We start from the raw sequence: 57,671 nt of genomic DNA on the forward strand, positions 1-57,671 counted from the left end.
CGAGCACGTCGGCGCAAAACCTGCATACGATCCGGAAGGCCCGCTCATTCTGTAATTCGTTGTGACCGGTAAATATCTCGCGTAAATATCGCTCTGCATCATCAAAGTGCGGCAATGGTCCTGCGCGAACCCGAAGCATGCAGCGGATTCCCGCGACCTCCGCGCTGCCGCCAGACAATTGATTCCATGAGGATTATCGTGTGGCATCCATTGATTCCCCCATCCCGTCAGCGCCGGACCATGCCTTTCCGCAAATATGGCATCATAAATCCAACGGACAGAAGGATTTCTCCTGTCTGCGGTCGCTCCCCTCGCGGGAGCGTGGATTGAAACGGCATCGCTCATGGATGGTTTACGGAAGACGGATGTCGCTCCCCTCGCGGGAGCGTGGATTGAAACAACAGCCGCTTGTATGACTTGCCGATGTGTACCCGTCGCTCCCCTCGCGGGAGCGTGGATTGAAACACACGCGCTGCTAAGGCTGTGGGCAAGGACGCAGCCGTCGCTCCCCTCGCGGGAGCGTGGATTGAAACGTGAGCACACGCACAGACGGAAAGATTAGCTCAGTCGCTCCCCTCGCGGGAGCGTGGATTGAAACAAGTTGCAAACTATCGAGAACGTGCAGGAGCGCAGTCGCTCCCCTCGCGGGAGCGTGGATTGAAACTGGAAACTTACGATGAGGCAGCTGTATGCGCTCCGTCGCTCCCCTCGCGGGAGCGTGGATTGAAACAACTTATCGTCGACGGGCCTGAAGCATCTGGCTGTGTCGCTCCCCTCGCGGGAGCGTGGATTGAAACGAATCGAAGGGCTGGAGGGCGTAAAGCAGGCGCTCCGTCGCTCCCCTCGCGGGAGCGTGGATTGAAACCATTCGAGTTTGCCTCCGACCCATACTTCTTCGGTCGCTCCCCTCGCGGGAGCGTGGATTGAAACTTCCCGAGATTGACTTCACGAGTGGCCATAGCTACTGTCGCTCCCCTCGCGGGAGCGTGGATTGAAACACGCTTGCGAGCTGCTGCGACAACATCCTGCGCAGTCGCTCCCCTCGCGGGAGCGTGGATTGAAACGCCGTAACCACGCCGATCACAGTCACGATGCCAGCCGTCGCTCCCCTCGCGGGAGCGTGGATTGAAACCATGCACCTGATGCACTTGAAGAGCAAGGGATCAGGTCGCTCCCCTCGCGGGAGCGTGGATTGAAACTGTCACCAGTCCCCAATTCTAATTATTGCTCAGGAGGTCGCTCCCCTCGCGGGAGCGTGGATTGAAACAGGAGAGCCTATGGAAACACTGGAAAAACCGAAGTCGCTCCCCTCGCGGGAGCGTGGATTGAAACTGTTGCGGGAACTGATGATTGAAAGTTGCCGCCGTCGCTCCCCTCGCGGGAGCGTGGATTGAAACAATGCTCCTTTTCCTTTGTCTGCGATCAATACGGCGTCGCTCCCCTCGCGGGAGCGTGGATTGAAACAGCCCAGTGATCAGGCCGTGAGTCAGGCTCCAAAGTCGCTCCCCTCGCGGGAGCGTGGATTGAAACACCGACTGGCGATGGTGGAGAAATCGAGTTTACGCTGTCGCTCCCCTCGCGGGAGCGTGGATTGAAACACGGACACCGGCCATCCCGCGCACGGCATCGGTGGTCGCTCCCCTCGCGGGAGCGTGGATTGAAACCACCGACTGGCGATGGTGGAGAAATCGAGTTTACGTCGCTCCCCTCGCGGGAGCGTGGATTGAAACCTGATTTACCGGAATAACTCCCGATGTATCAGCGAGGTCGCTCCCCTCGCGGGAGCGTGGATTGAAACGCCGCTGTTACTACCGTCGCTATTCAAAGCAAACGGTCGCTCCCCTCGCGGGAGCGTGGATTGAAACATTTCAACGCTACGCAAGGCGTGACGCTGTTCTGTCGCTCCCCTCGCGGGAGCGTGGATTGAAACAGTGATTGGTGCTCCATGCCTTCGCTACCTGTGGGTCGCTCCCCTCGCGGGAGCGTGGATTGAAACTATCCTTGCGCGGATAAGGTCACTAATGACTGTTCGTCGCTCCCCTCGCGGGAGCGTGGATTGAAACAATGCCGGAATTGGTTGTACTCCAGACAGCAACTGGTCGCTCCCCTCGCGGGAGCGTGGATTGAAACACATCGGCCACATTCGCGGTTATCAGAAGAAGCGACGTCGCTCCCCTCGCGGGAGCGTGGATTGAAACCCAGATGAAAAGAAATCGTCAACAATCACATACCGTCGCTCCCCTCGCGGGAGCGTGGATTGAAACGCTAGATTGGGTTTCAACACAGTCAACAACATCTCGTCGCTCCCCTCGCGGGAGCGTGGATTGAAACAGCATTGCGGTTGTCTTTGCCAGCACGACTGCAAGCACGTCGCTCCCCTCGCGGGAGCGTGGATTGAAACCAGCTATTGCGGTGACGACACATATCAAATCAACGTCGCTCCCCTCGCGGGAGCGTGGATTGAAACCTCATCATCTTGCTGTTGGTCATTGGCCCGGAAGTGTCGCTCCCCTCGCGGGAGCGTGGATTGAAACCTTTTGATGGTTTCTGCAGAAGAACTGCCTTTTTACCGTCGCTCCCCTCGCGGGAGCGTGGATTGAAACGGAAGTACCGACGTGGGCGAGAGCGGTCTGACGCGGTCGCTCCCCTCGCGGGAGCGTGGATTGAAACTTCCAACTCCTCCAGCGTCATGTCTTTCGGCTCTTTGTCGCTCCCCTCGCGGGAGCGTGGATTGAAACTACTGCGCACGCACGCGCGTTATATATATCAACCGAGTCGCTCCCCTCGCGGGAGCGTGGATTGAAACCGATACCTTGTCAAGCAGATGTTCGATCACAGGCAGTCGCTCCCCTCGCGGGAGCGTGGATTGAAACTTTAAACCTAGTGTCCATCGCACGATGTCACCGATGTCGCTCCCCTCGCGGGAGCGTGGATTGAAACAACTCTGCAATGATTGCGTCTGCTGCAGCTAATGTCGCTCCCCTCGCGGGAGCGTGGATTGAAACGAGCGCCAGGCTGATTAGTCTCCGGATAGGTGCGTGTCGCTCCCCTCGCGGGAGCGTGGATTGAAACCCCTAGTACCCCCATCAATGCCGACTCCTGCGCGCCGTCGCTCCCCTCGCGGGAGCGTGGATTGAAACTACGATAAATTCGTAATCCTCATCCGAATTGGTAGTCGCTCCCCTCGCGGGAGCGTGGATTGAAACGTCATTGAACCGTTGCCGGTATACGTCCACTGCACGTCGCTCCCCTCGCGGGAGCGTGGATTGAAACTCCTTGATTTGGTCTTTCCGGGAGTTACGTACTACGTCGCTCCCCTCGCGGGAGCGTGGATTGAAACGACAAATACTGGGGTCACATGGAGCGTAGACGGCGGTCGCTCCCCTCGCGGGAGCGTGGATTGAAACGACAAATACTGGGGTCACATGGAGCGTAGACGGCGGTCGCTCCCCTCGCGGGAGCGTGGATTGAAACGCAATGACCGTACCCGTTACGGTGATCTGTCCGGTGTCGCTCCCCTCGCGGGAGCGTGGATTGAAACTGCCTCTCGTGGAGCCACGTTGAGATCGAGACACGTCGCTCCCCTCGCGGGAGCGTGGATTGAAACTTGCATGTTATAGACGATGGCAACACTTATTGGGGTCGCTCCCCTCGCGGGAGCGTGGATTGAAACTGGCAAACCATGCAAGCACAGAATGAGCTACTGTCGTCGCTCCCCTCGCGGGAGCGTGGATTGAAACATAGACCGCCGGGTCCTGGGAACGAGCGATCTTCGTCGCTCCCCTCGCGGGAGCGTGGATTGAAACCAGTGACTACGCCACAACGGGTAGCAACCAGTACGTCGCTCCCCTCGCGGGAGCGTGGATTGAAACAACACAGGTTCCGGGGTAGTGTCCGGCGCGGCTGTCGCTCCCCTCGCGGGAGCGTGGATTGAAACACATGGGCCATCAGCAGAGTGAAAGATCTTCGCCGGTCGCTCCCCTCGCGGGAGCGTGGATTGAAACGGTCTGAATCTTGCCGCCGTCCAGCCTGTAGTGCACGTCGCTCCCCTCGCGGGAGCGTGGATTGAAACCAGTATGAGGACACCTCGACTGCGACGTTGAGTTGCGTCGCTCCCCTCGCGGGAGCGTGGATTGAAACAACCTATGTGGGAACGCATAGACGGGATTGATTGTCGCTCCCCTCGCGGGAGCGTGGATTGAAACATAGTTGTAGCTGGGAAGCGAGGCCGACTCGCCCAGTCGCTCCCCTCGCGGGAGCGTGGATTGAAACAGCTGCTCGGCGCCTCGATCTATGGCGAGTACTGTCGCTCCCCTCGCGGGAGCGTGGATTGAAACTGCATGGTTTCGGACTTTCCGGAGATCCTGCGTACTGTCGCTCCCCTCGCGGGAGCGTGGATTGAAACAATTGTCCGCAGACCTGATAGGGCGACCGGCGGAATGTCGCTCCCCTCGCGGGAGCGTGGATTGAAACCTACAATGCGCCGCTCGATGGACTGTGATGTATCGTCGCTCCCCTCGCGGGAGCGTGGATTGAAACTAATCCGCCACGAAGAGCATGCAGCTCAGGTTATGTCGCTCCCCTCGCGGGAGCGTGGATTGAAACATGATTCGTCGTGTCGGAGAATTTGCGCCGGAGAAGTCGCTCCCCTCGCGGGAGCGTGGATTGAAACACTTCCGGCACAGTGACAGGAAGCTTCGTCCATACCTGTCGCTCCCCTCGCGGGAGCGTGGATTGAAACTGATCAACTTCGATACGCCGAATCCCGGAGATGGTCGCTCCCCTCGCGGGAGCGTGGATTGAAACCTCTTCGACCCGTCGCAGTACGGTTTCGAGTCGGGTCGCTCCCCTCGCGGGAGCGTGGATTGAAACACGCTCGAAGACAGCAAGCCTGTTCCGCAGATGGCGGTCGCTCCCCTCGCGGGAGCGTGGATTGAAACTGACTATCCAGACCAAACCAGCTTAGGCAATGACTTCGTCGCTCCCCTCGCGGGAGCGTGGATTGAAACTGTTGACCTTTGAACAGGTGTTTGTAAGCACGGTTGTCGCTCCCCTCGCGGGAGCGTGGATTGAAACCTGATGGGAGCGGCGGGCGGATGCGGTTCCGCGCTCGTCGCTCCCCTCGCGGGAGCGTGGATTGAAACTTTCGCGTCCCTTGTTCTTAGCGCCACCGCCATGTCGCTCCCCTCGCGGGAGCGTGGATTGAAACTTTCGCGTCCCTTGTTCTTAGCGCCACCGCCATGTCGCTCCCCTCGCGGGAGCGTGGATTGAAACTGCTCTTTCCTAACCTGGGGCCTTTCCGCTCTCGTCGCTCCCCTCGCGGGAGCGTGGATTGAAACCGGCTTCAGCGACGTAGCGGAAACAGCCGATACGATGTCGCTCCCCTCGCGGGAGCGTGGATTGAAACCGGTGTGGGTCTGGACGAAGCAGCCGGCGCATAACGTCGCTCCCCTCGCGGGAGCGTGGATTGAAACGGTCTGAATCTTGCCGCCGTCCAGCCTGTAGTGCACGTCGCTCCCCTCGCGGGAGCGTGGATTGAAACCAGTATGAGGACACCTCGACTGCGACGTTGAGTTGCGTCGCTCCCCTCGCGGGAGCGTGGATTGAAACAACCTATGTGGGAACGCATAGACGGGATTGATTGTCGCTCCCCTCGCGGGAGCGTGGATTGAAACCCGAGATTTATCCGGCTGCGCATCGCCACGCCGACGTCGCTCCCCTCGCGGGAGCGTGGATTGAAACTAACCTCAACCGTGAGCAAGCGCAGGAGCTGCAGTCGCTCCCCTCGCGGGAGCGTGGATTGAAACATATGGTCGCCGTCTACGGCTACGCCGCGGCCGGCGTCGCTCCCCTCGCGGGAGCGTGGATTGAAACACACTGGGCGAATGCGTGAGCGAGGTCCGGTAATGGGTCGCTCCCCTCGCGGGAGCGTGGATTGAAACCGCATGGGTCGTAAGCATCGCTGATTATGTTGCCGTCGCTCCCCTCGCGGGAGCGTGGATTGAAACACGTTTAACGAGGGCGCGGAGCACTTACAGACATCGTCGCTCCCCTCGCGGGAGCGTGGATTGAAACGGCCATGTTTGCGAGTGTGGCCAGCGCGTCGTCGTGTCGCTCCCCTCGCGGGAGCGTGGATTGAAACGTTCCGAGCGCCACGTTGAAAGCAGCCGTGGCGCGTCGCTCCCCTCGCGGGAGCGTGGATTGAAACGCGGTCGGATGGCCGCAGTGACGCACTACCCAACGTCGCTCCCCTCGCGGGAGCGTGGATTGAAACAGTATGACTCTGGGGTGATTCGAGCCACAGTTCACGTCGCTCCCCTCGCGGGAGCGTGGATTGAAACTGAAGCCTGACTCATCCGACCAACCGGTCGAGGGTCGCTCCCCTCGCGGGAGCGTGGATTGAAACGTCTAGCCCCTTTCGGAGGCATGCGGGAGTCGCAAACGTCGCTCCCCTCGCGGGAGCGTGGATTGAAACCGTGAACGCCGTGGCCATCGTGCGCTGTCCCTGAATGTCGCTCCCCTCGCGGGAGCGTGGATTGAAACTGCGTGGGCGTCGAAGTCGTCGCACCCTGGGCCGGAGTCGCTCCCCTCGCGGGAGCGTGGATTGAAACGGCGCGAGGTAACGGAGAACTCCCAGACCGCCAATGTCGCTCCCCTCGCGGGAGCGTGGATTGAAACCTGACGCTCTCTGCGCTGTTCGCAACCGGATGTTGTCGCTCCCCTCGCGGGAGCGTGGATTGAAACCGCGGTAGCCATGGGGAGGTGCCCAGCAAGCGCGACGTCGCTCCCCTCGCGGGAGCGTGGATTGAAACGGGCCTCAGCAGGGGCGACGCTGAGACTCTTGGGTGGTCGCTCCCCTCGCGGGAGCATCTGACGATTCAGCAGCTACGATGGAGTTAAAATACGCTCGAAATTGCTCTTTCATAGTGAATCTGCTTCACCAGATCGGAGCGGCAGCAGCTAGCGGCAAGACGACGGCCCAGGCTTGCAAGAAAGCGGAGATTGTGGAGCAGACGTATTTCCGCTGACGCAAAGAGTATGGCGGGCTGCAGGTTGATTAGACGAAGGGGTGGAAGAAACTGGAGCAGGAGTACGCAAAGCTGAAGCGTCTGGAGTTGGGTGAGCAGAAGTGAGGAAGCTCAAATCTCCTCCGCACCATTTTGTGGCGCGGAGGAGATTTTTCGTTACACGGTGTTTGTCTTAGAAAATGACCTTTGCGAAGAGTTGGATAAAGCGTGGAGTATTTCTCTGGCTGCCATCGAGTGTTCCAAACGTAGCTGCCGATGGTGTGGTATAGGGACTTGAAAACCACGGATGATTGAAAGCATTGATGAAATTTGCGCTTGTCTCAACCGAGAGTCGATCCGACACGCGGAATTTTTTCTTCGCAGCCAGGTCGATAACGTTCTGTATCGGCGAACGCGTGTTTCCCATATTGTTTGGCATATAGCGAACGTTGTACTGCAGGTTAATTCTGGAGTCAGCACGCATGGCTGCCGATGAACTCCATGAACCGCCTCCGGGAGCTGTGGGAAGATAGAAACCGCTTACATCTATCAGCGGTTGTCCGGTTCCAATGAGTGAATGCTTGTAATTGAAATGCAGCTTTTGGGGATCGCCGGAGAAATACACATTGCCGAAATCGAGAGGCGTGCCGCTCTCTCCCTGGTACATGCCGGTGGCCTGCCATCCGCCGAGGAAAGCATCCGCCCATCCCGGAAGCGTATTCAGCCACTTACGACCCCTTCCAATTGGAAGCTCCGCAACGAACGTCGCCGTGAGGTGATTGGGAACGTCGTACGGGGAAAGCGAGCGGACCGGCAGCACCTGAAAGTCGTTGTTAAATCCACTGCGCTGGATATCCTTTGACCAGTTATAAAGCACGTTGAACGAATATCCATTGCCAAAGCGGCGTATGAGGCGTGCCTCCATAGCCTGATAATTAAACGATGCGTTAAAGACTGTCTCGGTTACGGAAGTGAACTGAGGCATAGCTCCCAACAGTTGATAGACCGAAGTTGTGCTGCTCTGATTCAGGCTTGTGGAATTGACGGTGGTAGAGCCCAGGAGCCCCTGAAATGGATTTGGCACCTGTGCGGTCAGTTCGCTGATCAGATTGGTATCCCGGGTCTTCATTGTGGAGAGATATTGCTCCGGAACCGCGCCGGGAAGATTACTGTTGTTGCTTATGTGCCACCCTGTTGACCCAACATACACGACGTCGGCAACCAGTTTGTCAGGCAATGCCTGCTGGACTTCTGCCGTCCAGTGCATTGCATAGGATGTCAGCGGATTCAGAGGGAAAAAGGTTGCACCCTGCCCAAGATTCTGGGTAAGTCCAAGACTCGAACCTGTTGGTTGGATCACTCCGTTTGGAAATGGATTGCTGATATTGGCGTCAAACGTCAGGCCATTGTTTATGGTAGGCACCATGGTTGTGGTCTGGCTGAAGCCGGCGAGGTTGCCGCCGGCATAGTTGTCCATTGTCGTCACCCAGGGTATTTTGTACAGACCGACACCACCGCGCAGGACGGTTCCGTCATGCACGGTATAGGCCAGGCCAACCCGCGGCATAAAGACCGCGTAATCCGTATTAAAGAAGCTGCGGTGCTGACTATCTGCAAAGGTGTAACCGCCCAGCACGGAAAGGCTCGACTTCACGGGGAGTCCAGATCCAACATTCAACCCATTCGGAAAACTCGCTGCAAAGGCAGCCTGCGCGCCCGCCTGTATCGGATTCGCGGAGGTCAGGTCGAATCCGCGTGCATTGCGGTTATAGCGCTCAGTCGGTGCTCCCTCATACTCGTAGCGCAAGCCTGCGGTGAGCGTGAGCCTGGGCATTATCTTCCATTCATCCTGAACGAAGGCCGCGTGATACAGACTTTGTCCAGCGTAGCTGGCATCCACGTCAATGCTGCCGCTTGTCGGCAGACCGGTCAGGAGGCTGGCAATTCCCATTCCGAATTCCGTTGCGCTGGTATCCGTCTGGCTTGTGAAATTGCCGTTGAAGGTATACGTGCCATTGTTATTCCCTGGCGAATAGGCGTTTATGCGGTAGAGCGTACCTTCATAGCCGAACTTAAGAAGATGCGACCCAAAGCTCTTGGTGATGGCGGCTGCCGCGGTGTATATATTGCCAGGTCTGTCAAGGATCGATCTTGAATTCAATTCCGAAAAGTCTGTGCTGGTGAAATACGGAAAGTAGGCGGGAGCGCCGAATTGCCGAACAACTGAGCTCGGAAATCCTAAAGATGTGTAATCGAACCCCATGGCTGCGGAGTTATAGCTCTGTTCGTAGCGATTGAAGCCAAGCCGTGCATCCAGAACAGTGGTTGGAGATAACGTGACCGTATCCGTAATGCCAAACCCGTGGTTATCGATTAGATAGGACGCCGATGATGGATTTATTCCATCAACCGCCTGAGTCCAGTTATTGATTCCATTTACCCGATGGCTCTGGAAGTAATCTGCCGCCAGATGCTGGTTGGTGCCGATGTAGTGATCTATGCGCAGCAGCCAGGCATGGTAGTTGTCGGTCTGAGCATCCGGGCTATAGTAGTTGACCGATCCATCTGCCGCAGCTCCGGGAATATTCGGCAACGGGAAGTAAGTCATGTATTTCGATCCAATTGAATTGATGAGATTGGAAGGAATCTGATTATTCAGGAATGGGGCGCGAATTACGTGACCTCCGCTCGTTGCGGTGGCGGAAAACGGATTGTAGATCTGCTGGTTGGGGTTGCTGCAGATACCGTTGACAAAACCCGTCGTGCAAATCTCTGACAGGTCGCCGCCCCGCATCTTCTGCGTCGGAACTGTAAAGTTGGCTGGCGAGGGAGTGTAATCAAGAACATTATCCAGAAAGAAGAAGAAAAAGGTCTTGTTCCTGCCGTCATAAATATGAGGAATCATGACGGGACCGCCAATTGTGCCGCCGAAATGATTCGAGCGCTGTTCCGACCGGCGCTGGCCGAGAAGATTTGCTTTAAAGGTATTTGCATTCAATGCTTCGTTTTCAAAATACTCATAAAGAGCGCCGTGAGGAGTATTTGTGCCGCTCTTTGTATTCAGATTGACGTTTGCGCCTGCTGTATTCCCATCAGATGAGTTGTACCATTGGGATAGCACTTTGACTTGATCAATAGCTTCCGTCGGAGGCACAAATGCCATCCTTGTATAAGTATTAATGCTTGTAAAAGTGCTGTCGACGCCGTTATCGGGTATGCCGTTCAGATAAAACGAGCTTGCTCCGGGAACTCCATTCATTTGAAATGCGGTGATCGCGCCATTGTCAAATACACGGCTGTAATATGGGTTTCCTGTCCACACGCCTCCGCCTAACAGACGAAGAACCATAACCGGATTTGAATCGGCAAGCGGGAGCTCGCTCATGTCTTTTTTGTCGAACAGTTGAGATACGTCCGCATTCGCAGTTTCCAGCACTGCATCTTCACCGCTGACAACCGTGATGTTGGCAGACGTTCCGCTGACTTTCAGCGTCACGTTCACCTTGACCTCCTGAGCGGTATCAAGCTTCAGATCGCGCATCTCCCAGTGTTGAAAGCCGGAAGCATCCACGGAAAGCACATACGTCCCAGGGTCGATATAGTTCAGAGCATAATCGCCTCCCGCATCTGACTTAACAATTGCTTCGACACCCGTTGCCTGATTGTGGAGCGTGACCTTTGCACTGGGAACAGCAGCTCCGGTCTGATCTGCAACAGTACCTGTGACGCTGGCGCGATATTCCTGAGCGCTTGCAGACACGCTGTAAAGAGAAAAAATTAACACACAGAAAAGCGCGACTCGTCGTGGCCACCCTGCAAAGGTCCGGCTAAACGCCTGCATACATCCTCCTAAAAAAATTGAAAAAATGCGCTTCCATGCGCCAGGCAAGACCTGTGGTCGATACAGAAAAGCCGGCTATGTTTTGCGTGTTGATAAGGTGGAGTTTTTCTAGAGGAGGGTGCAGGATTGATATTAAAGTACGAAGAATTTCGGCTCGTGATAGCGATTTGCTTTCAAGGCACGAGAGACAAGCGCACTTGTAACGTGTCGAGCAGCGCCTGTGCTCAGCTATGTCAGTTTCGAATCAGAAGGCTGTTCACCTGCTGCAGACTGGCGTCGAAAGTTGTATCGGCCGAATCTGAGCCGCGCCACAGAAGTTCGTGCAAAGAAGCATCCAGGCGCATTGCTTCGGCAAGCGTAAGCACATGCGAAGAAGAGCCTGGACGCGCGCTGAACATGGGCTCGATATTTGCAGAGAGTCCGGCCTCCAATTCTCCCAAACTCCGTTTTTCTGCTTCAACAAGCGCGGCCATGTCTTTTTCGCAGGAGCAATGCGCCAGGGCAGCACGCCGCTTTTCCAGCTTGTCGACAATAAAGGCACGTCCAAGAATCTTCTGAGAAAATCGCAGCGCCTGATTGCTGAACTCGGCTCTGGCTTCCGAATTCTCGTACTGCTGCCTGAGCCAGTCTGTTGCCAGCGCCGGCGCTTCTCCCGTGATGTGAATCCTGGCGGGAAACAGATCGCTGATGTCGCCCGGATTCGCGGCGAAATGAATCTCCAATGAGATGCCGGGGTATGCCGCAAACTCTTTTTCCACTGCCTGTTTCCGGTTATCGTCCGGGACAACTGCCTTTACCCGGACATCCGGGCCGTTCCGCAGAACGATCGCTTCCCAGCCGGAATCAGCATTTAGTTGATGCAATGCCATCCAGGCCTGTACCTCCAATAAGTCGCCCGGATTATCCACATATTGCGGCTTTGGAGGAACTACCTTAGTGACAATGTCAGCTACTGGCAATACCGCCGGCAAAGGCTCAGTATCTTCGGAAATACTAACTTCTTCGTCGTCGATGAAATCCAGCGTCAATTTCGTTGGATGGAAATCGGAGGCTCGCAATTCCAGGCTTGCCTCGCGAACGGTATCATCTTCTTCTGCAATCGTCCGGATTTCCCATGAAGCATTATTTTTTATGACATGGTCCGTACGGTGCTTCAGCGCCGATCGCCACGCCGCATAGGTTCGCGCTGAAAGCGGGTTCCCGCTGGCCCATCGTGTTTTGTTTATGTGCTGCAATGCGCTGTGGCAGCGCACGGATGTTTCCAGCAAAACCAGTTGCTCGCTTCGTCTTCCGCTGGCGCAGATTTGCCCGCTCACCTGGATTCGGAATCCTGCAGCTTTGCTCCCATCGGTCTCATGCTGCATCGCATCCGAGAGGAGTTCGCTGGCGTTTACCGCCGGAATCATGCGCGGATAGAAAAGAAGAATGGCCAGGACACAGAGGCAACCCGCGACCACGGCAAGCGCGGGCGTCCAGGGGAACGCAAATTCCTTCCGATTCTTTATCAGATCCCGGGCAGGCTCCCCTAAAGCCTCCTGGTATCCGATCTCCGCCATGTGCCCGATCACAGAATGTACGAATTGGAAATCCGCGAACTCCCTGCGGCAGGCAGCGCACTCCACCAGATGCTTTTCCGCTAACTGCCGATCATTCGTCGAGAGCCGTTGCCCGGCCAGTTCCAGCAACGCTTCTTCTGTAAGGTGTTTAACTCTCATCGTTTCTGTGCAGGCTGCAACCTGGCGCGAACTTTTTTTACCACACTCAGAGTAACTCTACGCGCCGTCCATCGGGATATTCCGAGCACCGAGGCAATTCGGGCATAATCATATCCCCGGAAATACATCAGGACGCACTCGCGCTCGCGCTCAGAAAGCTCGCTCAATACCTTTGCGCTCAGGCGAACCATGGCCTGGTCAATCACACGCGCTTCTGGAGAAGGCTGACTATCCGGAACATCCAGCACTGTGCGCCTGCCGTCATCGGTCACGGTATCCAGAGAGGTGTGCAAATCCGGTCGCCGCTCACGAAAACTGCGAGAGGCCAGACGCCTGGTCACAACTCGCATCCATGCCCCCACCCATTCCACTGTCTTGCCTGTAGCTTCCGCACGAAACAATTCGACGAATGTTTCCTGCGTCAGGTCCTCTGCTTCAGCCCAGTCATGCACCAGGGAGTATGCGTAGTGAAAGATTCGCTTCCATGACTCCGCATGAATGCTCTTTGCTGTCGCCCCAAACTCATCCTGGCTCCCATGATTGGGTTCTTCTAAGGGTAATGGGGGATTCAACGAAGCACCGCCGCCTGTTCTTAATCTCTCAATGTATTTGCGAAAAGACTGTACCACTCTCACTTGTACAAACGATGAACAATGCGCTGCGCTACACTGACAATCTCGCTGGTACAAATTACCGGGCAGGCCACCGTAATCCATCCATTCTTCTTTTAGAAGAACTGAGATCCTTGATCGGACCCGTTCCAACGAGGGAGCAGATGACCAAGAGCAGGTTTTTTCGACAGGTGTTCTTAACATTCCTGTGCTGCGTGCCCGCCATGCAGCCTTTGGTTTCACAACAGGCAGAATCGGCAAAACCGGCATGGATTGCCGGCATCGAAAGCGCGCGGCTTGTGGACATTACTTCATTGGAAGGAACGGTCTACCATGTGCAAGGCATCGATCTTGACCAGGAACATGTCTGGGTGACCTCGGTGGATAGCCAAAACAAAAGGGCATATCTGCATCAGTTCAACCGGACGACAGCAAAGCTGGAACGCACAGTGGACCTTACGGATGGCCGGCGTTATCATCCCGGCGGATTTTCCATCTATAAGGATTCCATTTGGGTTCCGGTTGCTGAATATAAGCCTCACAGTTCCGCGGTATTGGTGGAACTGGATAAGAATACGCTGAGAGTAAAACGAAGAATTGTGGTTCCTGACCATATTGGCTGCCTGGCGGTGACAGACGACAGCCTCGTCGGCGGGAACTGGGATAGTGCGCAGCTTTATGTCTGGAACGTAGAAGGGAAGCGGGTGCGTGTGATAGACAACCGCTCCGGGCATGGCTATCAGGACATTAAATTCGCCGCTGACGGTGATCTTGTCGGCTCAGGCGGCGGTGCCGTCGATTGGTATTCCTGGCCATCGATGAAGCCTGTGCGCAGCCTTCACAGCGGAAGCACTGACAGAGGTAAGCCCTATACGAGCGAGGGGATGGCAATTAAGGGAAACGATCTTTACTTTCTTCCGGAGGATGGCCCAGCAGCCCGACTTTTTCACTTTAGTCTTGCCGAGCCCGGGATATCGCCACTTTTCCACAGGTAAAAATCGTTCCCAACCGTTCCCCCAAATACCTACCAGCGCTACGAACTCCTTAGAAGTCGCTCCTTTCTAATCTATCTAAAACCGCAATATGTAGGACTGGGTACGTTCCAGATTACCCTCTTGTGGTTATCCTGGGCCGCGACCGGTGTTTTCGACTGCACAAAACCTGAGGCTGTCATTGCAATCCGACGAATATCGGAACTGGCCAGTCAAAATGGACATATAGTTTTCTGCACCTAACTGAGAACCAGCCTATTATCCTCAATTGCTCAACCTTGAGCGATCAGCAGCCAAAATTTGTGATGGTTGCGGGGGATGATTTGAACCTGCGTATGCAAGCAATTGATTCTCTTGAGCAAGCATAAATCTTGCAAATTATTGATTCTAAATGCTGGAATGGTTGCGGGGGTCTGCAACGCTCCAAATTTGCGGCGACATTACATTGCCCGTTTCCTCCTCCCCGCCGACCAGATGCCACGTTCCCTCGGCAACATAGTGCGATTTCCCGTTTCCGTCCCCATCGGCGTCCTGCGGAAACATACGGATCTCCGAAACGTGCTTCACCAGTTCTTTGCGAGCCTCGGCAGGCTCCCCGGAGATCAACTGTTGAAGGTCCCCCAGCCGCTTTGTGATGAAGCCCCGAATCTCCGACAGGTGTGCATCCACAGAATCGGCTCCCCCCGCCAGAAGCTGGTCGGTGATCTCGCGTAATTGCTGCTCCCGTTCGTGGATGGCGGCAACGAGGAACGACGACGGTCCTGTCTCCGCAGCGGTAGCAGTCAACCGCCGCAACTCCCCTTCGAGTTTCTGCTTGCGCTCACGCATGTGAGCCATCTGATTTGTGAGCTTGGAAAAGGCGCTCTTCAAATGACTGTCGAACTCGTCCAGCGCGTACTCGACGGCCTCACGCTTTAGAACCTCATTTTGCAACTCTTCCAGCAGTCGCCTTTCCAGCCAGTCACGCCGGATCGTGACGGAGTTGCCGCAAGCCCCACGATTGAAATGCTGCGAGCAGCCGTATCTCGGGTAGTGACCATAAGAGGTGTATCCGGTGACAATGATCAAGTTGCCGCCACACAAGCCGCATTTCAGAATTCCGCTCAGAAGGTATGGACTGGTAATAGAGCGAGGCAAAAGACCCTTCTTCGCGCCGCTGTACATGGCCATCAGGCGCTTCTGACGATCCTGAACCCGCCGCCAGACCTCATCGCTGACAATCTGGAGTTCGGGGTGGGGAACAACGCGCCATTCGCTCTCCGGCCTTGCACGGCGTACCCGCTTGTTTGTACCGGGGGTCTTCACGAACCGCGAACTGTTCCAAACCACTTTTCCTACATAGAGATCGCGGCGAAGCATCTCCCGAATACAGGTCGGACTCCATGTCGCGTACTGATTTCCCGACCGCGGTCGTGGCGAAGGAACACACTCGTGATTCAGAGTCTTTGCGATAGTCTTCAGGGACTGGCCACTAGCCGACATATCGAAAATTCGGCGGATCACAACCGCCTCTTTTTCATTGATAACGAGTTGTTTAGCCGTAGTTCCGTCCACGGCCACCGTGTCATAGCCGAAGCAGCGACCTCCGGTATGGTGGCCTCGTAGTACGCGCCCCTCCAGCCCACGATGTGTTTTCTTGGCAAGCTCCTTCACATACAGGCTGTCCACCATGCCGTGAACGGTGACCAGCACATGCGCCTGCTCATTATCCGAGTCGATGCCCTGACTGACGGCGATGAGCCGGATGCCGGCAAAGTTCAGCTTCTCGAAGAAGGTGAGGGCATCCTTCGTATTTCGCGCCAGGCGGCTGCTGTCGTCGAGCAGGATCACATCGAAGGGACGGGCAGCGGACAGAGCCGCATTGAGCAGACGACCCAGCCCTGGACGATCCGCGCCCACGCCACTTACCGCTTCATCGACGTAGACGTGTTCCTCCAGAAAGACGAACCCGCGAGACTTCGCGTATTCGCGGCAGATGCGGAGTTGGTCGTCGATCGAGAGTGGGCTCTGAAGATCGCTGGAGTAGCGGGCATAGGCGGCGCAACGCAGAATCATGGCTCATTACCGTCCTTGTCGGACGTTACCTCTGTATTGCCGGTGGTTGCAAGTCGATTCCGCTTCTCGATTTCGGCCAGATACTCCCGCACCAGCGCAGGGATAATTACATTGTCCATCCAGGACTTGAGAGCAGGGTCGAGTCGCTTCCCAAGGCCCGACGACCGCGCTGAACGGGACTGGCGCTCCAACGCCGCTTCATCTTCTTTTTGAGTGTTCCTAGTCTCCACGCAACCCCTCAAACGGTTCCTGCCGAGAAGAAGCGTAGAGCGCACGGGGAGCACAAAACGTGGAATAACTTTCCACTCGGTGTCCTGAACGGACACCTTACGCTTGAGTTCAAGCGCGATCTGTCCTCCCCCGGAAGCGCGCTGAAAGCCACCGTTGCCGAAATGACAAGTTTTTTATTGTCATAGTCAACACGAATGACTAGCTATACCTTGTCGCAACCAGAGTCGACTCCCAGAAGCGCAGCGTCAAACGCGGGCTTGATGTATTACGCAATATGCGTAATAATATACGCGATATGCGTAAGGATTTCACTCTCGCGGCGCTGATCAGTCCGACCCGGCAAGGGGTTTTGACCACCTTGTTCCTTCGGCCTGAAAAGGAATGGTATCTGAGCGAGTTGGCGGCTTCGCTCGGAACCGGCCCCTCGTCTCTGCAGCGAGAGGTGGATGCGCTCATCCGCGTCGGCATCCTCAAGAAGCGTGTGGATGGCCGTAGAAGCTACGTTCAGGCCAATGAAGACTCTCCGATCTTTCCAGAGCTGCGCGGACTGGTTGAAAAGACCAGCGGCATCGTCCCCATGCTCGTAGACGCGGTTAAGCGCACCAAGGGATTGAAGATTGCCTTTATCTATGGGTCGCTCGCCCGTGGCGAAGAGGGGGCCGAGAGCGACGTGGACGTGATGCTGCTGGGCAATGTAAGCACGATGGAATTGAGTCCGAAGTTGCGGGCAGTGGAAGTAGCGGTCGGACGACAGGTCAACCCGACCGTTTTCTCTCTCGACGAGTTTGCAAAGAAGGTTACTGAGAAAAACCACTTTTTGCGGACGGTCCTGAGAAATAAGAAAATAATGCTGGTAGGGACCGAGGATGAGTTGGAAAACATTGCTCGCCGCGCGGAAGATTCACGCGCACCAGTCGAGCAAACAGGAACTCGATGAACTCCGGGCTGTAGTCAAGCGGGATCTGGCTGACGCAGCTCTTCCGGCGCTTTCAGAGGATCGCCGATTCGCAACTGCGTATAACGCGGCCTTGCAAGTGGCGAGAATGGCAACGGCCTGCGCGGGCTACCGTGTGGCCGCTGTTCCTGGGCATCATGCTCTCAGTTTCGAGTGCGCCGGCTTCGCCCTTGGGAAACGAGCCGACAAGCTGGTGCTGTTTTTCGATGGATGCAGACGCAAGCGGAACGTGATCGACTACACCGGAGTACAGATTGCCACGGCCACCGAAGCGGCTGAACTTCTCCAACGCGCTCAGGAGTTCAGCACTCTGGTCGAGGCGTGGATTAAGAGCACGCACCCTCACCTGAGCTAATCCACGAACTGGACGCTACGCTAAATGTTCTGAGCTGGACAGCACCTGCACCTCGCCGAGAACCTTCAACTCCAGAATCTCCGTGCTCTGCTGACGCCGACGCACATAGGCAATGATTTCCTCCAGACTGAGCGCGGCGAATAGCTCAGTCGTGACCGTCGCTGCATTACCATCTTCGGCGGTCTGCTCGCCCTTGAGTTCAAACAGAAGCGCTCTGTGCGGCTGACCCAATGATGAAACTACCTCGTGATCCTTGCTCTTTGCCATAACAGACTCCGTGGGAAGAAATTGCGGCGCCCAACTCCCGACACTGGCGAATCAGACGCCGCTACATGGCAGCTCCACCCCTGGAACCACCGAGCCGTACAAACAATGTGTCGCATAATACCTCTGTTATGCAGTGCGGTAGTACCATAAAAGCCGGTGGCCAAAAAGGATCACATTCCTTCCCGGCGCACCGGCAAGACCCTGCTTGGAGCGAAAGTGTTCTCCTACTACACCCAGGAAGAACGTCGGCTGCTGGAAAAGGCTGCGAAGCAGGAACGTCGCAGTCTGAGCAGCTTTGTCGCCCTCGCCGCCATTGAGCGGGCACAGCGGATTATTGCCGGCAAGTAAGCGCCTCCTACAGCGTCTACCTTACTTCCGATCTCTTAATGCTACCATTATGCAGTATTGACCCCCCTCACAGATGAGTGCCCAGCGTACCTGTGGCATCTGACCTGAACTGTCCCATGCTTGCAAAAGCAGTACATCACCTTGTGCCCTGCATGTTCTCTCAGGCACCGCGAGAGAGAGACAGGCCGCGCCCGGCGACACGGCGCGCCTCTGCTTTTTCGGCTTTCAGAAAATCTTTTCGGCAATACCCGCAAAGAACGCGGTGACGGAAAAGATTTTCCGAACCTTCCGAAAAAGCGGCGCTGGGTCTTGGGAGCGGCCTTCTCTCGCGCCCTTGCGGGAGGGTGTCCTGAGAGATCACTCCGGGACCACAAAGGAGATCAAGGTCATGCAAGCACAAACTACAGTTCAGCATCAGTTCATCAACAGCATCACGCAGGGCGACTGCATCCAGGTCATGCGCAAGATGCCCGCAAACAGCGTCGATTTCATCCTCACCGATCCGCCGTATCTAGTGAACTACCGCGACCGCGATGGACGCACCATCCAGAACGACGCCAAAGCAGATTGGCTTAAACCGGCGATGCGAGAAGCGTACCGCGTGCTGAAGCAGAACCGCGTAGCAGTCATGTTCTACGGCTGGACGAAGGTTGATGCTTTCTTCGAGGCATGGAAAGAAGCAGGTTTTCAGCCGGTCGGACACATCGTGTTCCGCAAGGCATATAGCTCCAAGAGCCGCTTCTTTAGCTATCAGCATGAACAGGCATACTTGCTGGCGAAGGGCAGTCAACCGCTGCCGAAGCAACCGCTGGCAGATGTGATGGATATGCCGTACAGCGGCAACAAGCTGCATCCGACGCAGAAGCCGGTCGTAGCATTGGCTCCCCTGGTTCGCAGCTTCACGTTGTCGGGTGAGTTGGTACTCGATCCATTTGCAGGCAGCGGAAGCTCATGCGCAGCAGCGTTGCTGACAGGCCGCAGGTACATCGGCGTAGAGCTGGATGCAGAGTATTTTCATCAAGCGTCGGCTCGGTTGGAGCGCGTACAAGAGAGGGTCGCCGCAAAGATGCGGTCCTCTCAGGTTCTCATTCCCACCATGCGGTGAGTGTGCCCGCGTGCCCAGCGCGCCTCAAGGCGACCTCTCTTCTGAGTTGTGATTCCCGCAGCCTTGACCCGCACCGCGCCCGCGCTTTCTTTGCCTGACATGGTGGGAATGAGCATCTCCGCGCAGTTGCGCGCGCGAATTCATCAATGCGTTTAGCCACGCTGCTGGCCTTTGATCCCCTTGCGGTCCTCTATCGGATCTGCTGGCAAAATTCGCGCCAGTTGTTCTTCGCAAGTCAAGTCATACGCTGCCATAAGCAGGCTAAGTGCAAGCCCAACCGCGGCACGCAATTCGCCGAGTGCTGTAAAGAACTTCCAGCTATCTGGTCCACCCTGAAACCCATTTTCGATGATGACTCTATGAGGGCCATCATGGTCGCCCACGGTATCAAGAAACTTTCTGCAGGCTGCACGCATTGACCGAAGTTGACTTGTCAGTGCGCCCTCGTCCCGCGAGACAAGTAGTTTCTGATGGAAAACATCTCGCATCTGCCGTACAGACTCAACGACCCAGCGTGGCACCTCAAGTTCGTAATCGTTATAGAGCGTGCGGCGGTTCTCAAGCTCCTTCACAATTTCGACGGCGAGATCCCGTTCGGAAGGAATCCACACTGGCGATTCGTAGATATGAGCGACATTTGTGACTATCGCTTTTTGAGCACGGAGTGAGCCGACTAATGGGCGTTGGTCTTTCGATGCCATTCGTATCTCCGAAATTACATTGTTATGTCGCCATCGATTTTCTGGGCAACAATGGTTTTCTCCGACTTCAAGTTGCCGACCAACGAGCTGGCAATCTGAGTGGACTGGTCCCGAGCGGGAGCATCTGCAAGCAGCTTCAAAGCCTGAGACAACAGTTCTTCATCGCCGTGAAGTTTTGTGGCGATCACTTGCGGAAGCTGGTCTGGCTCAGGCTCCTTCGTCCAACCTAAAAGACTCTTTGCCTTCGACCAAACGTCTTTACCTGCCTCGGATGCCAGCCCTTTGGCGCACTCGGTTCCAAGCACCGTCAGAGCAGAGGTGGCTGTTGCCAATGTGATTGGGTCCACCGCGAACCTCCAAATGAGAGTTAGCCATTCATTATATTTGTCCGGCACGCTACGCAGGAGCCCGAAGCCGTCCACGCGTGTTTGTTCTGTCTAGCACACGGCACAAGCTGAACGCCTAGAGCTTCGCTCTCGCCGACGGCGGAGATGGTGTCCTCACAGGACACCGAGTGGAAAACAATTCCACTCAATCGCACCCGTCCTCGCCCTACCTTCACATCCAGCACGTTGCACCGAGAGTGGCCACTCGACGGCAAACCACCAAAGGAGACTCCTGTGGAGAGCACCCGTTCGTCGAAGCTGCGCTCTTTCTTCCGTTGGGCGCGCAGCCGCCCCCTAGCCCGCTATGCAGTCCCGTTATTTCTGCTATCCGCTGTGCCGCTCTACGCACAGCAAGGCAGCGATCCGTGGGACAACGCAGTCAACGTCCTCAAAACCGCGTTTACCGGCACGATTGCGACCGGGCTGTCGCTGGTCGCAATCGTTGTCGGCGGACTGATGTTCGCCTACGGCGAAGGCCAGTCCAAAAAGACCATTGCCGGGATCGTCTTCGGCGTGGGTATGGCAATCGGCGCAGTTAACTTCATGGCCTGGCTCTTCCCGAGCTAGAGAGGAGGTGATCCATGTCTAAGCCAGCGGACGCGAGAGTGAGTCCGGTATTCAAGGCCATGAACCGTCCGTTGACTGTTCTCGGAGCGGAGCGGCGGTTGTTCTTCGTCGCTCTGATCTCCGGGGGCGCCATCTTCTCTCTGCTCCATTCATTGCTCGGCGGAATCGGCCTGTTCATCGTCGGCGTCGTTATCGCCCGCATTGCTACAAAGCACGACGTGGAGATTCTGCGCGTGCTCTTCAACTCCGGCAAGTTCCGCAGACGCTACGACCCGATGAAGCCCGATACCGCAGAACTCCGCATTGCGAGGCGCAATGGTCAAGGTTGAATACATCACGAAGGATTGGAAGGAGGCTGGATCGTTCGCCGCCCAGGTAAACCTGTATGGTTTTTGGGACGAACACTGCTTTCTCACAAAATCGGGCGACCTCGGCGCCGTGCTGCGAATCGGCGGGATTGATTACGAGAGCATCGACCATACCGGCAGAGACTACGCAGTTAGACGGCTTGAGGCCGCGTTCCGTTCCCTCGACGACAAATGCCGCCTCTATCAAATCCTGTTCAAGCGCAACCGGCCAGCGATCCCACACGCCGAGTATGACAGTCCTCTGGTGCGTGCAGCAGTAGAGCAGCGCAGCTCTTTTCTGCAATCGAAGGCGGACCGGCTCTACAGTATCGAGATTTATTGGGTTGTGATGGTCGATGGCAGCTATGCCAAGACCGGCCTGCTGCATGCCCTCGCGCAGTTACCGAAAAAGCCGCGCTCGTCTCTGCGCGACTTGCGTGCTATGTTCTCCGGTAACAACGAACGCACTCTGATTTACGAACAGATCGAGCGTGACCGCCTGCGCCTGCAGCAGAAGATCAACAGTTTGAGTGGGCAGCTAAACGACCTGATGACGGTCGAGCTGTCAGGGGCGGAAGAGACGTTTCGCATACTGCGCCGTCTTGTGAACTTCCGCCCCTCCAAGATCAACGACGCGCCTCTCTGCGGAGCGCGTCATCTGGACTGGCAGATATGCGGTTCGGAGTTGGAAGCCCATCGCGGTTTCCTCCGCATGGATGACGACTATCTCCGCGTCCTGACACTGAAAGAGCTTCCCGGCGAGACCCGGCCACTGATCCTCAATGGCCTGCTCGACATTCCGGCGAACTTCCATGTCGTCACGGAATGGCATCCGGTAGACAATGCCAAGGCCCGCAAAGAGATTGCATCCCGGCGCCGGCACCACCACAACTCCAAGACCAGCTTCGTCTCGAACCTTCAGGACCAACAAAACACCGGCAATCAGGACAACCTTGTAGACGACTCCAAGGCCGCCGCCGTCGCGGAGCTTGGCAACGCCCTCACCGCGATGGGCATGGAGGGTAAGAACTTCGGTGAGTTCACGCTCTCCGTCGTGATCTACGACGAGGACCGCCTGAAAGTGGAGCACGCCGTCGCCGAGTTCCAGAAGCTATTTACGCAGCACGATGGCCTGCTGTATGAGGAACGCTACAACCTGCTCAACGCGTTCTTCGCCACCGTCCCAGGCAATAAGCAGTTCAATCTCCGCAAGCAGTGGGCGCTCAACTCCAACTACGCGGACCTGTCGTTTCTCTTTACCGTCGATACCGGCTTCCGCTGGAACCCGCATCTCGAACGCGAGTACCTCGCTGTCCTCGAATCGACACATGGCACTCCTTACTTCCTGAACCTGCACGCGGGCGATGTGGCCCACACCCTGATGCTTGGGGCAACGGGCGCCGGTAAGAGCTTCTGCGCATCGACGCTTCTCCAGTCCGCACAGAAGTATGAGCCGCTCACCTTTGTCTTTGACCTCGGCGGTAGTTATGAGACGCTGACGCGGGCCTTCGGCGGGACATATCTGAACGTCGGCCTGAAAGACCCAGGCTTCAGCATCAATCCGTTTTCGCTGGAACCCACGCACGAGAACCTGAACTTCCTGTATCTCTTCCTGCGTGTGCTCATCGAAGGCGGTGGGCGCTATGAGCTGACCACCGCCGATGAGAGGGCGCTCTACGCTGCGCTGGAGCGCATCTATAAACTGCCCCGCGAGATTCGGACGCTCACTAATTTCGCATCCATCCTCGGGCCGCTGGGTGAGCGCCTGCACCGTTGGACCCAGGCCGGACAGTTCGGCTACCTCTTCGACAACGTAGACGACACCCTGACGTTTTCGCGCTTCCAGACCTTCAACTTCGATGGCTGGTCCGATTATCCCGACATTCTGGAACCGCTGCTGTTCTACGTCCTGCAGCGCGCCTCTGCAGAGATAGAAAGGCCGGAGAACGTCGGGATATTCAAGATATTTCTGATCGACGAAGGATGGATCTTCCTTAAAAACCGGATCATCCGTGACTGGATTATTCGTGCTGAAAAGACGTGGAGGAAAAAGAACGCGGCCATGATTCTCGCCACGCAGTCCGTGGTGGAGCTGGCCGCTTCGGACATGCTGCACATTGTCAATGAGTCCTGCCAGACCAAGATATTTCTGTCGAACCCCAACATCGACCGCAGGCTCTACACAGAAACCTTCCAGTTGAACGATACCCAGCTTGAGTTGCTGGAGTCGCTTGTGCCGAAGCGGGAGCTTCTGCTGATCCAGCCGCGCGGCACCAAAAAGCTGGTGCTCGAAGTCGATGCCCTCGGCTACTGGATGGCGACCAACAACTCCCGCGACAACATCCGCAAACAGGATTACTTCGCCCGCTTCGGGCCGGAGCAGGGCTTAATCCGGCTCGCCCACGATTACCCCAACCCATAAGGAGAACCATGCGCCCTTCACCCATCGTCCCGTTGCTGCTCGGCCTCGCCGCTACCGTGGCCCACGGCCAGCAGACCACCGCTCGCCTGGTCAAGTACCACGCCAACGACATCGTTTCCGTGCGCGCCAAGATGCGCTACACCACACTCATCCAGCTTCCTGGCACAGAGAAGATTCTCGAAGTCGCTACCGGCGACAAAGACTTCTGGATCATCGACACGGTCGGCAACTACTGCTTCCTGCACCCCGCCAAGGAAGGCATTCACTCCAATCTCAACCTCATCACCGATAAAGGTACGGTGTATTCGTTCGTGCTCGACGATGTCGAGTCCGGCGACCCCGACCTTAAGGTCGTCATCGAGCCGTCCGACCCGTCCTCGCTGGCTGCCGCCAACGGCGTCCGGCAGCTTGTCCCCGCCAGTGAAGTGGAGGTCGCTCGCACCGCGGCGCAGATCGCTCAGACCCGCGCCGCCACAGCGGTCGAGCAGTTCCGCTCCGAGTACCCGACGAAGGCGCTGCAGTTCGACTACACCTTCCACAACGAAAGCCCCTTCGACGTCTCCGCCATCTATCACGACGACAAGTTCACCTACATCAAGTCGTCGGCCACCGAAAAGTTCTCCATCTACGAGCTCAAAGATGGCAAGCCAGACCTCATCACTTTTCAGTTGCAGAACGGCACCTACGTCATCCCCACCGTTGTCGATAAGGGCTACCTCGAAATCGGCAAGCGCAAGCTCGACTTTCAACGGAAGGCGCAATAAGGGGGCGTGATGACCGACAACAAACAGATCATCGCAGCGCCGGAAACGGAGTCACAAACAACATCCCCGGCAGAGGAGAACGCTTCTGGCCTACGCGATAAGCGCGTCCGGCCTGAAGGCGTCGTTCCCAAGCAGGCGCAGGGCTACGTTGTTGCCGGACTCGCCGTGCTCATCCTCATGGCCGTCATGTTCTCGAAGAACCATGCGAAACCTGCTGCTAAGGGCGCTGCGTCCGCTCCCGTCGCCATGTCCACGGACATGAACCAGCGAAAGATTCAGGAGCTGGAACAGGACCTGAGCGCCGATCAGCGTCAGATTCAGCAGCAGGCTACGACTCAGCGGACAGGTACAGCAGCGTCACCGGCAAGCATGACGAATCTGAGTAATCCTGCACAACCAGGCGTCGTGGCTCCTGCTGCGCAGTTGCCACCGCCTGTGCCGGCCCAGGTTACGGAACCACCCCGTGATCCTGTCGCGGATGCCGAAAAAGCAATGGCCTTCAAAGCCCGCTTTGCTTCCAATCTTGTCACGCCGGCGGACAACGCCTCGCGTCCATTGGCGGAATCGTCCAACAGCCCGGACAACTCCCCGGCTCGCTCTTCTAGCTTGCCGCCGACCCTGCCAACGCAGGCCTCCTCCACTTCCGCCGCGACCCCCAATAAGCGTGCGCCGGAGGTCAATCTGAACGCCGCGCATGGTCAGCCCTATGCCGTCTTCGAGGGCACGACCATCGACACTGTCCTGGTGGACCGTCTCGATGGCGAGTTTGCCGGAGACGTCAAGGTGATGGTCACGAATCCTGTCTACTCCCAGGATCGCCAGCACATTCTGGTCCCGGAAGGCACGTTCATCCTTGGCACCGCGCAGAAGGTGTCAGGGCTCGGCCAGAAGCGCCTCGCCCTTACCTTCCACCGGATGCTCATGCCCGACAAATACTCGGTTGACCTCGACCAGTTCCACGGTCTCGACCAAGCGGGTGAGAGCGGCGTCAAGGACAAGATCAACAACCACTACGTCGAGATATTCGGCGCGTCGATTGCGCTCGGGATCATCTCCGGCGCTGCCGAGGCGACCAACGCCAACCAGGGCTACAACGAAACCGGCACCGAGGCATACAAGGCCGGTATTGCTTCGAGCCTCTCGCAGTCGAGCGCGAACGTGCTCGACCGCTTCATTAATATCCCGCCCGCCATCACCATCCGCGAAGGTCACCGGATCAAGATTTACATCACCCAGGACATGCTTCTGCCCGCCTACGAGAACCACGATATGTCACCCGTCATGTGATGTGCGTGGCCCTCTTCAACTCACTCTCCTAACCGTTTTCACGGAGGTTTCACCATGAAGTCAATCAAGCAGTATGGCCTTATCCTCGCCGTCCTCACCGCGCTCGCGCCGATGGCGCACGCGCAGTTTGGCAGCGGCATCGTCTACGACCCTACCCAGAGCGCCCACGCTGTTCAGGAGATCGAGCAGGGGGAGCAGCAGCTCCAGAAGTGGGCCACCGAGCTCAACAACTGGCAGCAGCACCTCCTCAAAGAGGCGCAGATTTACACGACCGCCGAACAGACCCGCACGCAGGTCGTCACCATGTACAACCTCGCCTACCAGATGGCGACGATGCCGCAGAACCTCGAAGCCAGGTATAAGGCGGATTGGGCGAAGTGGCAGAGCCTTGCCGCACCGCCCAATGTCTATGGCAACACCTCACCGCTCGTGAACGCCCTCAACTTCGGCGCTCTGCCACAGGCGCAGCAGGGATACAGCAGCGCCTTCGTGCAGGCGCAGAGTTATCCCTCCGGCGCGTACTCATCCCTCGACTCCCGTACCCAGGCCACCGTCGCCAACCAGTACGCGACCTCCGAGCTGGCGCAAACGACAACCACCAACACACTCTCGACCCTCGGCACCATCCGCACCAACGAACAGGCGTTCGCCACGAAGCTGGCGAACCTTGACTCCGATACCTTCTCCACCGATTCCAGCCAGCAGAGCACCAACGCGCTGCTCGCCAAGATCAACTCCGCCACGCTGCTGCAGATTCACTCGCAGCAAGACACCAACCAGCTTCTCTCCGCCGAGATTCAGCAGCAGCTCCTCGCGCAGAAACAGCAGATCGATACGCAGAACCGTTCCCTTAACAACTCTGTGTACTTCCAGCAGAACTTTCCAACCACCATGCAGAACCTGAACAGCGGCGTGAGCACCTCGCTCCACAACATTTCTCTCAGCCTTAACGGGAGCAACTGATGGGACAGAACGTCTTTTCGGCGCTCTCACAGGCCATTACCCAGTTGCTCTCCTCGCAGGGCAACACACTCCAGGCCACGGGACTCGACATCTTCCGTGGCCTGGCAGTGATCCTCATCGTCTGGTTCGGCGTGAAATCCGCCCTGTCCGCTTCACAGGGACACGGCGGCTTTCACTTCGCTAAATTCGCCGACCTGATCCTCATGATCGCCTTCGGCCTCGGGATGCTGACCTATTACTCGACACCCATCCCCGGCACCAGCTATAGCTTCTCGGACCTCATCACCAAAGAGGGTCTGAATCTTTCCAACCAGATCGAGTCCAGCCAGACGCAGGAGATTGCCGACACCATTACCGGCGCCGAGCAACAACTTGGCGCACCTCCGGGCAGCTTCAACATCCTCGAAGATCTGACCTATCTGCTCATCGTCGTGATCCTTGCGGCGATGGAGGCGACGGCCTTCTGCGTCATCGCCTACGGCTATGTCGCCGCAGCCGTCTGCGTGCTCGTCGGCCCCATCTTCATTCCGTGGTTCATCGTGCCCAAGATGGACTGGCTCTTCTGGGGCTGGCTCAAGGCATTCATCGGCTTCAGCTTCTATCAGGTCGTGGCCTCGGCCTTCATCTATGTCTTCGCCAAGGTGCTGGCCTCGATGTTCCAGGTTATCGGGACCATCAGCATCTCGAACGCATTCACCATCCTGCCTGCCCTGCTGGTCACGCTTGCTGTCTGCATTTACGGCCTCGTCAAGATACCGGAGCTGACGGCGTCGATTCTCAGCGGTCGCGTGGGCACCTGGGTCAACCTCTTGGGGAACTAATGATGGCTAAACAAACCACCTTCGCCACCACAGATGCCGGCCACAAGTTTCTGGAGCTGTACGCCGAGCCGGTCGTCACCAACACCTACCTCAAGGTCGCTCTCCTTGTGCTCTCCGTCGTCGCGCTCGCTTCGCTTGCGCTTCTCTATCGAGCACAGACCGCTGCCTTGCGGCTGAAGCCGCTCGTCATCTCGGTTTCCGACATCGGGCGTGGCCAGGTCGTGAACTATGCCGACTTCTCTCATGTGCCCGTCGAGCGCGTCAGCAAATACTACCTCGCTCGTTGGGCGCAGCTGTACTACGGGCGCAATCACGCCACGCTGCAGCGAGACTTCGCCGAGTCCCTCAATTTCTTCTCGAACGAAATGCAGTCGGCGACGCTCGTGCGGGTGAACAAAGCCAAGACGCTCGAAACCTTCCTGCTCGACCCCAGCGCGGCCAATGTAGACATCGAGATCAAAGCCGTGGTACTGGATGACACGCGGCAGGCGCCGTATCGCGCCCACATCGAGTTTCAAAAGGTCTTCTACTCGCCGGGTGACCAGCAGGAGCAGAGCCAGGAACGCTGGACGGCAAACGTCGTCTATGGCTTCCGCGATGAAGTCCCGAACGCGATGCTGCTGACCAATCCGCTCGGCGTCGTCATCAGCTATATCCACGAAGACCAGGCATTCGGGAACTGACGACGATGCGAGCGAAGAAGTCTGTCCTCGTTTATTGCCCCGACCGCGAACTGTTGTCTTCGACGGCCTTCGCATTGCGCCTGCACCCCTATGAGGTCATCGCGGCCCACGAAGTGGGCGATGCACTAAGGGTGAGTGTGCGCGGCTTCGCCGCCTGCGGCGTGCTCATCCATGCACAACAGGGCGACTTTGCCGGTCGCCTGGTCCACAGCATCCTCGAGTGTGCGCCGCGTATGCCGCTCTTGCTCGTGGACCGTGCGGGGGATCTTGCACCCGTCCGCTACGCGGACATCGTGCTCTATGGCCGTAACACCTCGATGGTTCATATCCTCGCCGCCCTTCGTGTGCTTTGCCAGCACAAACCGGGACCGGCATCACGGAGCGCGGCTTGAGCCAGCTTCTTTACATCGGCGGGTTTTCAGGCGGCATCGACTCGCAGGCTGCCGCGCGGTTCATGCTGAACCGCTACGGCGCTGCCTGCGTAATCCTCGTGAACTCGGATGCAGGAGGCAACGAGCATCCGCTTACCATCGAGCACATCGGCTGGTACTCCGAGCATGTGCATCCCGTCGTGCGCATCCAGGCTATCGTCCGCGATATGTGGATGGATGTCGATACCGCGGCGGAACGCGGCTTCGATCCCAACGAGCCTTTGACGTTCGTTCGCATGGCCGAGATACGCGGCATCTTCCCATCGCGCAAGCGTCAGTTCTGCACTGACAAACTGAAGCTGCAGCCGATACGCCGCTGGCTACGCGCGGCGTATCCCGACGGCAATTATGCCCGTTTCTCGGGCGTGCGCCGCGATGAATCGCTGGCACGCGCCGACCGCCAGTGGCTTGAGTGGGACGACTTCTACGACTGCGAGTTATTCAACCCCGTCTATGACTGGTCGAAGCAGATGTGCTTCGACTACGTCCGCCTGCACAAAGAGCAGATCAATCCTCTGTACTCGCTCGGGTTCACGCGCGTGGGCTGTGCTCCGTGCATCAACTCCGGCAAAGACGATGTGCTCAATTGGGCAACACGCTTCCCGGAGATGATCGACAAGGTCCGCGCGTGGGAACAACAGGTAGGACGCACATTCTTCGCGCCGTGCGTCCCCGGCATGGTCATCAACTGGATTGACGACGTGGTCGCCTGGTCGAAGACCGACCACGGCGGCAGGCAGAGCAACCTCTTCCGCATCCTGCCGCCGCCGGCCTGCGAGTCCAGATATGGGTTGTGCGAATGAGATACCTCTCCGTGTGCTCAGGGATAGAGGCCGTCTCGGTTGCATGGCAACCTCTCGGCTGGGAGCCCGCGATGTTCGCCGAGATCGACCCGTTCTGCTGCTGGCTTCTGCGCTCGCGTTATCGCGCATCGCGGCCCGTTCACATGCCGAGTCCGCATGACGCTTCGTCGCGCAAAGAGGCGAAGCAGCGCGCGGCAGCCATTCGCAACATCTTTGCTCTGCCTGCCGATGGCGCTGTCATCAATGCCGGAGACTTCACTCGCATAGGAGCAGACGATGTCGGATCAATTGATGTTTTGGCAGGAGGCACACCTTGCCAGTCTTTCTCCATCGCCGGTAAGCGAGCAGGATTGGACGACCCGCGTGGCAACCTCACCATCGAATTTGCTCGGCTTGCTGGCAGGCTCCGCCCCTTATGGCTGGTGTGGGAGAACGTCCCCGGAGTCCTGTCGATCGACGACGGACGCACGTTTGGAGCCTTCCTCGGGATGCTGGTCGAACTCGGGTATGGGATCGCCTACCGAATTCTTGACGCTCAGTATTTCGGAGTACCCCAGCGACGGCGCCGCGTCTTCGTTGTCGGATGTGCTGGAAACTGGCGAGCTGCCGCAGCGGTATTACTTGAGCGGTCGAGCCTGTCGGGGTATCCTCCGCCGCGCCGAGAAGCGAGGAAAGACATTGCCCCCACCCTTAGCGCACGCGCTCATGGCGGTGGCGGACCGGGATCGCACTTCGATATCGACGGCGGCCTGATTCCCAGCACTGAAAATGTCTCACACTGCCTGAACGCGGGTGGCATGGGCAGGCAGGATTACGAGACTGAGACACTGATCGCGCACGCGCTCTCAGCCGATGGTTTCGACGCCAGTGAGGACGGTACAGGACGCGGTGTGCCGATGGTTCCGGTCGCCATCATGACGGCTCACACGCAGAGCAATGGAGCCGGATTCTCAGATCATATTGCACACACTCTGGAGAGTGGAGGTGCCCAGGCGGTTGCGTTCAATCTGCGCGGACGCGCTGGTGGCGCCATGCCAGAACCGGCAGACGCAGCCAGTGTGCGTGCGGCATCCGGCGGCAGCAGCAACAGCTATGTCGCCTTCTCCGCGAAGGATTACGGCGCGGACGCCGATGAGATCTCGCCCACGCTGCGCGGCATGGGACACGATGCCAGCCATGCCAATGGTGGCGGCCAGGTAGCCGTCGCCGTCAGCAGCAATCAGCGCGGTGAGTTTCGAGAGCGTCCGGTACACGGAAGCCTGAACAGCTCGCGCGGCGGTGGCAACCAGTTCGACGGAGTCATGCAGCAGATGGCTGTGCGTCGGCTGACCCCGCGTGAGTGTGAGCGCCTGCAGGGGTTCCCTGACGACTACACCCTGGCCGAGTACCGCGGCAAGCTCGCATCCGATGGGCCGCGTTACAAGTCGCTCGGCAATTCAATGGCTGTTCCCGTCATGCGGTGGATCGGACAACGCATCGAAGCGGTCGATGCGATCCTCCATGACCGGCTCGGCGTCGAGGAGGACGCATGAACTCGTGGGCACAGCAGATGATACTGGCGCGTACCTCTTTGTCGCGGGGAGACGGTTTTATTCTTGCCGTCGCCGACCTCCGTATCGGAAGCGCACAGCTCGCCCTCCACTTCGTCGCCCGGAAACAGGTTCCTCGCATGGCAGGCAGCGGAGGCCGATGGGAGGTGGAGATCGTTGTAGTTCACCCGCTCTCCGCTTTTGCAGTCGGACTTGGTAGCGAGAAGACCGCCAGTGCAGATTCTTCTGCTTCCTTGATTGCGTCGGCGTCTTGGGCAACGAGCCTTCACCGAACAACCCGTTTCCATAGAGCGCCATTTCTCCCGTATTTTCCCTGCTTTCCCTCGGTCACTCGCTTCGGTGCTTATCCCGCGCCCGGCGGCCTAGCCGTTCTGCTTCGCACTGCGTGCGCCCTCCGGGTTTCGGCTTTCAGAAAATCTTTTCGGCTCTTTCCGCAAAGAGCGCGGAAAGAAAAGATTTTCCGAACCTTCCGAAAAAGCACGTCTTCGGCCTTGGGAGCGGGGCACACTCGCGTCGCTTCGCGCAAGAGTGTCCCGAGGGAACTTCGGGCAAATACAAACAGGAGAAAAGCAATGGCACTCTACGAAAACGAGCAGAAAGTGAAGGGCTTCGTCGGCAAGGACGCCGAGAGCTTCGCAACCAAGAACCAGAGCACCTGCGTGGTCTTCTCGGTCGCTACTAAGTCCGGCTACAAGGACAAGCGGACGAACGAGTGGGTGAACCACACCGAATGGCACCGCATCGTCGCCTTCGGCCAGCCCGCCGAACACGCGAGGAACCTGAAGAAGGGCGACTACGTGGAGGTGAAAGGCGAGCAGTTCACCACCGAATACCCGAAGGAGATCGTGCAGGGCAAGAACAAGGTAAAAGTGACTTTCCGCGACAAAGAGGTACGCGCCAGCTACGTGAAGCGGCTGGAGCAGCCCAAGAGCTCACGCGCCGGGAACCCCGACGCCGAGCCGGTCAGGGAGGATGACGCGGCTTAGGCCGCGTTGTCCTCCCTCGGGAGGTGACTTATGCAACTCTTTGAAAACACCGTCAAGCTCCGTGGCTTCCTCGGCAAAGATGCCGAGGCTCCCTCGTCCGACCACATCAAAGAAGATTCGTTCGCGGTCCTGCTGCTGGCAACTGTCTCCGGTGTGTGGGACCTCGGCAACAACCAGTGGAATCCACGCACCGACTGGCATCGCATCATCTGCCCCGGCCCGTTCTTCTGCGGCATGGTTCGCGGGATGCGGCGCGGCGATTACCTGGAAGTTGAAGGTGAGCTGCGTAATCAAGGCGAGCCTCGCACGGTCGTCATCGCGGGCGAGTCCCACACGGTCAGCAAAACCACTGACACCGTCCATGCGATACACATCCAGCGACTGGACCGCCCCGATGCCCTCGTCGATTTCAGCGACAGCGACACCTAACGTCGGTCGCCTTTAGCGGAGAGGCTAACGCCTCTCCGCTTTTCTTCTGACAATGCCGCGCACCGATCGCGGCGGAAAGGACACCGATGATTGCCAATGCTACCTTCGTCGCCACACTCATCTTTCTCGCGCTAGGTTTCTGGCTCATGCACGCGCTGCACTTCCTCACTCCGTGGCGCAGCCTGATCGTCCACAGCTACCTCAAGAGCATCGCGCTCTACTGCGCTCTGCTCTTCGCCAATATTCTCGGCCTCACCATCTGGATCGAGCGCAAGTTCTTCCTGCGCGACACAGGCCGCAAGCTCAGGCACTTCGACCAGGAGATACATACCGGGAAGAACGAGCTCTCCGACGAGATACGCTCGCGCTTCGGGGATGAGGAAGGACAGTAGCGATGAGTGAAGATCAATACCTCGACCGCACGCCGGACCTTGTCGCCAAGGTCCGCGCGATGCGCGAGGCCGCCGAGAAAGAGATGGACCGCTTCACGCGCGTGGCCGATTACTACGTGCGTCGTGTCGTCGGCCAAGGCTCGAAGGCATCGCCGGTTTCTGTCGAAAACGTCCCGCCTTCTTCCGTCAGCGAGCGCGCTAAGAAGCGCGTCACTTCATCCGCCTCTGCTCAGGCTTCGATTGAGTTTGCGTCTGCTCCTGCGGAGCGAGCCGATGAGGAGGAGGGTGCATGAGGCTGGATATTCCGCAGGAACAGCCCCGGCGCCGCGAAGGGAGCGACTCGACTTCTGGATCATCCAGCAATCACACTATCGCCCGCCGAGTGCCGGACAACCCCATCCTCCATCGCCTGAAGTCTCTGGAGCAACGCCCTGCGAACCCTCGCGGGCCGCAGCCCCAGGCGGCTCGCAAGCGTGCGGAACAGTCGCGCGATATTCCGCGCGAGCGTCGCCGCCCTGTTGCCTCGGCGGACCCGCGCCGTCCAGCGCGTGCCACCGGCAACGTCGTCGGCCTTGAATTGCGCTCGGAGGAGAAACAACTCCTGCGCGAGGCTGGCCGCTTTCGCGTCGTCCGCACGGCGGACCTCCGCGAGACGCTTTACAACGGCAAAGCCCGTCCACTGGAGAACGACCTCCGTTATCTCCGCGACAAGGGGTTGGTCGAAACCACGCACATCAATCTGCGCCGCGACGGGCAACGGCGCTCGATCGAACGTGCCGAGGTTGTCACGCTCACCAAAGACGGTCGCCGCCTGCTGCTGAAGCAGGGCGACCTCCCCAAAGACCAGTGGATCTACGCCGGCCTGGTCAAGCCGCGCGAGGCCGAGCACGATTCGCAGATTTACCGTGCCTACCGTAAAGAAGCCGAACGCATCGAGGACAAAGGCGGTAGCAACCTGCGCGTGCGCCTCGACTTCGAGATGAAAGCAGATGTCCAGAAGGCCATCTACGCGGCGCGCAAAGCAGACCCGAAGCGCGACATGGCAGAGATCAAAGAGGAAGTGGCCGAGCGGTTAGAGCTCCCCTTGGTCGATGGAAAGATTCAGATTCCCGACGCGCGGATCGACTACGACCTCCCGCGCGAAGAGGGGCAGGACGCTAGTCAGGGTTCCCGTACCGGCCACGAGGACATCGAGGTATTGACGGCTGCGTATCACGCGGGTCACCTGCGCGCCAAGGCGCAGGCAGGTTTCCGCGCTTACGCATCGGCCTCCGACCGCGCCTCACTCACCGCCAAGATCGAAGACGACCACGGATTGATGGAGGACATTCTGGACCTATGACGATGGACTACGACCCAATCTCATCGCTCGAAGCTATCGGTTATCTCGAACGAGAAGCCTCGTTCCTGTATCTGGTCGCCATTCACTCCGGGTACTTCCTGCGCCGGCAGTACAGCCAGTTCGCGCAGTGCGATCGCGGAGCGATGTCCACGCGCTTCCTTGAGAAAGCATCCCGGTTTCATCATCTCCGTGTGATCGAGTGCGGCCAGGGCAGGCACATCTATCATCTGGCCTCGAAGCCGGTCTATGAAGCGGTCGGGAGGCCTGACTCACAGAACCGGCGCCTTAAAGGTGATAGCTATATTAAGGCCCGGCTCATGGTGCTCGACTTCGTCCTCGCACGCCTGAGCGCGAACATTCTGGAGGATGAAGCGGGCAAGGTCGATTTCTTTACCACGCAGTGTGGCGTCCGCTCCGAGTTATTGCCTCGGAGCTACGCCGGACGCCTCATGTATTTCCCCGATGGGTTTCCGATTCTCGTCTCGAACGCTGGCGTTCCACGCTTCACGTTCTTCGACGAGGGGCAGGTCACCGCTACTCGCTTCGAGCGATACCTCAAGCAGTACAATCCGCTGTTTGCCGCGCTCGGCGAGTTCGAGCTAGTCTTCATCGCCGACAACGAGAGCAACTCGGACCGCGCGAAAGCTGCCTTCGGTCGCTTTCTGCCTGCGGACCGGATGCGCGGCGTCACCCCGATGACGCCCCTCGGTGTCGATCACTTCATCCGGTTTCTCGGGGTCCGGCAGCAGTCCGAGGTGGGTGGGCGTGGCGTTCTTTCGAGTGATCTGCAGACTCTGCGGGAGGGAGAGAACCTCTACGCCTCGCTCGAACACCAGGCTCTCTACGCGGCGTGGAAGCTGGGAAGCACCAGCGAGGAGAAGATACGGCAGCGATTTCTTCAGACGTCCATGCGTGCGACGTTCTCCACCGTAGTTCTGCCGTACGGCTATCCCACTTCGGCGATGGAACATAGGCAGCCAGTACACGAGGGGCTGCGGGCACGATAGCGGGCACGCGAGTGGACTCACACAAAAGGAGCTTACCGATGCAAGTACAACGAGTTACGCGGGTAGATGGGGTCAGGGAAAGTATGTGCGTGGGGTGGGAGCGACCCGGTGCTGCGCACCTCCCGCGTCGGCTCCGCCGCGCTGGTCGCTCCCACCCCACGTACATCACATATCCGGCGCGGATATTTCACGCATCTGCGCTGGATACAAACCGGGTCAGTTCAGCATCCATCGCCGATCCACATCAGATACACACTTCATCGACAGGAGATACCCATGAGCAAACTTAAACTGGAGCACGGCATCAGCAGGATTCGACGCGCGAAGCTGCAATCTTCCATCGACCAGACCGTAGCCGATGACATCGAGCTGATGGCGGAGTGGTCGAACAACGAAACCAACTATGTCGTCAATGAACTGCTGCGGTTCGCGCTCACCCATGAAGAGGACTTCCAGAAGTACAAGGCCAGCGCAGCCGCGACTGCTTCACGGCCCGCCGTCAGCGCCAAGCAATCTCCGGCCAAGCCCGAACCATCGCCAACCAGCACCGCAGCCCACGCATAGGAGGAATACCGTATGCGTGAGTCTCCACGCCTTCAGAAGTACGTCCGGCTGTTAGTCGAGCATCGCTTGATCCTGTCGCTCGGATTGAGCACGGCCTGCGGCATCGTTCTCCATAGCCTCTATCCCATCCACGCCGACGATCCCTTGCTGCTCCTGATCGCCTACGAACGCCCGCCCATCTTCCACGCGCTGGCGCACGGCTACGACCTGTTTCTCTACACCACGCCGTTCCTGTTCTTCTCGCTCATGTTCTCGCTGGCATATATCCACCTCTACAGGAAGGATTCAGAGCTGGCGCTTGGCGTCCTTCCGACTTATCTCGATCCGCGCGCACGCCGGAAGCTATCTCTCATCCTCGGTGAGGTGCATCGGCAACTCGTCCCGAATCCCGGCCCGTTCCCATACTGGCTCACGATCCCTGAGCGCGGCCTCTATACCGGCATCGCCTCCTTCGGCTCTATCGGCTCAGGAAAAACCTATGGGCTGATTCTGCCGGCAATGCGCCAGTTGTTCTCCTATCGCGCGGACGACCCCGAACGCAAACTCTCCGGCATCGTCCTTGAGGTCAAGGGCGACCTCTGCCGGCAGCTTCAGCGCATCCTTAAATGGTGCGGGCGAGAACAGGACTATGTCGAAGTGTCGCTCGACGGCGACGTTCGCTATAACCCGCTCAATAACTCCCTCGATCCTTACGCGCAGGCGTTCAACATCGCCTCCATCATTACCTCGATATGGGGCAAGGGCCGCGAGCCGTTCTGGCAGCAGTCCTATACCGACCTCATGCGGCACGTCATCCTGCTTCATCGCATCCGCGATGGATACCTCACGATGGTCGATCTCTTCCGCACCGTCATCAGCGCGGGCACGCTGGAGGCGATGCTGTCGGAGGTTGGTTCACGCTTCAGCACCGCCAGCTACATCGGCATCGCTAAGGACGCATATCACGGACAGGAGTCCATCCTGTCTCCGCTCGGCTTCGAGTGGCGACAGGACGCCGACCTCTATCTTGCCGGTTGGACGGAGCAGCTAGAGCAGTTGCTGGTCCAGCAAACCTCCGCCGAGTTCGGTGTCTACACCCGCAAACCCTACCGTCCCGACCAGCGCGAACGCTTCGAGAGTGTCCGGTACTGGTATTGGGAGCACTGGAAGTTCTTTCGTTCCGAGATCAAGACCTCGATCATCCAGGGTATCGTCGTGTTCCTCTCCTTATTCGAGACAGACCCGCAAGTCCGCCGCGTCTTCTGCCCGCCGAAAGAACTGTATGACGGCAAGCCATGTGCCGTAGATCCCAACGGTCGTGTCCTGCCTCCATTCGATGAGTTGATCGAGTCGGGTGCAGTCGTGGGCCTGAACTTTCCTGTCGCCCTGAACCCGGCACTTGCGAAGACTATTGGCACCATGATGAAGGTGGACTACCAGCGGGCCGTGCTGTTGCGCATCCCAAGGATGGATGCAGAACCCAATAGGCACTACCGGCCTACCGTTTTCATCTGCGATGAATATCAGAACTTCGCCACAGTCGGCGGCGACAACCCGACCGGGGATGATAGGTTTTTAAGTTTATCCCGACAGCCAAAGTGCATCCCGATTGTCGCTACGCAGAGTGTATCGAGCCTTAAGGAAGCATTGCCCAATGAGGGTGTGAAGACGCTGCTCCAAGCGTTTCGCTCGAAAATCTTCCTCACGACCTCAGACCCGGAGACAGCTCGGTACGCATCCGAGCTGTGCGGGAAAGAGGACCGCACCCACATCAGCTACATCGTCTCCGAGTCCTCCACCAACGCCAATGTCGGCTTGCTCTCGGGACGGACATCCTCCAGCAAAGGTTCCGTCTCCGCCTCTAAGCAGTATCAGAAGCACAAGGAACCGCTTTTTGAGGAGAAGATATTTTTTGATCTCAAGAATGCGCAATCCGTGGTCGTGGCCTTCGATGGCGTCAGCCCGTTGCCGCCGACATACTGCTATCTCAAGCCGGACTTCCTGCCCGTGCAGATGAGTTGGTTCGAGCAGGAGCAGATTAACTTCGAGCCAGGCGCGATACAGAAGGAGGCACTTAAATGAGCTTCGAGGTCATCATCCCTTTTCTGAAGCCAATAGAACATCTACTGAGGAGTGCAACGATCTCCGAAATCATGGTCAATCCCGATGGGTCGGTCTGGATCGAAGAGAACGGAGACATTGTTCGGCAGTCTGGCGTTCGCTTTGACGACGGAGCCTTGATGACGGGCCTCGAAGTCATCGCCAATCGCTTCGGCAAAAAGCTCGATGCAGATTCCCCCATCCTGAATCTTCGCTTGCCTGACGGCAGCCGCATGGCGGCCCTTATACCGCCGGTCGTCAATCCAGAACCGATGGTGACTATCCGTAAGCATACCGGGCGCAACTTCACGATCCATGACCTGATCGAACGGAAGGCGCTCACCGAAGCCCAGGCCGAAGTATTGACGGAACACGTCCGTCAGGGAGACAACGTCTTGATCTCTGGAAGCACCTCATCAGGAAAAACCACGCTCGCTAATGTGCTCGCTACCTTCATACCGGATAACAAACGCATCCTGATCATTGAGGATGTCGCCGAACTCCATATCAATAAGCCCCACGTTGTCTCTGCCGAGGTCCAACTTGATACTCACAAAAGCCAGATTGATTTCTCCGATTTGCTCCGGGCCATTCTCCGTCACAGTCCGGGCCGGATCATCATAGGAGAGATTCGTGGACCGGAGGCACGGGTCTTCCTCGATGCTCTGAATACAGGCCATCGCGGATCGTTGACAACCATTCATGCCAACAGCGCAGCGGATGCGCTCCGGCGTCTGGCGCAGCTTGCGATGCGCGGCTCAGGAGACGGTGTCCCGCTGCACGATGTAGAGGAAGAATGTGGTCGGTCCATAGATATGATCGTGCAAGTTGTGAACCAGGATGGATGGCGTCACGTTACAGAGATTCGCACATCGGCAGAACATGCCGATGCGCGTCCCTCGTGATTTGGATCATGCTGCGGGAGTCATTGCCCCGGAACTTCCCAACCCTTGCTAGTCAACTGCAGCCCAGCAACCTCGGTTGTCCTGGATACGCCATTGACCGTTGTTCGTATGTCTGCGAACGCCTGCTGTACCTCCGGGCTCTGTGCCCACGGAGCAGAGTCCACAAGTTTGTAAGTGTATGTGACCTCGCTCTGTGACGAAACACCCACCTTCGCTGGCTCGGTCCATTTGACGATTGCATCGACGCTCTTCCGCCCATAGCAGAACCCGTCGGTCTGTCCGAACGTGCCGGGGATTTGGTGAAAATACTTCCTGCCTGACTCCGTTAGTTCATACCTCTTCACAGGTTGTGCGGGGCCGGAACCGCGCAGAGGATCGAGCATCCCGTGAACCACTGCAGTCGTCTCGGTCGCTTGCACCAGGCCGGCCTGTTCCAGAGCCGCCAGCTTTGGTCCGATCCCATACTGTTCGTTTTGCTCCGACCGGGGAAGGTCGATGGGAAACTGCCGGCCGATCACCGTGCAGGCTTCGCCGTGCTTGGTCAGATATTCATTGATCGCCGTAGTAAAATTTGTGTCGCTTGGCTTCTTTGCACTGTTGCACGCAGCGAGGGTGATTAGACCGGCAATAGAAACGAGATGGGGCCAGCGCATGAGTGAACTCTCCGAAAAGTTGGTTGAGTGGTCGTTGTGGCAGTTGAGCTGCCAGGTCAATTCACGTTTGTCCGCAGAACGGCAGTTTCAGCCAATGCCAATTCCACAAAGTCACTTATGAGTTTCTGGTCGTGATCCCGGCGAGTGAATATCCCGCTCTTCACCGTGAGCAGCCTGTCGGAAAGCGGCCTGACCACGACATCGTAACGGTGGGACATAGCGGAGAATCTGGTCATCAGCGCGATGCCGACGTTCTGCGTCACGAGCCACAGGGCCTCCTTCAAAGAAAAGGCCTCAGATGAGAACTTGAGCGAAATGCCCAGGCTCTCAAAGTGCGCCACGATGTCATCGTGCCTGCCCGGAAGCACCTTCCTCAGGACTGAAATCAGAGGTTCGTCCGCTAAATCCTCTGGCCGGATCGAGGACCTTGTTGCGAGGCGATGGCCTACAGGCAAACAGGCCATCAATGGTTCTTCAAAGAGCAGACGGGCAGACAAGTCAGGTTCGAGAATCGGCAGAATTCCGAACCCGACATGGAGATCACCCTGGAGAATGCCCTCGACGATCTGATGTGTCATGAGGCTTTCTCTCGTTACGGACAAAGAACCATTACCGTCCGGATGAATGTGGCGCACGATATCAAGCAGCTTCGTGTTCAGATAGGTCGAGTAACCGATGCGAAGGTCGTTCGTCTGCGCACGAAGAAATGCCTGCACACGATCAAGTCCGAGCCATGCTTGCCTAACGGACTCTTTCGCTGACAGTAGATAGAGACTTCCGGCTTCAGTCAGCACCATCCGTCTACCCACGACCAGAAACACCGGCGTCCCGATTTCTGCTTCCACGCTCTGAACGCGCTTACGCACAGCGGACTTTCCGATGCCGAGATACTTGCCTGCGGCTCCGAATGAACCCTTCTCCGCTACCGCGAGGACGGCGATCTGGCCGTCCATAGTTACTCCGAGTCGACGCATAGCTGGGCCGTGAGCGCAGGTACAGGCCAGCCACTGGTCGGTCGTGGGGGGCGCCCGACATGCTTTTCCTCGATTGTTAAAGAGTGAAAAATCACCCCTAAACTACCCTCGCCCAGTGAAAAAACTTGCAGAAAGGCCGATTGTGGCGGCTGAGGGGCCACTCCACATCACACATTGCCTGTCTCATCTATGTCTAAGGGGATAAGAGGGTTGAGCGGGAACCGCACTCTGATGAGGTCGAATTGCCTGGTCTTCGGCGCAACTGTAACAGAATATTTATAAGGTGCGAGGGTAGATTGGCTCCCAAAAACCACTCTTTAAGGGCAAATGGATCAAAACAGGCAACAGCGACAAGCGCCGGCATCGGCGCCAGCGGTCAGGACTGAGCAGGTCCTCGAACGCTACTACGGTCAGCTCGTAGAATGGGGCACCCTTCTGACGCGAGGCGATCAGAACAAGGCCCAGGATCTCGTTCACGATTTTTGCCTGCACCTTACTGTTACGAAACCAGACCTGAGCGCCGTTCGGGATATGGACGGCTACCTCTACAAATCCCTTCGGAATATTTACGTTTCAGGGCTGGCCCAATCGTCTCGTGAGGCCTTACAGCTCGTAAGCATTGCCGAATACGATTCGGTTCAGCTTGCCGCGATGCCGCGTCATGCGGGGGACCCGTTACAGCGCCAGAACGATCTGCGCAGAATTTGTTGTTACGCGGTTTGGCGCAAAGCTCAGACCAAGAGCGCCAGTTATTTCATCCTCCGCTACTTTCACGGCTATCACCATCAGGAGATTGCCGATCTCGCCTGCGTGCCGATCTCCGCAATCTACAACAAGTTCAGAGCATTCCGAGTAGAGGTTCGATCCTATCTCGAAGCTCCGCGAAAATTACAATTCACCAGCCGCGAAGTTCCGCCTGTGCCGGCGCTGCGTTGGACTCCGCTGTCTTCGATTGACCTCTTCAAAGAACTACGCAAGAGCATTCTCGATGCACGAACAGGGGATTGTTTACCTGAAGAGGAGCTGATTGCGTTTTACACCTCGGAGCGTCCAAAGCCGCTCTCCTGCTCACTCCTGTCCCACATCGTTAGCTGTGAACACTGCCTCGCGCTGGTTGACAGTCACCTGCAGCGTCCGACGCTGAAGGATCGTGAACCGCTCGACGAGGTGGGGGATATTTCCGATGGCGCGGGTACTGAAGCAGGCAAGCCTGCCGGAATGTCCCGCGAGAGACTGCTGCGGTCGGTTCGTCGGTACAGGACTGAGGTTCTCGAACATCGACCGAGGACGCTGTCGATTGCTGTCGATGGCAAGATTCTTGCGTCGCACGATGTGCAGGCGCAACGGAATGTGCTGTCGGCCAGGATTGACCGCCCGGAAAACGCCAGCTTTGTCGAGGTGTTCAGCGAACAGGGCATTCGTCTCGCGCTGATCTCCATTGGCGAGCTGCCGCCGGAAGGCCCACACGGCCAGACACAACGCGTAGACCTTAGTGATGACCGCTGGCTGGATCTGAGCCTCTCATTCGATGGCCTCGGGTTGAATAGCGAGGTCGTCTACTTCGATCCAGCACTCGCGCCCGAGCTGATGGAGGAGGACGATTCGGATGAATTCGTAAGAATCCTGCCCCGGCCAGAACCGAGCCGTGCAGGTGACGGAAACATACTGTCGTGGCCCCGCACCTCGGCCTGGCTCGCAGCCGTTCGTAAATTCCTCCGTCCAATTACGCCCTCCCCTGTGATTGCTTGGTCGTTGGTCATTGCCAGCGTATTCTGCGTTGCTGGCTATTTCGTGCTCCGCAATGACAAGACTGTGCCTGTTCTAAGCGCCCGCGACATTCTCAATCGGTCTATCCAGGCGGAAGCGGCAAGTCTGGAGGGACAGACCGAGCATCAGGTGTTCCGCTTTGAGGAAGCAACCGCCGATGGCAGCATCCTTAAGCAAGGAACCATCGATCTGTGGAAGGATGGCGACGGCAAGAGGTACATGCGCCGTCTCTATGATGTGCAGCATCGGCTCATTGCGGCTGAATGGTCACAGCGCAATGGCGACCGCGGCGAGTATCCCGTGGCCGAAGACTCACAGGCCTCCGGTGCAAACCGTGAGATGCTGGCTGACAATCTCTGGAAACAGGATGTCTCGCCCAGCGCATTCCGCGAATTGAACGGCGAAAACGCTCAGATTCGTGCTACTGAAGATGGATATGAGCTAACAGCTACCGAAACGGGAGTCTCCCACCCGCAGCTCATTTCTGCGACTCTCGTCCTCGACCATCACTACCATCCCATTCGTGAAGTGATGCGAGTGCGCAACGGCGGCGAGGTCCGTTTCGTACAGGCTGACTATGAGCGCAGGCCGTCTTCATCTGTTCCTGATGCAATCTTCGATCCGCAAGATCAGGGACTACGCTCTAAAGTGGAGCGGCGCCCATTCTTCTCTAAAAGCGTTATCAGCGATGTGCAGTTGGCCGAGCTGCACATCGCTGTGCTGTATCAACTCAATAACCTCGGCGCCGACACAAGTGAACCTATAGACGTCGAAGAAACTCCCGATGGGCGAGTGCGCGTCACCGGAGCTGTACCGGATGACTCTCGCAAGCAGCAGATACTCGCACGTCTCAATCTGCTGGAGAACCATCAGCTTCTCGAAGCACATCTGTTCTCTCCAACCGATGTCCAGAAACCCGGATTCAAGCGTCCTCGGGTCATCGGTAGCACGATAAGCACATACGATGTTGGCCAGACAAAAGCCCCGGCAGACGCAGCTCTGCGTGGATTCTTCCAAGCGCAAGGCATGTCGGGAACAGCGTTAGATGCTGCTGTCGTCGGGTTCTCGCGTGATGCGCTGGGGCACTCGCAACGCGCACTGCAACATGCCTCCGCGCTGAATCGTCTCGGCAGCACTTTCCCGATCTTCGAGCTTGGCTACGTTAGCCTCCCGTCACAGCAACAGTGGACGGAACTGGTGGCGAAGCACACCATGGCGTTAGAAGTTGAATTGCGTGCTCTGCATGACCAGTTAGCTCCGCTAACTCCCCTCCGCGATCAGCAACCGAGTATTGGCCAAACTAATCCCGCGATCGAGAACCCCGCACAATTTGCCCGTCAAGCAAACCAGCTTCTCGGCAAAACCCAGGACTTGAATCGAACTGTCGGTAGCATCTTCGCATCCGGCCAAGAGCCAGAGGAACAACCACCTGGCCTCGATTCCTTGGTAGCTGCTACCAGCAAGGCAATCCCACTGCAGGAAGCAGTGGAGTTAACAAGTTTCGCTGTTCAGTTGAACGCATCAGGGAGAACAGCATCGATAAGCCGGCAACAAAGCAGGCCCGATAAGCAGACCCCTAACCAACCATAGCAATTAGAAGAACACACAATTTGGAGGACCAATGTCTCGACAGATTCATGCCGTATACCTGAAGTGTCTTTTCTCCCCGGTGCTGCTACTCGCAATCGCGTTGCCCGCGCTGGGCCAGTCCACCGCTACTGTCACTGGTATCGTGCAGGATACATCCGATGCGCGCATTCCACATGCGAACGTCAAGCTGATCAACACGCAGACTGGGACAGAGAGCACTTCACAAACAAATAACGCCGGCGATTTCGCTCTGCCAAATGTGATGCCAGGTCATTACACCTTGCAGATCGAGCGCGATGGATTCGACACAACCCAGCTCACCGGAATTACCCTCAATGTCGGCGATAACAAGAGTGTAATCATCCGAATGAAAGTCGGTTCAAAAAATGAAACCGTCACAGTTGATGGCAGAGGCCTCACGATTAACACCACAGACGCTTCGGTAAGCACGGTCATTGACAGAAAGTTTGTCGAGAACACTCCGCTTAATGGACGTAGTTTCCAAAGCCTGATTTTGCTTACGCCCGGCTCAGTGACAAATACCCCTCAGCAGGCCGCGAGCATCGGCAACTCCGGCGAATTCAGTATCAATGGCCAGCGAACAGAATCTAACTATTACACCGTTGATGGAGTAAGCGCGAATGCAGGTATTGCTGTAGGTGTAGGCGGCGGCGGGACGAGCGGCTCCTTGCCGGCATCGACGGCATTGGGGACAACTCAAGCCTTAGTCTCGGTGGATGCACTACAGGAATTCCGAGTCGAAAGTTCGACGTACTCAGCTGAATACGGCCGCAATCCGGGGGGACAATTTTCAATGGTGACCCGATCGGGAGCAAATGACCTACACGGGTCCTTATTCGACTATTTCCGAAACGATGCACTTGATGCAAACAATTGGTTCAATGACAACACCGACCCAATCACAAGGAGGACTGCGGAACATCAAAATGATTTCGGAGGGACCCTAGGTGGCCCGATTCGTTTGGGGAAACTTTACAACGGCACCAATAAGAGCTTCTTTTTCGTTTCTTATGAGGGGTTGCGTCTATTAGAACCAGTGGCGGCGTCAATAAACCCGGTGCCAGATGCCGCATTGCGCCAATCCGCGGTCGGTTTGATGCAAAACGTTCTAAACGCGTTTCCAAAGCCGACGATGAGCACTGATTTGACGCCAGGATTAGCGGCCTTTGTTGGCAGTTGGTCGAACCCAAGTCAGGAAGATGCGACGAGTATACGAGTCGACCACTCCCTTGGATCAAGAGATCACTTATTCTTTCGGTTCAGTGATACCCCTTCAAACTCGTCGACGCGCGGTACTTCCACAAATTCCAGCCCGTCTGTCGTGTCTACTTATCAATATGCGACAAAAACATACACCTTCGGCAATACCTTCGTCCTCAAACCCTGGCTGACGACAGAAACGCGTCTCAATTTCAGTTCGAACAACGTTACAGCGCACGAGACAAATGACAACTTCGGCGGCGCTGTCCCTGTCGATCTGGCCGCCCTAGAAGGCATTAGTACAGATTCGCAATCGCAGGTAGCTCTTGTCATTGGGGGGTATGATCCAACTCTCATTCAACTGTACGCAACGAGCCAGCAGCAACAGTGGAATGTCGTGCAGACGTTGATCGCACAACGAGGAAGACACACAATCAAAGTCGGCATTGACTGGAGGCGCGTCGCTCCGTTTGCAAACGTAGGATCGCCCTCCGCCGCCTATTACTTTTACAGTCCAACAACAGCAGCGAATAACAGTGTCGATATAGGCCTGGGTGAATCCAGCGCGAAATTTTATCCGGTCTATATGAACTTTTCTGTATTCGTACAAGACGAGTGGCGAATCAGTCAGCGCCTTTCGTTATCGGGAGGTATCCGCTGGGATGTTAATCCTGCTCCTGGAGTTAGGCAAGGGCTGATGCCATACACGGTCAAGGGACTTTCAAATCTTTCAACCATGACCCTCGCTCCACAGGGGACGCCTTTGTGGAGCACAGCTTGGTACAACTTTGCTCCTCGCCTTGGTGTAGCGTACACCCTGGACACCGTACCTGCTCACCTTACCGTTTTGAGAGCGGGGGCTGGGGTCTTTTTCGATACCGGTCAGCAAGTCGGATCAGCCGGATATTCGGGTGTTGGCCTAAGTGCCAGAAACTATTTCGGATCCGAGTTCGGGACCACCGCGGCTTTTCCTGCGCCTGTAAGCGAGGTAACACCAGCAATTAACCCACCGACACCAACGTACTCGACGGTATACACAAATCCAGCCAACCTTCAGGTTCCCTACACCTATCAATGGAACGTCAGCCTAGAGCAAGCCTTGGGAAATCTCCAGTCGCTGACTATGTCCTACGTTGGGTCGAACGGAAGAAAGCTTCTCCAGGAAACAGAGCTCAGCGTAGGCGCACTCAATCCTTCGTTTTCGTCACTTGTGGTCTACACGAATGGGCTGACCTCCAACTACAATGCCTTGCAGGTTCAGTTCAAACGCCAAGTGAGCCATGGGCTTCAGGCTCTTGCGTCGTACACATGGTCTCATTCTCTTGACTATGGCTCATACAACACTGATTTCCCCTATCAATATGGCAACTCCGATTTTGATGTGCGTCACAATGCTACGGGCGCGTTGTCGTATGACATTGGCGGACTAAAGGGGAAATCCTGGCAACACATGCTCAGTTCCGGATGGGGGTTGGATGGACGCTTCACTGCCAGAACAGGTTTCCCGGTCACTTTGGAGGGGAATTCATCGTTTGATCCGGTTACCCAAGAACTATATTTCGGCGGTTTGGATCGCGTACCGAATGTTCCGGTTTATATTTCGGGCACCACGATCTATGGCAAACAACGCATAAATCCGCTTGCATTCACTGTACCGGCAGACGGAGTTGTAGGGAATGCGCCGCGGAATTTTGTCACCGGTTTCGGCGCCGTGCAAACCGATTTGGCAGTCAGGCGCTCCTTCAGCATTTTTGAGCGATTGAATGGGCAGTTCCGTATCGAGGCATTCAATCTACTGAATCATCCAAACTTCGGAATTATTGGATCTACATGTTCGTACTCTGAGGGCCCTTGCACGAATGTTCAGTTCGGACAAGCGACTGCGACGCTGTCTCAAAGCCTTGGAGGATTGAGCCCTATCTATCAAATGGGCGGTCCTCGCTCCCTGCAAGCGTCTCTGCGCTTGAGCTTCTGAACGTAACAGACATGGAACAGAACAAAATGACGAAACAGATTTCAGCCTTTATAGGTATGCTGACATGGCTCGCTGCACTAACCCCCTTCATGCTAGGGCAGCGAGCCCTCATTCTTCCGAAAGATTGCGTGGAAGTTCGCTATATTCAGGGTCTTTGGCCGAGCCCTAATGGCGAACATCTCGCATATCTTGTCAAAGTACCGAACCTCGCTACCAATCAGAACGAATTTGAACTTTTCGTCCGTGATACGGATTTAGACAAGCAATCCTCGGGGCGACTACTCGTTACTGCACAAGATGTTAGCAGTGTCATGTGGTTACGCAATGAACATGCGATAGCTATCGCTCGCAAACCTAGACGGCAAGCGCCAGATCATGATCGTCGACGTGCTTTCTGGAAGTATTACCCGTGTTCTTGTTTCCCCCGACACAGACTCGTTCAGCATTAGTGGGCATGGTACAACGATCGCTTATAGTGTCTTGAACAGAGAACCCGAGAGAAAGAAGCCTGGCGGTGCTGAGGCTGAGGGCTACCGAATTGCTTTTGATGAGGATACAGAGGTATTGCATCCAACGCACTCATTTTATGTTCTGAAACAAGGACAAGACGATACGTGGACACAACCCCAACTTCTCACGATACGAAATCCGATCACCAATGCGCGTGAGACGCAGTTGGTGGTCAACTCTCATTTCACCGAAATCAGCCTCTCACCGGACGGGAATCAGTTGTTGTTTCAATACATGACGCCAGCTCTACCTAAAAGTTGGTATGACGATCCGATAGTGAAGCTATATGCCGTCCAAAATACCTTTTTCGAAATTCTTGTTCGATATGACCTTACAAGGAAGGAGACTTCACTAGCCTTCGACTCCATTTCCACGTCGAGCGTCCCTGTGTGGTCCGATGACAGCAAGACATTCTTTGTCAATGCGTACTCACCTGTTGCAAGCGCATGGCAGGCAGACGATGTGCATGACAATCTCGCTCGTCCAAATAATGCCAATCTGTTTGCTGTGAACTTTGAAAGCGACACAACCGTCGAACTTGTTCGCCACATCAGCTTTTACCATGAGGCTCCAAGCCTTGGAAGCAATGGTAGAAACCTCGTCGTTCACGTAGCTGGAAATATGATCGCACGAGTCGACTTTGATCGGAACGGATGGCGCGAAACTGGACGTGAAAGTATTCCGAGCGGCGAACTGAATAGAATTTCTGCTGTTGCGTCGAATGGCCACACTACGTTTGTTGTCGCGGAGGCTGTAACAAGACCAGAGGATATATTTGGATATAGATCAGGAGAGCAACGCTTACACGTATTGACGGATTTGAATCCTGAAATTCGCTCGCTTGAATTCGCGAAAATTAAACAAGTCGATTGGAGTGTCGACGGCAAATACACGGCAAGTGGGTTGCTCTTCCTCCCGCCTGACTATACACCTGGCAAGCGCTATCCCCTTGTCATTCAGACCAAGGGAGAGCAAGGATGGTTTGCTTGCGACTCTGGTTTCAGCCACTCTCCATCCTTCGCTCCCGAGCCCCTTGCCACTGCAGGAATCGCATACCTCGCACCATTTTCTAAGCCTTCGGCGGGTGGACCGACGACACCACATCAGCTGGATGGTCAGTATCCAGGAGGTGTAGCAGAAGCTGTTGACCAAATGAAGATGTGGGACAGCGCGGTGGATGACCTAGCCCGCCAAGGGCTGATCGATCCATCGAAGGTCGGCATAATTGGGTTCAGTCGTACTGGGTTTCACGTTGAATTCAACTTGGCCCATGCCAAAACACATTACGCGGCGGCGACCGTTGCTGACAATGTCTCATATAGCCTTGCAGAGTATCTGTATCTACCCGATGATTCTCATGCCGCAGATGCTATGTTTGGCGGCCCGCCTTTCGGGGCAAGTCTTGTGAATTGGGAGCGGTATTCAGTGTCCTACAACTTGGATAAAATCCGGACGCCTCTGCTCATGGAAGAGATGGGCTATGGAGTTCATGATGACAATTCAGAGAAAATTCCGCTCGATCTCGTGCTCAGCTATGAAATCTATCGAGGGTTGCGCATTCGAAAGAAGCCTGTAGAGATGTACTACTACCCCGATGAAGAGCACCAGCCTGACCATCCTAAAGCACGGCTTGCTAGCATTACACGCAATCTGGATTGGTATAGATTTTGGCTCCAGGGATATGAGCATCCCAATCCCGAAGACCCAGATCAATACAAACGCTGGGAGCATTTGCGCGAGTTGCGAGATGCCGACCAAAAGGCCACTGGGCCAATCAACAATGATTCCCAAACATCCGAGGCCCCGCGCTAGTTGTTGTGGTGTTTGTAGGTATCTAAACGAATCCTAATCATGACAGAGCAACAGCGACAAACGGAGCTTCAACGGATTGATTGCGCCATTGATGAGTGCAGTTCGGCGATTGCGCAGCTGCTGCAAGGTTGCGGATCAAATCGGAACTTCGGTGAAAACCAGATGCGGGAGTTCCAGCGGTTATTTCGCTCTCGCAGACGCCTGATCGTTCGACTTGCGCGGCTCGAACGAGGTCGAGCCGCGCAACCCCATCACAAATTCGGGTCATCGGCAGGCGTTGAAGCAAAGCCATGACTCTTGCCTGGGAGCACCTAATATGGCGACGCAGAGCCCGGCTGCAGATTGAACTGCCACAGCACGGCCCATCGTTTGTGACCCTCATCAAGTTGCTCGCAAAGAGCCAGGTACTCATCACAGATGTCGATGAGGAGAGACTATCGTCGTTCTTGGCCTTTGAACCAGGAGTGTTTGCCCATAGACCGGCTGTCGTCACACTTGTAATCAGAACGAAGGGCCACAGCCACGAAGAGCGGCTGCTCCATACACTTGCCAGTTTCGGCTATACCTGCAGCAGAGTCTGAGGAACAAATTTTTGGCAACTCTTGCGCGCTGCCGAAACTCCACGGAACGAGAGAGCGCATGTGGTTGAAAAGGTGAGCCGTGCGCAAGTATTGCGGGCGGAAACAATCGCTCTGTCTGCCGGCAGAAGTAGTCGCTTGGACCACCGGCGAAGGCAGTCGCGCCGGGAAGTCGAAGTCGCGTTGCAGCCCCCGCAGTGACGTAAATTTACCGACACGCGCAATGACCGTAAAACCCAAAGCGTGACCTAGATTAGAGCTTCACACCGATCGCCACCGAAGTCGGACGCCCAGCCTCTTTGGTAAGTCTGATGTGGCCATCACATCTTGTCGTCAACACCCGCCTGGTCTGCCCGTTGGACCATACAATCCCTGTTGCATGCTTCGAGTAGTCATGCTCCTGAGAATCATGGACTATGCTCTTGTCGGACAACAATACGATATGCGGCTTGCAGTAGCTAAAGACCTCTTCTGCGTATCCAGCGTTTCGTCCGTGATGGGATGCTATGAAGAAGTTGGTTTCCTTCAAGCATTGGCAGAAAGCTGGTTGCTTCATAAGCTCTAGCCAGCCTTCACGCTCCAAGTCCCCAGGAATCACGATTCCGCAGCCGTTATATTCTAGAAATGTTACGAGGCTGAGATTGTTCATGTCTGTGAACGCTGGATATTGATTGTGGAAGTAGGTAACCTTCACTCCTCCATAGTTTGGTTGCACCGTCACAGGATGTATCCAGTGCTCGTGCATATCGAGGGCACTGGCCATTGCAGTCGTAATTCCTCCATTGCTTTCCTTTTGCCTCCGAATGAAGTCGACCGGGATGCTACGGTTGCGCGCGACTGTACTGAAACTGACGACCTTGCGAAGGGCAGGGAGAATCGCTACATGGTCCTGGTCAAAATGGCTGAGTGCAAGACCGTACATGGTCTCGATCTTACGATCAGAAAAGTATCTGGAGGGGTAGAACTGAAGTCCATCGTCGTATCCGCAGTCAAAGAGAAGGGCTAATCCACCCGGCGTTGTGGCATACGCGCAGAATCCGTGACCGACGTTGAATAGTGTGAAGGTGAACATTCAGGCGGTTCCTTTCCTAGCCCGCCCTTTGCTAGATGGCGAGTCACCGTTGATGGAGTCTGCAGTCTCAGCCAAGCGTTCTGCATAGGCGTCTGCGGGGATGCGAACCCAATCGGGAGTGAACCGAAATGCCCAAAGCAGAAGAATCGCAAAGACGCATATCAAGGCGCCTATGGATTCTGTGGTGATTATTTCCGAGATTGAGTGCAGGTGGTAAAGCCATACAGCGCCGCCTGCGAATGAAAGAGAACTCACAACGATGCCCAATGGTCGGAGGCCGCAAACGTTACGGCGATAGCCGTAACTGATGTTCTCTTGGAAGACCAGCGGGTACTTCTTCGTATCGCGAGTGTGAATTCGGAGATAGGACGACCATGCGCTATACACTTGGTCAGCAATAGCCGGGTCGGCGGCTTCTTCTTCAGGAGAAGGTGCTTTCGTGCCTTTGACAAGTGTTGACAACTGCTTGTGATAGCGCGTCTTGGTTATTGCATCTATCCGAGTGTCCCGATGGCGAAAGATTGCGGCCGATGGAAGCCCTCCCCATGCCTCGAAGAATTGCTCCTCACGTTTCTTGCCGGCATCACGGGCAAGCTGAGTCAGCAAGAACGCGCCGCCACATCCCGCTAAGACCGTAGCGAACGACTCAAGCGTAGATAGTTTTGTTGAGGCCACTCCGACGATAGTGATGACGATCGGCGCAATCAGCAACAACGCTGGATAGAGGCGTGCCTTTCGCTCATAGCCGTCCGTGATTAGATTGAGCGGAGTCATTTGGCCTCACCCAAATCCACGTTCTGTTGAGAGCTAATTGATTCGACGAACCATCTCGCTTCGAGTTCACCGACGATGGCCATGACTGGCTGGTAGCCGTCCTCGGTGGCCTTTTCAGTAATCCACTCAAACACCTTGCGATCATCGCCGCTGGGGCCGGTTCCGAAGCCGTTCGGATGCGAGTGCCACTCTCCAACATATTGGAGCATGCCGCTTGTGGCCCTTCCTGCATGTGCCACCTTGTCCAACAGCCCCTCACAGCCTCGGATAAACGAAGTTACCCGCTTCTTCGAGTCCGGCGGCGCTGGGATTGTATCTGCGATGTAGACAATACGGCTGGTCAGATCCCATGTACCTAAAAGCACACCTCCCGTTTCCGCAGGAAGACCTGTCAATCTTAGAAGCTTCAGCTTGTTCAGCAAGCCACGATCCGTTACGAGCTTCCAGTCACCGATCTGGCGCTCGATCATGTCTTCTGGCGGAATCTGCAACGCTTGAACTGCGTCTTCTTCGTCGGCTATCCACACCCGTATGCACGCGCCGTCAGAGGAAAGAGCCTTCTTAATCGCTGCCGAGGTCAACGCAGCGTGAAGAGCTACCCGATGAGCAGGCAACGTGTTGGAGACATCACGACAAGAGGTTCCGTAGCGAATGGACCTAGGAACAACTGCGAAGTGATTGCCCAACTCTGTGCGGGACAGGATTGCCCGGTAATACTGCATCTCCAAGGAGTCGAGTCTGGTGAGCCGCTGAGCGTCTTCGCACAGGAGGATCGAAGAAGAACCCGACGGGTTCATGAATACCGACGCGCGACGACCCTGCGCAAACGTCTCCAGGGCCAGCTTTCGGGCTACCGGCACCGACGCCGAGAAGTCGAGGATAGCGTCGGCCGCCTCAAGAACACGACGAATATCATCTTCCTTCTCTCCAGCATTCAGCACATCTGCAAAGACAACTCCTTCGACGATTGGCTCGGCAATAATCATGTCAAGGTGCATTTTCATCGCGTCTACTTTAGACATGCCGACCAGGGAATGGACCAATGCATGTCGAGCAAAATTGTGAGGTAGCAGGACGTCACTATCGACCAAGGACCACTTGCCATAGCCGCTGCGCGCGAGTAGATTGGCGATCTGCGAGCCTAGCGCCCCCATTCCCACAGCAGAGATTCTTCTGAGATCGACGGCAGAACCATTAATCGATGCGGCTCGCTGCCGGTCCAACGCGAACGTGGGGTTGAGGGGAACGAGGGTGATATGGTCCAGCCTCTCGTGGTCGATGGTTCCACCGATCACATGCCCTGGCACTCCGTTGTTCAGTTGCCAAATACCCAATATCTCGCCGATTTCCCCAACAGTCGGGTTCGTCACAAACACTCGCGTCTCTAATGCCTCGACAGTATGTCCCACTTCTCGTGCCTTCGGGAAAAAGACGATCAAAGCCAAGTGGCACGCTAAGAGCCAACTCTCTCTCGGCCAGTTGCTTAACTGATCCCTGAGAGATGTCACCAAGTCGCCTCTTGCCGCTATCGAAGCAGACTGGAGATCGGAAAGAGTCTGCGGAGTCCAGTTCATGACACCGTGTAGGACGGGTGGACAGAAGTAGGTAGCGGCCACAAATGCGGCTCCTTGCCCCTGAACGCCCCCGGCGAGATAGCGTGCGATATAAATCTCCCCCCACGGTTTCCTGTCGACGCGCGCGATGAGCAGTTGTGTCGGTCCCAGCGCTGTTTTCGCATAGATATCGGCAGGCAACACAATCGTGTCGCGCGTGCCTAGAAACAGTGGTTCGAGCGGCTGATCGTCTTTGTGTAAGGCTCCCTGCGCTGTTTCACTCAACCAGGTGCGAATGCGCTCTACGATGCTGACTGCTGTCCAACGAAGCTGGCCCTCAGAGTACGCTTCCTCATAGAGGCAGAGGCTGCGTGGAAACTCAACTGGCCGCAGATACAGGTGTGGCACGACGGGGAAGTTTTGACGCAATGCCAGCACTTCAGGCCAAGCGTCATTCTTCGGTGGGAACGACACACTGATGCGTTCCGTTGGATGGATGTCGAACTTTGTGATCTGGCTCAGTTCAACATCTACATCAAAAACAATCGTCTCGATTCGATCTGCTCCCTCAACAGCTACCCTCGCCTCAACAAAACGAGCATACGGATTAATTTGGCGCACCAAATGGCGCGCCAGACCCTGTGCGTGCGCACCCACGAGCGTATCCACAGCCACGCTCTCGCCGGGAGCTGCAAAAAGAGCGTCAGTCACCGTTGCCAGCCCTCGGCGCGGGCTGGCTTACAGCTGATACCAAGCCAGCCGAGTAGCTCTTCTTCTGCTTCGCCTTTGATCCAGTAATTTCGATAACGAGTGTCTCCGGAGACGATGCTTTTGGATTCTCCATCGTCACAATGTATGTACCGCCCTGGGCGTCTGCCTGCTCGCGGTAATAATTTGCCGCCTGCCTATGCGGAGGCTGGGGGTCATCATCATTGGTCGGTATTGGTTTGCTTGTCGAAATCAACGTGGCGCGCCACAGGAGCTTTTTCTCGTAGAAGTACGCGATATCCTCCGTGGGCTTCGTCTTCGTCGTGCCCTTGTCGGGGCCGAGCGAAAGATAGCTGGAGTGGTGAGGGATCTTAACAATATCCGACTCCAGACGTTCCTCCCGGTTCTTCGAGCGCGTAATGCGAACGATCTCGCTGAGCGGTTCCTGCCGGATGTCCGCGCCGAAGAACACCCTGGTCTTGGTGCCGTCGGCGGAGAAGGTTGCATGAAGGACGAGGCACCCGTCGTTGCGCTCAACGTAGCTGCCGTCATCGGTGCGGCAGGCAAACGGCGAATGTACAAAGAATTCGACTCCCTGAATCTCGGCCAGCCAGCCAGGAACGAGTTGACCGGCATCTGTGATGAGGGAACGGCGGTCAGCGACCGACAGGCCTTCGCCTTCGAGCCAATTCTTGAGTTCTTCCGGGCGCGAAAAGACGCGGATTCCGGTGCCCTCCTTAAGTCGGTAGCGAGCTTCCTGGCGGATGATCCGATCTTCTTCCGTGCAACCTTCTTCTGTGATCACCGCCGCCGGCACCCACATCTCGTCCATCTTGATGCGGCTTTTTCCGTCGACTTGGCCTTGGTATTTCTGCGCATGCCGCAGGTAGAAGAAGTTCGAGGTCCCGCGAATGTGGTCATCATCAAGATGGGTGAACATGACCACCTTGTAAGAGTCACGCTTGCAGGAATCGAGGTCTTTCCGCAGCTCGGACGGGAGATCGATGCGCAGGTCATCTTTGCAGGCCGGGTCCCGCATCGCGGCATAGTCAATAAGGATCTGATCGCCGTTGTCGAGATCGATCCGGCAGCAATCTGCATTACCCAAGGGGAAAAAGCTCAATCGATGCGTGGCCATTACTGCTCCATGAAGTGAATTTGAGTCAGAAAGCGGGGCCCAATTGTCACAGATCGAATCCTCTTGCAAATCCCCCGAAGGCGTTTTACAGTTGGGTATATCCGACTGGTTGTAATTATCCGACGAAGAGTCAGTCTGGGTCAACACTTTTTTACGACGGGTTGCTAAATAGTGGAAAAATCAGCCATCGACCTCAAACGGCTCGGCGAAAACGTCCGATTTCGGCGTCAAGGCAAGGGTTGGACTTTGAATGATCTGGCGGAGAAAAGCGGGATAAGCAAGGCATACATCTCGGACTTGGAGAACGGCGCCGCTGGCAAGCCAAACATTCAATATGTGTTCGCTATTGCCAATGCGCTGGGTGTGACGCTGGACGAACTTTTGGACAACGCAGCGCCGAGGCAGGTCGATTCTTCACGGAAGAAACGACCTACAGAAGATCTCCCACCGGGGCTGAAAGAGTTGCAGATGGAGATGAACCTCTCCGACTCGGAAGTAGAAATGTTAGCTCAGGTGAATTTTAGGGGAAACAGACCCAAAGACATGGAAGGATGGCGATTCTTGCTCGAAGCGATCAAGATGCTGAGTCAACGAACCGCACAACGATAGCACGATGGAAACAATACGGGTCGGCGGCAGGAGGTATTCAGATCCCGATGTTCTCTCCCTCATCAAGGCGACCGGCAGCCTAGTTGACCCGCGGTCCTCTGTGCTTACGCAAGCTCGCAAGCGTCTCCAAACGCTCAACAAATTTCATGACATACCAAAAGACCCGATAGAACGGCTGACCATCCTCGCTTCTATTTGCGGGATTGCCGAAGTCGTTCCGATGAATATTGAACAGCGGAAGGGCGATAAGAGAGACGCTCTCCTTGTGCCTAACGTATCGGGTGGGCGTTCGATTATCTACAACCCTACTGCCCCCCGGGCCCGCGTGGCATTTTCTATTGCCCACGAGATCATCCATACTTTTTTCCCAAATAGCATCAACGGTGCGCGCTTCCGCAACATCTGTGCCAGCGAATCCAGGGAAGCAAACGAGCTGGAGAGGCTTTGCGATCTGGGAGCCTCCGAGTTGTTGATGCCGCTTAGCGATTTTCAGAGGGCGGCAGCCACGACCGGCTACACCCTCTCTGCGGTTTCGACGCTGATGGAAATTTTCGGTAGTTCGTTCGAGGCGACAGCTTTCCGCCTTGCCTCTGCCCACCCCGGTATCGCGGCCGCAGGTCTGCTCCGTTATCGCCTTCGTCTCGAAGAGCAGCGTCGCAAGAAGGCTATATCCCAAACACTCCTTTTTTCATCGTCTGCAACCAGCAGAGGCGGAGAAGAAGCGGAACCGAAGTATCGGCGGCAGTCGCTCCATTTGTCGGAAGCATGCAGCGATGCCCATACGATTCGCTGGAATAAGTCATTTCCTGTGGAATCTATAGTTAATAGCGCGGCTACCAGCGGCGATGTTCAGGTTGGATTTGAAGGCTTACCGAACCAAGTGACAAAGAAAGGCCGTCTTGAGGCAGTAAGGGCTCCCTATCAGCGAGATGAGGCAGACCCTGTGTTCGGAGATGTGCTGTTTTTCTGGTCCGCGTAAAAGATGGCAGTTACCCACCTCTAATGGGGATAAGCAGCCTGGCGGTGCTATTCAGGCCACACCTTCAACAAGCGGCCTTCTGAAAGGGATCGATAGCAAATTCGGATGGTTGCGGGGGCTGGATTTGAACCAGCGACCTTTGGGTTATGAGCCCAACGAGCTACCGGGCTGCTCCACCCCGCATTGCTATAGTAGCAAGGCCTGCGGGGTGGGTCAAACCACTTTGTAACACTGCTGCAATCAGCGAAATCCGCTATAACCCCAGCGACCTTTGGGTTATGAGCCCAACGAGCGGGCTGTGAGTCCGGCGAGCGATGCGGCCCGCCGGACTGGATTTCTGCCTTTACGAAAAGACAGGATTTCTTCTTCTCGCGAAAAGAGCCGTTCTTCCTTTCTCGAAAATTTTCTGAAAAAGGATTATCTGTCTTTCAAGAAAACGTGGATCACTTTGCCGGTGTCAGCCGAAATGCGTAGGCATACATGCCGACGTGCTGCTGAGGAAACTGCAGGTGCAGCCCATCTGCATCCTGGCTCCAGCGAATCTTCGCCGTCGAGCCCAGCATGGCCACCTCTCCCACGCGGAATCCGCCTGTGCTCACGGCGTGTACCGTCAGCTTTCCATCTGTCGGCCAGCCCAGCGCAATCGCGTAGAGATCGCCGCTTTTTGTCGTGAAACGAATATCCTGCGGCTGGTATGGGCTTGTCGCCGTATCGTGGAACGATCCGGCCACCGTCTTTGTCGGTCCCTCACCGTACATGGTCCATGGACGCGTCCCGTAGATGGCGTCTCCGTTGATCTTCAGCCATGCGCCCATGTGTTGCAGAATCGAGACGGCCTCGTCGGGAA

The 57,671-nt window shown here is 56.5% G+C and carries 45 protein-coding genes, 1 tRNA gene and 1 CRISPR repeat array (2 of these 47 cut by a window edge); of the genes, 31 read left to right on the top strand and 15 right to left on the bottom strand.

Going from position 1 to position 57,671, the window contains the following annotated elements; translation table 11 throughout:
- Positions 1 to 55, top strand: the 3' portion of a protein-coding gene (gene cas2, locus D0Y96_RS18220) for a CRISPR-associated endonuclease Cas2 (protein WP_117302861.1). Its footprint begins 236 nt before the window's first position; the window shows 55 of its 291 coding nt (coding positions 237-291); its start codon lies beyond the left edge, outside the window; the stop codon is at positions 53 to 55.
- A gap of 246 nt (positions 56 to 301) precedes the next feature.
- Positions 302 to 6,812: a CRISPR direct-repeat array (repeat unit 32 nt; unit sequence GTCGCTCCCCTCGCGGGAGCGTGGATTGAAAC).
- A 388-nt stretch (positions 6,813 to 7,200) separates the two neighbouring features.
- On the opposite strand, the gene D0Y96_RS18225 is transcribed toward cas2, so the two are convergent.
- The 3 genes from D0Y96_RS18225 to D0Y96_RS18235 all read right to left on the bottom strand — a co-directional run bounded on the left by D0Y96_RS18225 (position 7,201) and on the right by D0Y96_RS18235 (position 13,279).
- Entirely contained in the window at positions 7,201 to 10,848 is a 3,648-nt protein-coding gene (locus D0Y96_RS18225; RefSeq protein ID WP_117302863.1) for a TonB-dependent receptor, read from the bottom strand.
- A 233-nt stretch (positions 10,849 to 11,081) separates the two neighbouring features.
- Positions 11,082 to 12,563, bottom strand: coding sequence for a hypothetical protein (locus D0Y96_RS18230; RefSeq protein WP_117302865.1), 1,482 nt, complete (start codon positions 12,561 to 12,563; stop codon positions 11,082 to 11,084).
- Positions 12,560 to 13,279 carry an RNA polymerase sigma factor gene (locus D0Y96_RS18235; protein ID WP_158562476.1) on the bottom strand — a complete coding sequence of 240 codons (720 nt, stop codon included), beginning with the start codon at positions 13,277 to 13,279 and terminating at the stop codon, positions 12,560 to 12,562. The genes D0Y96_RS18230 and D0Y96_RS18235 overlap by 4 nt, the downstream gene beginning before the upstream one ends.
- A 59-nt stretch (positions 13,280 to 13,338) precedes the next feature.
- Here D0Y96_RS18235 and D0Y96_RS18240 point away from each other — a divergent pair, with 59 nt between their 5' ends.
- Positions 13,339 to 14,169, top strand: a complete 831-nt coding sequence (locus D0Y96_RS18240) for a DUF6454 family protein (protein ID WP_158562477.1) — start codon at positions 13,339 to 13,341, stop codon at positions 14,167 to 14,169.
- Positions 14,170 to 14,553: 384 nt separating this feature from the next.
- On the opposite strand, the gene D0Y96_RS18245 is transcribed toward D0Y96_RS18240, so the two are convergent.
- Entirely contained in the window at positions 14,554 to 16,221 is a 1,668-nt protein-coding gene (locus D0Y96_RS18245; protein ID WP_117302871.1) for a recombinase family protein, read from the bottom strand.
- A 526-nt stretch (positions 16,222 to 16,747) separates the two neighbouring features.
- Between D0Y96_RS18245 and D0Y96_RS18250 the strand changes: the two genes are divergently transcribed.
- Positions 16,748 to 17,389, top strand: coding sequence for a nucleotidyltransferase domain-containing protein (locus D0Y96_RS18250; protein WP_158562478.1), 642 nt, complete (start codon positions 16,748 to 16,750; stop codon positions 17,387 to 17,389).
- 106 nt (positions 17,390 to 17,495) lie between these two features.
- Positions 17,496 to 17,762 carry a hypothetical protein gene (locus D0Y96_RS18255; protein ID WP_147325134.1) on the top strand — a complete coding sequence of 89 codons (267 nt, stop codon included), beginning with the start codon at positions 17,496 to 17,498 and terminating at the stop codon, positions 17,760 to 17,762.
- A 15-nt stretch (positions 17,763 to 17,777) separates the two neighbouring features.
- On the opposite strand, the gene D0Y96_RS18260 is transcribed toward D0Y96_RS18255, so the two are convergent.
- A complete protein-coding gene (locus D0Y96_RS18260) occupies positions 17,778 to 18,029 on the bottom strand; it encodes a hypothetical protein (RefSeq protein ID WP_117302881.1) in 252 nt (83 codons plus the stop codon).
- A gap of 156 nt (positions 18,030 to 18,185) precedes the next feature.
- Between D0Y96_RS18260 and D0Y96_RS20535 the strand changes: the two genes are divergently transcribed.
- Together D0Y96_RS20535 and D0Y96_RS18270 are read left to right on the top strand one after the other, a co-directional pair.
- Positions 18,186 to 18,377 (top strand): type II toxin -antitoxin system TacA 1-like antitoxin, encoded by a 192-nt coding sequence (locus D0Y96_RS20535; RefSeq protein WP_117302883.1) that lies wholly within the window; start codon positions 18,186 to 18,188, stop codon positions 18,375 to 18,377.
- 388 nt (positions 18,378 to 18,765) lie between these two features.
- Positions 18,766 to 19,482, top strand: coding sequence for a DNA methyltransferase (locus tag D0Y96_RS18270; RefSeq protein ID WP_117303149.1), 717 nt, complete (start codon positions 18,766 to 18,768; stop codon positions 19,480 to 19,482).
- Between the two features lie 152 nt (positions 19,483 to 19,634).
- Here the strand turns inward: D0Y96_RS18270 and D0Y96_RS18275 are convergent, their stop codons facing one another.
- Positions 19,635 to 20,183, bottom strand: coding sequence for a DUF6650 family protein (locus D0Y96_RS18275; RefSeq protein WP_117302886.1), 549 nt, complete (start codon positions 20,181 to 20,183; stop codon positions 19,635 to 19,637).
- A gap of 14 nt (positions 20,184 to 20,197) precedes the next feature.
- Positions 20,198 to 20,530 (bottom strand): hypothetical protein, encoded by a 333-nt coding sequence (locus tag D0Y96_RS18280; protein WP_147325135.1) that lies wholly within the window; start codon positions 20,528 to 20,530, stop codon positions 20,198 to 20,200.
- 144 nt (positions 20,531 to 20,674) lie between these two features.
- On the opposite strand from D0Y96_RS18280, the gene D0Y96_RS18285 reads away from it, so the two are divergent.
- The 20 genes from D0Y96_RS18285 to D0Y96_RS18380 all read left to right on the top strand — a co-directional run bounded on the left by D0Y96_RS18285 (position 20,675) and on the right by D0Y96_RS18380 (position 38,911).
- Positions 20,675 to 21,136: a TrbC/VirB2 family protein gene (locus D0Y96_RS18285; protein WP_117302891.1), complete on the top strand. Its 462-nt coding sequence runs from the start codon at positions 20,675 to 20,677 to the stop codon at positions 21,134 to 21,136.
- Between the two features lie 14 nt (positions 21,137 to 21,150).
- A complete protein-coding gene (locus tag D0Y96_RS18290) occupies positions 21,151 to 21,465 on the top strand; it encodes a VirB3 family type IV secretion system protein (RefSeq protein ID WP_117302894.1) in 315 nt (104 codons plus the stop codon).
- Positions 21,452 to 23,905: a VirB4 family type IV secretion system protein gene (locus D0Y96_RS18295; RefSeq protein ID WP_117302898.1), complete on the top strand. Its 2,454-nt coding sequence runs from the start codon at positions 21,452 to 21,454 to the stop codon at positions 23,903 to 23,905. The genes D0Y96_RS18290 and D0Y96_RS18295 overlap by 14 nt, the downstream gene beginning before the upstream one ends.
- Before the next feature lie 8 nt (positions 23,906 to 23,913).
- Positions 23,914 to 24,669 carry a TrbG/VirB9 family P-type conjugative transfer protein gene (locus D0Y96_RS18300; protein WP_117302900.1) on the top strand — a complete coding sequence of 252 codons (756 nt, stop codon included), beginning with the start codon at positions 23,914 to 23,916 and terminating at the stop codon, positions 24,667 to 24,669.
- A 9-nt stretch (positions 24,670 to 24,678) separates the two neighbouring features.
- The gene (locus D0Y96_RS18305) at positions 24,679 to 25,956 is read left to right on the top strand and encodes a TraB/TrbI/VirB10 family type IV secretion system protein (RefSeq protein WP_117302902.1); all 1,278 of its coding nucleotides are present in this window, start codon (positions 24,679 to 24,681) and stop codon (positions 25,954 to 25,956) included.
- A 54-nt stretch (positions 25,957 to 26,010) separates the two neighbouring features.
- On the top strand, positions 26,011 to 26,919 hold the full coding sequence (locus D0Y96_RS18310) for a hypothetical protein (RefSeq protein WP_117302904.1): 909 nt from the start codon (positions 26,011 to 26,013) through the stop codon (positions 26,917 to 26,919).
- Positions 26,919 to 27,740 carry a type IV secretion system protein gene (locus D0Y96_RS18315; RefSeq protein WP_117302907.1) on the top strand — a complete coding sequence of 274 codons (822 nt, stop codon included), beginning with the start codon at positions 26,919 to 26,921 and terminating at the stop codon, positions 27,738 to 27,740. The genes D0Y96_RS18310 and D0Y96_RS18315 overlap by 1 nt, the downstream gene beginning before the upstream one ends.
- 2 nt (positions 27,741 to 27,742) lie before the next feature.
- Positions 27,743 to 28,423: a VirB8/TrbF family protein gene (locus D0Y96_RS18320; protein WP_158562480.1), complete on the top strand. Its 681-nt coding sequence runs from the start codon at positions 27,743 to 27,745 to the stop codon at positions 28,421 to 28,423.
- A gap of 5 nt (positions 28,424 to 28,428) precedes the next feature.
- Positions 28,429 to 28,815, top strand: coding sequence for a hypothetical protein (locus tag D0Y96_RS18325; protein ID WP_117302911.1), 387 nt, complete (start codon positions 28,429 to 28,431; stop codon positions 28,813 to 28,815).
- Positions 28,812 to 29,657 carry a phosphoadenosine phosphosulfate reductase family protein gene (locus D0Y96_RS18330; protein WP_117302913.1) on the top strand — a complete coding sequence of 282 codons (846 nt, stop codon included), beginning with the start codon at positions 28,812 to 28,814 and terminating at the stop codon, positions 29,655 to 29,657. Before D0Y96_RS18325 ends, D0Y96_RS18330 begins: the two co-directional genes overlap by 4 nt.
- 71 nt (positions 29,658 to 29,728) lie before the next feature.
- A complete protein-coding gene (locus D0Y96_RS18335) occupies positions 29,729 to 31,189 on the top strand; it encodes a DNA cytosine methyltransferase (protein WP_199480455.1) in 1,461 nt (486 codons plus the stop codon).
- A 590-nt stretch (positions 31,190 to 31,779) separates the two neighbouring features.
- Positions 31,780 to 32,193: a single-stranded DNA-binding protein gene (locus tag D0Y96_RS18340; RefSeq protein ID WP_158562481.1), complete on the top strand. Its 414-nt coding sequence runs from the start codon at positions 31,780 to 31,782 to the stop codon at positions 32,191 to 32,193.
- A gap of 30 nt (positions 32,194 to 32,223) precedes the next feature.
- On the top strand, positions 32,224 to 32,622 hold the full coding sequence (locus D0Y96_RS18345; RefSeq protein WP_117302917.1) for a single-stranded DNA-binding protein: 399 nt from the start codon (positions 32,224 to 32,226) through the stop codon (positions 32,620 to 32,622).
- An 86-nt stretch (positions 32,623 to 32,708) separates the two neighbouring features.
- On the top strand, positions 32,709 to 33,014 hold the full coding sequence (locus D0Y96_RS18350) for a hypothetical protein (protein WP_117302919.1): 306 nt from the start codon (positions 32,709 to 32,711) through the stop codon (positions 33,012 to 33,014).
- A gap of 2 nt (positions 33,015 to 33,016) precedes the next feature.
- Complete coding sequence (locus tag D0Y96_RS18355) at positions 33,017 to 33,307, top strand: hypothetical protein (protein ID WP_117302921.1); 291 nt, start codon at positions 33,017 to 33,019, stop codon at positions 33,305 to 33,307.
- Positions 33,304 to 34,356, top strand: a complete 1,053-nt coding sequence (locus tag D0Y96_RS18360; protein WP_117302923.1) for a hypothetical protein — start codon at positions 33,304 to 33,306, stop codon at positions 34,354 to 34,356. The genes D0Y96_RS18355 and D0Y96_RS18360 overlap by 4 nt, the downstream gene beginning before the upstream one ends.
- The gene (locus D0Y96_RS18365; protein WP_147325136.1) at positions 34,353 to 35,363 is read left to right on the top strand and encodes a hypothetical protein; all 1,011 of its coding nucleotides are present in this window, start codon (positions 34,353 to 34,355) and stop codon (positions 35,361 to 35,363) included. Before D0Y96_RS18360 ends, D0Y96_RS18365 begins: the two co-directional genes overlap by 4 nt.
- 276 nt (positions 35,364 to 35,639) lie before the next feature.
- On the top strand, positions 35,640 to 35,927 hold the full coding sequence (locus D0Y96_RS18370) for a hypothetical protein (RefSeq protein WP_117302928.1): 288 nt from the start codon (positions 35,640 to 35,642) through the stop codon (positions 35,925 to 35,927).
- A gap of 12 nt (positions 35,928 to 35,939) precedes the next feature.
- The gene (locus tag D0Y96_RS18375) at positions 35,940 to 37,988 is read left to right on the top strand and encodes a type IV secretory system conjugative DNA transfer family protein (protein WP_117302930.1); all 2,049 of its coding nucleotides are present in this window, start codon (positions 35,940 to 35,942) and stop codon (positions 37,986 to 37,988) included.
- Positions 37,985 to 38,911 carry a TadA family conjugal transfer-associated ATPase gene (locus D0Y96_RS18380; RefSeq protein WP_117302932.1) on the top strand — a complete coding sequence of 309 codons (927 nt, stop codon included), beginning with the start codon at positions 37,985 to 37,987 and terminating at the stop codon, positions 38,909 to 38,911. Before D0Y96_RS18375 ends, D0Y96_RS18380 begins: the two co-directional genes overlap by 4 nt.
- A gap of 20 nt (positions 38,912 to 38,931) precedes the next feature.
- Here D0Y96_RS18380 and D0Y96_RS18385 read toward each other — a convergent pair whose 3' ends face one another.
- Positions 38,932 to 39,564, bottom strand: coding sequence for a hypothetical protein (locus D0Y96_RS18385; RefSeq protein ID WP_117302940.1), 633 nt, complete (start codon positions 39,562 to 39,564; stop codon positions 38,932 to 38,934).
- A 56-nt stretch (positions 39,565 to 39,620) separates the two neighbouring features.
- Positions 39,621 to 40,517, bottom strand: coding sequence for a LysR family transcriptional regulator (locus tag D0Y96_RS18390; RefSeq protein ID WP_158562482.1), 897 nt, complete (start codon positions 40,515 to 40,517; stop codon positions 39,621 to 39,623).
- A gap of 348 nt (positions 40,518 to 40,865) precedes the next feature.
- On the opposite strand from D0Y96_RS18390, the gene D0Y96_RS18395 reads away from it, so the two are divergent.
- From D0Y96_RS18395 to D0Y96_RS18405, 3 genes are all read left to right on the top strand, one after another.
- Entirely contained in the window at positions 40,866 to 43,895 is a 3,030-nt protein-coding gene (locus tag D0Y96_RS18395; RefSeq protein ID WP_117302944.1) for an RNA polymerase sigma factor, read from the top strand.
- A gap of 31 nt (positions 43,896 to 43,926) precedes the next feature.
- Positions 43,927 to 47,091 carry a TonB-dependent receptor gene (locus tag D0Y96_RS18400; protein ID WP_117302947.1) on the top strand — a complete coding sequence of 1,055 codons (3,165 nt, stop codon included), beginning with the start codon at positions 43,927 to 43,929 and terminating at the stop codon, positions 47,089 to 47,091.
- Positions 47,092 to 47,466: 375 nt separating this feature from the next.
- Positions 47,467 to 49,413, top strand: a complete 1,947-nt coding sequence (locus D0Y96_RS18405) for a prolyl oligopeptidase family serine peptidase (RefSeq protein WP_117302949.1) — start codon at positions 47,467 to 47,469, stop codon at positions 49,411 to 49,413.
- An 831-nt stretch (positions 49,414 to 50,244) separates the two neighbouring features.
- Here D0Y96_RS18405 and D0Y96_RS18410 read toward each other — a convergent pair.
- From D0Y96_RS18410 to mblB, 4 genes are read right to left on the bottom strand one after another with little or no spacing between them, the layout of a single operon-like run.
- The gene (locus tag D0Y96_RS18410; RefSeq protein ID WP_117302954.1) at positions 50,245 to 51,063 is read right to left on the bottom strand and encodes a ComEC/Rec2 family competence protein; all 819 of its coding nucleotides are present in this window, start codon (positions 51,061 to 51,063) and stop codon (positions 50,245 to 50,247) included.
- Entirely contained in the window at positions 51,064 to 51,837 is a 774-nt protein-coding gene (locus tag D0Y96_RS18415) for a hypothetical protein (protein ID WP_117302956.1), read from the bottom strand. It lies immediately after the preceding gene.
- On the bottom strand, positions 51,834 to 54,059 hold the full coding sequence (gene cap2-3 / locus D0Y96_RS18420; RefSeq protein ID WP_147325137.1) for an anti-phage 6A-MBL system cap2_3 protein: 2,226 nt from the start codon (positions 54,057 to 54,059) through the stop codon (positions 51,834 to 51,836). The genes D0Y96_RS18415 and cap2-3 overlap by 4 nt, the downstream gene beginning before the upstream one ends.
- Before the next feature lie 34 nt (positions 54,060 to 54,093).
- Positions 54,094 to 55,236, bottom strand: coding sequence for an anti-phage 6A-MBL system MBL-fold protein (gene mblB / locus D0Y96_RS18425; RefSeq protein ID WP_147325138.1), 1,143 nt, complete (start codon positions 55,234 to 55,236; stop codon positions 54,094 to 54,096).
- A gap of 171 nt (positions 55,237 to 55,407) precedes the next feature.
- Here mblB and D0Y96_RS18430 point away from each other — a divergent pair, with 171 nt between their 5' ends.
- Together D0Y96_RS18430 and D0Y96_RS18435 are read left to right on the top strand one after the other, a co-directional pair.
- Complete coding sequence (locus D0Y96_RS18430; RefSeq protein ID WP_199480457.1) at positions 55,408 to 55,845, top strand: helix-turn-helix domain-containing protein; 438 nt, start codon at positions 55,408 to 55,410, stop codon at positions 55,843 to 55,845.
- A gap of 4 nt (positions 55,846 to 55,849) precedes the next feature.
- Positions 55,850 to 56,824 carry an ImmA/IrrE family metallo-endopeptidase gene (locus D0Y96_RS18435; RefSeq protein WP_117302963.1) on the top strand — a complete coding sequence of 325 codons (975 nt, stop codon included), beginning with the start codon at positions 55,850 to 55,852 and terminating at the stop codon, positions 56,822 to 56,824.
- Positions 56,825 to 56,930: 106 nt separating this feature from the next.
- On the opposite strand, the gene D0Y96_RS18440 is transcribed toward D0Y96_RS18435, so the two are convergent.
- Both D0Y96_RS18440 and D0Y96_RS18445 read right to left on the bottom strand, forming a co-directional pair.
- Positions 56,931 to 57,007: transfer RNA gene (locus D0Y96_RS18440), tRNA-Met, on the bottom strand.
- Positions 57,008 to 57,267: 260 nt separating this feature from the next.
- Positions 57,268 to 57,671, bottom strand: the end of a protein-coding gene (locus D0Y96_RS18445) for an alpha-L-fucosidase (RefSeq protein WP_199480459.1). The gene runs 1,084 nt beyond the window's last position; 404 of the gene's 1,488 nt are visible here — the last part of the coding sequence; its start codon lies beyond the right edge, outside the window; it ends in the stop codon at positions 57,268 to 57,270.

It is taken from the genome of Paracidobacterium acidisoli, assembly GCF_003428625.2.
GTDB lineage: Bacteria > Acidobacteriota > Terriglobia > Terriglobales > Acidobacteriaceae > Paracidobacterium > Paracidobacterium acidisoli.

Excerpts from the sequence above, each read along its gene's own strand:
- D0Y96_RS18225 (WP_117302863.1), bottom strand. The coding sequence starts at position 10,848 with ATGCAGGCGTTTAGCCGGACCTTTGCAGGGTGGCCACGACGAGTCGCG.
- D0Y96_RS18230 (WP_117302865.1), bottom strand. The coding sequence starts at position 12,563 with ATGAGAGTTAAACACCTTACAGAAGAAGCGTTGCTGGAACTGGCCGGG.
- D0Y96_RS18235 (WP_158562476.1), bottom strand. The coding sequence starts at position 13,279 with ATGGATTACGGTGGCCTGCCCGGTAATTTGTACCAGCGAGATTGTCAG.
- D0Y96_RS18240 (WP_158562477.1), top strand. The coding sequence starts at position 13,339 with ATGACCAAGAGCAGGTTTTTTCGACAGGTGTTCTTAACATTCCTGTGC.
- D0Y96_RS18245 (WP_117302871.1), bottom strand. The coding sequence starts at position 16,221 with ATGATTCTGCGTTGCGCCGCCTATGCCCGCTACTCCAGCGATCTTCAG.
- D0Y96_RS18250 (WP_158562478.1), top strand. The coding sequence starts at position 16,748 with ATGCGTAAGGATTTCACTCTCGCGGCGCTGATCAGTCCGACCCGGCAA.
- D0Y96_RS18255 (WP_147325134.1), top strand. The coding sequence starts at position 17,496 with ATGGCAACGGCCTGCGCGGGCTACCGTGTGGCCGCTGTTCCTGGGCAT.
- D0Y96_RS18260 (WP_117302881.1), bottom strand. The coding sequence starts at position 18,029 with ATGGCAAAGAGCAAGGATCACGAGGTAGTTTCATCATTGGGTCAGCCG.
- D0Y96_RS18270 (WP_117303149.1), top strand. The coding sequence starts at position 18,766 with ATGCAAGCACAAACTACAGTTCAGCATCAGTTCATCAACAGCATCACG.
- D0Y96_RS18275 (WP_117302886.1), bottom strand. The coding sequence starts at position 20,183 with ATGGCATCGAAAGACCAACGCCCATTAGTCGGCTCACTCCGTGCTCAA.
- D0Y96_RS18285 (WP_117302891.1), top strand. The coding sequence starts at position 20,675 with ATGGTGTCCTCACAGGACACCGAGTGGAAAACAATTCCACTCAATCGC.
- D0Y96_RS18290 (WP_117302894.1), top strand. The coding sequence starts at position 21,151 with ATGTCTAAGCCAGCGGACGCGAGAGTGAGTCCGGTATTCAAGGCCATG.
- D0Y96_RS18295 (WP_117302898.1), top strand. The coding sequence starts at position 21,452 with ATGGTCAAGGTTGAATACATCACGAAGGATTGGAAGGAGGCTGGATCG.
- D0Y96_RS18300 (WP_117302900.1), top strand. The coding sequence starts at position 23,914 with ATGCGCCCTTCACCCATCGTCCCGTTGCTGCTCGGCCTCGCCGCTACC.
- D0Y96_RS18305 (WP_117302902.1), top strand. The coding sequence starts at position 24,679 with ATGACCGACAACAAACAGATCATCGCAGCGCCGGAAACGGAGTCACAA.
- D0Y96_RS18310 (WP_117302904.1), top strand. The coding sequence starts at position 26,011 with ATGAAGTCAATCAAGCAGTATGGCCTTATCCTCGCCGTCCTCACCGCG.
- D0Y96_RS18315 (WP_117302907.1), top strand. The coding sequence starts at position 26,919 with ATGGGACAGAACGTCTTTTCGGCGCTCTCACAGGCCATTACCCAGTTG.
- D0Y96_RS18320 (WP_158562480.1), top strand. The coding sequence starts at position 27,743 with ATGGCTAAACAAACCACCTTCGCCACCACAGATGCCGGCCACAAGTTT.
- D0Y96_RS18325 (WP_117302911.1), top strand. The coding sequence starts at position 28,429 with ATGCGAGCGAAGAAGTCTGTCCTCGTTTATTGCCCCGACCGCGAACTG.
- D0Y96_RS18335 (WP_199480455.1), top strand. The coding sequence starts at position 29,729 with ATGTTCGCCGAGATCGACCCGTTCTGCTGCTGGCTTCTGCGCTCGCGT.
- D0Y96_RS18340 (WP_158562481.1), top strand. The coding sequence starts at position 31,780 with ATGGCACTCTACGAAAACGAGCAGAAAGTGAAGGGCTTCGTCGGCAAG.
- D0Y96_RS18345 (WP_117302917.1), top strand. The coding sequence starts at position 32,224 with ATGCAACTCTTTGAAAACACCGTCAAGCTCCGTGGCTTCCTCGGCAAA.
- D0Y96_RS18350 (WP_117302919.1), top strand. The coding sequence starts at position 32,709 with ATGATTGCCAATGCTACCTTCGTCGCCACACTCATCTTTCTCGCGCTA.
- D0Y96_RS18355 (WP_117302921.1), top strand. The coding sequence starts at position 33,017 with ATGAGTGAAGATCAATACCTCGACCGCACGCCGGACCTTGTCGCCAAG.
- D0Y96_RS18360 (WP_117302923.1), top strand. The coding sequence starts at position 33,304 with ATGAGGCTGGATATTCCGCAGGAACAGCCCCGGCGCCGCGAAGGGAGC.
- D0Y96_RS18365 (WP_147325136.1), top strand. The coding sequence starts at position 34,353 with ATGACGATGGACTACGACCCAATCTCATCGCTCGAAGCTATCGGTTAT.
- D0Y96_RS18370 (WP_117302928.1), top strand. The coding sequence starts at position 35,640 with ATGAGCAAACTTAAACTGGAGCACGGCATCAGCAGGATTCGACGCGCG.
- D0Y96_RS18375 (WP_117302930.1), top strand. The coding sequence starts at position 35,940 with ATGCGTGAGTCTCCACGCCTTCAGAAGTACGTCCGGCTGTTAGTCGAG.
- D0Y96_RS18380 (WP_117302932.1), top strand. The coding sequence starts at position 37,985 with ATGAGCTTCGAGGTCATCATCCCTTTTCTGAAGCCAATAGAACATCTA.
- D0Y96_RS18385 (WP_117302940.1), bottom strand. The coding sequence starts at position 39,564 with ATGCGCTGGCCCCATCTCGTTTCTATTGCCGGTCTAATCACCCTCGCT.
- D0Y96_RS18390 (WP_158562482.1), bottom strand. The coding sequence starts at position 40,517 with ATGGACGGCCAGATCGCCGTCCTCGCGGTAGCGGAGAAGGGTTCATTC.
- D0Y96_RS18395 (WP_117302944.1), top strand. The coding sequence starts at position 40,866 with ATGGATCAAAACAGGCAACAGCGACAAGCGCCGGCATCGGCGCCAGCG.
- D0Y96_RS18400 (WP_117302947.1), top strand. The coding sequence starts at position 43,927 with ATGTCTCGACAGATTCATGCCGTATACCTGAAGTGTCTTTTCTCCCCG.
- D0Y96_RS18405 (WP_117302949.1), top strand. The coding sequence starts at position 47,467 with ATGATCGTCGACGTGCTTTCTGGAAGTATTACCCGTGTTCTTGTTTCC.
- D0Y96_RS18410 (WP_117302954.1), bottom strand. The coding sequence starts at position 51,063 with ATGTTCACCTTCACACTATTCAACGTCGGTCACGGATTCTGCGCGTAT.
- D0Y96_RS18415 (WP_117302956.1), bottom strand. The coding sequence starts at position 51,837 with ATGACTCCGCTCAATCTAATCACGGACGGCTATGAGCGAAAGGCACGC.
- mblB (WP_147325138.1), bottom strand. The coding sequence starts at position 55,236 with ATGGCCACGCATCGATTGAGCTTTTTCCCCTTGGGTAATGCAGATTGC.
- D0Y96_RS18435 (WP_117302963.1), top strand. The coding sequence starts at position 55,850 with ATGGAAACAATACGGGTCGGCGGCAGGAGGTATTCAGATCCCGATGTT.